This window comes from Quadrisphaera setariae (assembly GCF_008041935.1).
GTDB lineage: Bacteria > Actinomycetota > Actinomycetes > Actinomycetales > Quadrisphaeraceae > Quadrisphaera > Quadrisphaera setariae.
Genome location: NZ_VKAC01000006.1, coordinates 1 through 57,671 on the forward strand (window position 1 = coordinate 1; position 57,671 = coordinate 57,671).

The window sequence follows — 57,671 nt, forward strand, 5'->3', positions numbered from 1 at the left end:
CACCGCGGTGTAGGACGCACCCAGCTCCAACGGCTCCTCCGGAGACCAGGACCCATCCCCAGCACCAGCCCCGGTGATCTGCACCCCGTCAGCACCGGTGACCACCACCGCCTGCAGCTCACCCCCGCTGACCGTGGCCCGCACCACCGGCACCGGAGAGGTCACCCCACCCCCACCCGCCGGCCCAGACGCACCCGCCGAGGCAGACGCACCCGCCGAGGCAGTCCCACCAGCGTCCACACCGTCGACGGCCAACGACACCCGCGCCGCCGGAGCAGCGCTCCTCGACGGCGACGCACCAGCACCAGCACCTGCGCCCGCAGCCCCGTCAGAGCTGGAGGGACCGCAGCCCGCCAGCAGCCCGCCGACGCCGGCCACCCCGCCAGCCACCGCCAGCAGGAACGCCCGACGGCTCGATCCGCCCACCCCCGTGTGCACCACGCTCGTAGCGTAGGTCGGCGAGGTCCGCCACCTGGGCGCTTCGCGCCGAGCGCCGCCAGTCGCTCCGAGCTCGCGCACGCGGCGTCACCGCCCCGCGACGACGGGGTCCACCACGAGGAGGACGACGGACGAGGACGCACAGCCGGTCAGCCCGTCCGCGGGCACGAACGCCGACGCGGTCTGGTCCGGTGGGTAGACCCGCAGCCCCTTCGCGGCCTGGGGCTGGCACTGGGAGGCGTCGTAGTCACCAGCCTGCGCCACGCTGAGGTCGGCGTAGGCCGAGGCGCCGGGCCCCAACCGGACGAGTGCCGGGGTGCCCTCCCGGGAGGCAGCAGCCCCCAGCTGCTGGCCGGCGTCACCGGTGACGAGCGAGACACCGGGGTGGCCGTCGAGCGTGCAGGCGGTCGCGCCGCGGTTGGTGAGCTGGATGGTGAAGTGCTGGTGGCCGGCGCTGGCGCCGCCCTCACCGGGCAGCAGCGAGAGGGCCAGGTCCGAGGTGCGGCACGTCGTCGCGGCGCCGCTCCCACCAGCGGTCCCTCCACCCGCTGACGACCCTCCGCCACCCGAGGAGCCGGACGAGCCGGCCGGGCCGGTGCTCGTGCCAGCGGACTCCGCCGGGCCGCCCGGAGCCCCCGTGGACGTCGTGGCGCTGGACGGAGCGCCGCTCGACGGGCTCGGGCTGCCGCTGGCGGAGGGCGAGCTGGAGGTGGGGGTGCCGCTGGCAGCCCCCGCGTCCTCGACGCTGCCGGTGAACGAGCAGCCGGCCAGCGACCCCGCCAGCACGCCGGCGCTGCACGCCGCCACGGCCCACCGCGCGGCGCGCCGCGCTGCTGCACCGCCGGTCGGGCGGTTCGTCGTCGTCATGGTCACAGACCCACGGTAGGTCGCTGGGGCAACCGCTGCGGCTCAGCGGTGTGACCGTCCTGACACGTCCCGCACCAGCCCCGTCACACCACGCCGCGAAGGGCCGCGAAGGACCGCGAGGGGCCTCAGCCGGGCCCCTGCGCCCCGTCCGCCGCGGGCAGCACGAGCCGCACGGCGGTGCCCCTGCCCACCCTGCTCTCCACCGACGCCGACCCCCCGTGCCGCTCCGCCACCGCCCTCACCAGCGCCAGGCCGAGACCGCTGCCGGGCACGGCGCGGGTGCGAGGGCTGCGGTACAGCTCCTCCCAGACCTGCTCCAGCTCCTCGGCGGCGATGCCGGGGCCGGTGTCGGCCACCTCGAGCACCACGTCACGGCCGGAGTGGCGGGCCCGCACCTCGACGGTCCCGTCGGGCGGGGTGTACTTCACGGCGTTGTCGAGGAGGTTGACCACCGCCAGCTCGAGCACGTCGTGATCTCCCAGCACCGGCGGCAGCGGCCACGGGGCCCGCGGCAGGTCGAGGTGCACCGACGGGCCCCGCGGCGACTGCACCACCGACACGGCGTCGGCCAGGAGCGGTGCCAGGTCCACCGGAGAGCGCTCCAGGACCCCGGAGCGCACGTCGGCTATCTTGCGCAGGTCCCCGGTGAGGCGGCTCAGCCGTACGGCCTGCTCCTCGATGCTCGCCAGCGCCGCAGCCGTGCCGTCGTCGTCGCCCGGGCCGCGGCCCTCCGGACCGACGGCGACCCGGGTGCTGGAGAGGTTGGCGACGGCGGCGCGCATCGCGGTCAGCGGGTTCTTCAACTCGTGGTCGAGGCGCGAGAGCAGCAGCCGGCGCTCCTCGGCCGCCGCCGAGACCAGCTCGGCCGCGCGCCGGTGGGCCACCGCGTCACGGCGGGCGAGCAGCGCGAGCACCCCGAGCGCCAGCACGGTCGGGACGGCCCCGGCGGCGAGGAACCAGTCGTGCGGCTGCGCGCTCAGCGCCACGCGCACCCGCGCGTCGGGGAGCCCGCCCGTCGCAGCCACCGCCGCGAGCGCCGCGCCCGCCGCCAGCGGGAGGAGGGCGACGACGACGGCGAGCGCCCACCGCAGCCTGCTGCGGCGCTGGACGCCCGCGCGGTCAGGCGGGTTCGACACGGGCGGCGAAGCGGTACCCGGAGCCCGGTGCGGTGACGATCATCGCCGGGTCGGAGGAGTCGGACTCGAGCACGCGGCGCAGCTCGGCCACGCGCGTGTCCACGGAGCGGGTGCTGGTGGCGTACGACCAGCCCCACACGGCCTCGAGCAGCCGCTCGCGGGTGAGCACCTCGTCAGGGTGGGTCATGAGGTAGGCCAGCAGCGTGGTGGCGCGCGGGGTGAGCACCACCTCCCTGCCGTCGCGGGTGACCCGCTGGGACGCCCGGTCGAGCACGACCTCCCCGCTGCGCAGCCGCTGGGCGCTGGCGAGGCCGGCCTGGGCGGCGTCCCCGCCGCGGCGCAGCACGGCCCGGACCCGGGCGATGAGCTCGTAGGGGTCGAAGGGCTTGTTGAGGTAGTCGTCGGCGCCCTCCTCCAGCGCCATAGCGCGCTCGGAGGACTCCCCCACCTGCGTCAGCAGGATGATCGGCGTGGTGCGACCCTCGGAGCGGGCGGTGCGCAGCACCTCCCGGCCGTCGGTGCCGGGGAGCATGACGTCGAGCACCACCAGGTCGTAGCCGCCCGCGCGGATCCTCGACAGCGCGCTGTCCCCGTCGGCGGCGACGTCCACGGTGAACCCCGACCGCCGCAGCAGCGGCGCGAGGTTGTCGGTGATGGCGGGCTCGTCGTCGACGAGCAGCAGCGCGACCACCGGCGGTGCCCCGGGCCGTCAGATGACGCGGGGCTCGCTGCCGTCCTCGGAGACCACCGGGCGGCCGGCGTCCTGCCAGGCGCCCATGCCGCCGTCGACCACCACCGCGTCGTAGCCGTTCTCCTGCAGCCAGGCCGCGGCGCGGGCGGCGCGGCCACCGGCGCGGCAGAGCACCTGCAGCTCGGCGTCTGCGGGGAGCTCGCCCAGGCGGGAGGGCAGGTCGCCGAGCGGCACGTGGAGGGCCCCGGGCGCGTGGCCGGCGTCCCACTCGTCCTGCTCGCGGACGTCCAGCAGCACGGCGCCGTCCGGCACCTGGTCGGCGGTCACCACGGGGGCGGGCTCGGTCATGCGGGGCTCCTCGTCGGCTCGGGCTGGTCGTCGTCGGCGCTGTCGGGGGTGTCAGCGGTTCCGGGCCCATCCTGCGCCAGCGGCTCCACGCGGATGCGGGAGGGGCGGCGGCCGTCCACCTCCACCACGGTGAACAGGTGCCTGAGGTCGCGGACCTCGTCCCCGAGACCCGGCAGGCGGCCCAGGGACGTCATGACGAAGCCCGCGAGGGTCTCGTAGGGCCCCTCGGGCAGCTCGACGCCGGTGGCCTCCTCCACCTCGTCGCGGTGGAGCAGACCGTCGAGCTCCACCGGGCCGGTGGCGGCGGTGGACCAGCGGGGCTCGCCGGCGTGGGGGTCGTACTCGTCCTCGATCTCGCCGACCAGCTCCTCCACGAGGTCCTCGAGGGTGACGATGCCGTCGGTGCCCCCGTACTCGTCGACGACCACGGCCAGGTGGCGGCCGCTGCGGCGCATCTCGGTGAGCGAGGGCAGGAGGGTCTTGCTGCCCGGCAGCAGCGCCACGGGGCGCACGAGGTCGGCCACCGAGCCGTGCTGGCCGCGGTGCGCGGCGGTGAGCAGGTCGCGCACGTGCACGAAGCCCAGGACGTCGTCGGAGGACTCCCCGGTGACGGGGTAGCGGGAGTGCGGCTGGTCCTCCACCACGGTGACGGCCTCCTCGAGGTCGAGGTCGGCGGCGAGGAAGGCGACCTCGGTGCGCGGCACCATCACCTCCGACAGGCGGCGGTCGGCGGCGTCGAAGACGTCGGCCACGATGCGGCGCTCGGTCTCGTCGAGCTGCTCGTGGGTGGAGACCATGTCGCGCAGCTCCTCCTCCGTCACCTCCTCGCGGGAGGCCTTCGGGTCGAGCCCGACGAGGCGGCCGACCGCGTCGGTCGAGCGGCCCAGCAGCCAGACGACCGGCGTGGTCACGGCGGCGATCCTGTCGAGGATCGGCGCCACGAACAGCGAGACGCCCTCGGAGCGCTGCAGCGCCAGGCGCTTGGGCACCAGCTCGCCGAGCACCAGCGACACGTACGTGACCAGCGCGGTCACCACGACGAGGGCCACCAGGTCGGCCACGCCCTGCGACAGCCCCAGCGACACCAGCCACGGGGCGACGACGACGGCGATCTGGCTGCCGCCGAACGCCGAGGCGAGGAAGCCCGACAGCGTCACGCCGATCTGCACCGCGGACAGGAACCGGTTGGTGTCCCCGGTGAGCCGCTCCACGGCGGCGCCCCGACCGCCCTTGGCGGCCATGGCCCGCACCTGGCTCTCGCGCAGCGAGACGACGGCCAGCTCCGAGCAGGAGAAGAACCCGCCGATGAGCACCAGGACGACGACGACGGTGACGTTCAGGAGCAAGCCGGGTTCCACGCCGTCCAGTCTGGTGCAGGTGGCGGGTGCGGACCCGTCGGCCGTCACCCGTCCAGGAGGCCCCCACCGCTGCGTGGGGGGACCTGCGGTCGAGGAGCGCGGAGCGCTGGGAGGGTCAGCGCAGGAACTTGGACGTCCGCCGGTCGGCCAGCACCTGGCCGCCGGTCTGGCAGGTGGCGCAGTACTGGAGCGAGCGGTCGGCGAACGACACCTCCCGCACCACGTCACCGCACACCGGGCAGGTCTCGCCCGTGCGGCCGTGCACCCTCATCCCGGCGCGCTTGGCGTCCTTGAGCTGGCTCGCCGGCTTGCCCGCTGCCGCGGCGACCGCCGATGCGAGCACGTCCTTCAGGGACGCGTGCAGGCGGGAGACCTGGTCGTCGTCGAGCTTGCCGGAGATCGCGAACGGCGAGATGCGCGCGGCGTGCAGCACCTCGTCGGAGTAGGCGTTGCCCACCCCCGCGAGCACCGACTGCTCGCGCAGCAGCCCCTTCACCTGCTGGCGCGACCCTGTGAGCAGGGCCTGCAGCACCGACAGGTCGAAGGAGTCGTCCATCGGGTCCGGCCCGAGGGAGGCGATGGCCGGCACCTGCCGCGGGTCGCGGACCACGTGGACCGCCAGCCGCTTCTGGGTCCCCTGCTCGGTGAGGTCGAACCCCGGCCGTCCCTCCCCGCCGTCGTCGAGGAGCACCCGCAGCGCGAGCGGGCTCTTGCCGGGCCGCACGGGGGTGGTGGGCAGCTGCTCGGACCAGCGCAGCCACCCGGCGCGCGACAGGTGGACGACCAGGTGCAGGCCGTCCAGGTCGAGGTCGAGCCACTTGCCGTGCCGGCTGACGCCCGTCACCGGCAGGCCCGCCAGCGCGGACGGCGGCGGGTCGAAGGTCTTCAGCACGTTGATGGCACCGACGCCCACCTCGGCGACGACGGCGGCGCCGCCCTCGGCGGCGGGGCGCTCCACCAGGCGCTGGCGCAGGAATCCGGCCAGGGCCTCGACCTCGGGCAGCTCGGGCACGTCGCCAGCGTGGCAGCGGATGGGCGTGAGCACGCGCTCTGGCGGCCGAGCGAGGACCATCGTCACCGTGCCGGACCAGCGAACCCCCTCCGCCGGTCACGACGACGACGAGCGCGCCCGCCCGGCGGACCGCAGCGGGGTGGCGCTGGCCTCGCCGACGGGGCGCGCGGTGCTGGTGGCGAGCACGGCCGGCTCCGCGGTGGCGTTCCTGGACGCGCAGGTGGTGTCGATCGCGCTGCCGAGCATCGGGCGGGACCTGCGCGCCGAGCTGGGCGTCCTGCAGTGGACGGTCAACGCGTACACGCTGAGCCTGGCGGCGCTGGTGCTGCTCGGCGGGGCGCTGGGCGACCGGTGGGGACGGCGCCGGGTGTTCGTGGTGGGCGTCGTCTGGTTCGCGGTCACCTCGGCGGCCTGCGCGCTCGCGCCCACCGCCGAGGTGCTCGTGGGCGCCCGTGCGCTCCAGGGCGTGGGCGCCGCCCTGCTGACGCCCATGTCCCTGGCGCTGCTGCAGACCGTGCTGCGGCGCGAGGACCGCGCTCGCGCCATCGGGCTGTGGTCGGGCGCCACCACGCTGGCCACCGTGGCCGCACCCGTCGTGGGCGGGGCGCTCGTGGCCCTCGACTGGCGCCTGGTGTTCGCGCTGAACCTCCCGGTGGCCGCGCTCGCCGTCGCCCTGGCCCGGAAGGTGCCCGACACCCGGGACGGAGCCGCCCGCACGCACCGCCTGGACCTGCCCGGTGCCGCGCTGGGCGCCGCGGCGCTCGCGGGGCTGACGTGGGCGCTGACGCGGGCCGGGGAGGTGCCGGACCCAGCGTCCGACGCGGCGGTGCTCGGCGCCGGGGCGGCAGCCGCGGCGCTGGCGGTGGGGTTCGTGGTGCGGGAGCGGCGGGCGGCCTTCCCCGTGGTGCCGCCGTCGCTGTTCGCCGACCGCACCTTCACGGCCGCCAACGGCTTCACGCTGCTCGTGTACGCGGCGCTGTCGGGGATGCAGCTGCTGCTGGTGCTCCAGCTGCAGGTGTCGCTGGGGTGGACGGCGCTGCAGGCGGGGCTGGCGTCGTTGCCGTCGTCGCTGCTGCTCGGGCTGCTCTCGGGTCGTGCGGGGGCGCTGGGGCAGCGGTACGGGGTGCGCTCGATGCTCACCGCCGGTGCGGCCACGGGGGCAGCGGGCCTGGTGCTCCTGTCAGGAGCCTCTCCGGGTGACGCCTACGCCACCGCGGTGCTGCCCGGGGTGCTGGTGATGGGCCTGGGCTTCGCGGCGTTCGTGGCGCCGCTGACCGCCGGGGTGCTGGCGGCCGCGCCGGGAGAGCTGGCGGGCGCGGCCTCCGGGGTCAACAACGCCGTGGCGCGCACCGCGGGCCTGCTCGCCGTGGCCGCCCTGCCCGCCGTGGTGGGCCTGTCGGGCACCGCGTACACCGACCCGGCGCTGCTGGTACCGGCGTTCCGCACGGGGATGCTCGTGTGCGCTGCCCTGGTGGCGGCCGGAGCGCTCCTGGCCCTGCTCGCCCTGCCGCGCGCCGGAGCCGCTGCTGCGCGACAGTGATCGCATGGCTGCTCCCGGAGGACTGGTCCGCCCTCGCAACGGCAAGATCATCGCTGGTGTCTGCGCCGGCCTGGCCCGGCGGTGGGGCATGAGCCCGACGCTGCTGCGCCTGCTGGCCGTGCTCTCCTGCCTGCTGCCGGGGCCGCAGTTCATCGCCTACATCGTCATGTGGGTCGTGATCCCCAAGGAGCGGTAGCCCCTCGCGCGGAGGTCCACGCGTTGCGCCGCGCCGGGCGCGCGCGGTGGGATGGCGAGCATGCACCCCCGCGCCGGCCAGAAGGCCCGCCCCGAGGACCTCGTCGACCTCGACGCCCTGCTCGCCGCCTACACCGAGCGCCGGCCGGACCCCTCCGACCCCGGGCAGCGCGTGGTCTTCGGCACCTCCGGCCACCGCGGCTCCAGCCTGGATGCCGCCTTCAACGAGGCGCACATCCTGGCCACCACCCAGGCGATCGTGGAGCACCGCGCCGAGCAGGGCGTCAGCGGTCCGCTGGTCATCGGGCGCGACACCCACGCCCTGTCCGAGCCGGCGTGGCGCAGCGCGCTGGAGGTGCTCGTGGCCAACGGCGTCGACGTCCTGGTCGACAGCCGCGACGGCTACACGCCCACGCCCGCCGTCTCCCACGCCATCCTGCGGCTGAACGCGCAGGGGGGCAGCGGAGGAGCTGGCCGTGCTGATGGCATCGTCGTCACGCCGTCCCACAACCCCCCGCGCGACGGCGGCTTCAAGTACAACCCGCCCACGGGCGGCCCGGCCGGGTCCGACGCCACCAAGAAGATCGCCGCCCGGGCCAACGAGCTGCTCGAGCGCGACCTCGACGGCGTGCGGCGCGTCCCCTTCGACGAGGCCCGCGGCCGCGCCGGCTCCTACGACTTCCTCGCGCACTACGTCGACGACCTGCCCTCCGTGCTCGACCTGGAGGCCATCAGGAAGGCCGGGGTGCGCATCGGCGCCGACCCGCTCGGCGGTGCCGCCGTGGGCTACTGGGGCGAGATCGGCTCCCGCCACGGCCTGGACCTCACCGTGGTCAACCCCGAGGTCGACCCGCGCTGGTCGTTCATGACCCTCGACACCGACGGCAAGATCCGCATGGACTGCTCCTCGCCGTCGGCGATGGCGTCCTTGCGCGAGATCATGGCGACCGCCGACGGCGGGAAGGCCCCGTACGACGTCGCCACCGGCAACGACGCCGACGCCGACCGCCATGGGATCGTCACCCCCGACGGCGGTCTCATGAACCCCAACCACTACCTCGCCGTGGCGATCTCCTACCTCTTCGCCCACCGCCCGGGCTGGGGCGCCGGGACGGCCGTCGGCAAGACGCTGGTGTCGTCGTCGATGATCGACAGGGTCGTGGCCTCGCTGGGCCGCACGCTGCTGGAGGTGCCGGTCGGCTTCAAGCACTTCGTGCCCGGTCTGCTCGACGGCTCGGTCGGCTTCGGCGGGGAGGAGTCCGCGGGAGCGTCGTTCCTGCGGCACGACGGCACCACCTGGACCACCGACAAGGACGGGATCCTCCTGGCGCTGCTGGCCAGTGAGGTCCAGGCCGTGACCGGCCGCAGCCCCAGCGAGCTGTACGCCGAGCTGGTGTCCCAGCACGGGGACCCGGCCTACGCGCGCGTCGACGCCCCCGCCTCCCGCGAGGAGAAGGCCCGCCTGGGGGCGCTCTCGCCCTCCGACGTGAGCGCCGACACCCTCGCCGGGGAGCGGATCACCGCGGTGCTCACCGAGGCGCCGGGCAACGGCGAGGCCATCGGCGGTCTCAAGGTGGTCACCGAGAACGCCTGGTTCGCGGCCCGCCCCTCGGGCACCGAGGACGTCTACAAGATCTACGCCGAGTCCTTCAAGGGCGCCGACCACCTCGCCGCCGTGCAGGAGGAGGCCCGGGAGGTCGTGGGCAGGGCACTGGCCGGCTGATCCCTCCGCCTGGGAGGATCAGGCATGCCGTCCCCCGCCGCCCGGCCGCTGCGCGCCGTGCGGTGGGGGGCTCCCGCCCTGCTCGGGCTGGGGATCGTCGGGCTCGACTGGTACCAGCGGGAGGGCCTGCAGTACCCGGGCACCCTCGTGGCGGTCCCCCTGCTCGCGGCAGCGCTGGGCGGCCCCCTGGGCACAGCGGCCGCCGGGGCCCTCGCGGTGCTGCTGTCCTACGGGCTGGGGGTGGCCGAGGCGACGCGCGTCGAGTACGACCCGAACAGCGACACGGCCGTGACGCGGCTGCTCATCATCGCGGTGCTCACGGTCATCGCCGTTCTCGCCTCCCGTCACCGACGACGACGGGAGCGGAGCGCCGCCCAGGTCGCGACCGTGGCCGACGCCGCCCAGCTGGCCATCCTCGAGCCGCCCCCGCGCCGGATCGGCGGGCTCCGCTGCGCCAGCACGTACCGGTCGGCCACCCAGCTGGCGCGCATCGGCGGGGACCTGGTGGCCGTGGTCGAGACCCCGCAGGGCGTCCGCGCGCTCGTGGGCGACGTGCAGGGCAAGGGCCTCGAGGCGGTGCGCCTGGCCGGTTACGTGCTCGGCAGCTTCCGCGAGCGCGCCCACGACGGGATGTCCCTGGGGGAGCTGGCAACGGCGCTGGACACCACGGTGCGGAGGGCCTCGCTGGGGCAGGACGTCTTCGTCACCGCGGCGCTGGTGCAGGTCGACGGTGCCACCGGTGACCTGCAGGCCCTCTCCTGCGGGCACCCCGCGCCCTACCTGGTGGCCCCGGGCGACTCCCGCGCGCGGGAGCTGCCCGTGGTGCCCGGACCACCGCTGGGGCTCCTGGAGCTGGCGGACCCGCCGGACGTGCTGCACGGGCAGCTGGCCGAGGACGAGCGCCTCGTGCTGGTGACCGACGGCCTGCTGGAGGCGCGCCGCCCCAAGCTGCTGTCGCGCGAGGCCAGCGGGCCGTTCCTCGACGCACCCGCGCTCCTGGCGGAGCAGCTGGCCACCGGGTCCCTGTCGCTCGGCCTGGACGGCGTGGTGCGCGGCGCCAGCCGCTGGTCCCGCGGGCGGCTCCGCGACGACCTCGCCCTGCTCGCGCTGGCGCGGGCGGCAGCGGTGCCGCGGGTCCCTCAGCCGGGTGCGCCCCCGCCGTCGTCGTCGAGCTCCAAGGAGGGCTCTCCCTCCCGCTGAGGGCTGGCGGGGCGCAGGTCGTCCCGCTGGGTGCGGGGGTCGAAGGGCGCGCCGGAGCGGTGGGCGGCCACCCCCACCGCGTACCCCGCCACCGGCACCGTGAAGAGCTGCAGGGCCGCTGCCACGAGGAGCACCGCCGTCGCCTCGACCCCCGGCACCAGCACGGCGGCGCCGAGCAGGAGCAGCACCAGCCCCAGCGCGGCGGCCTTCGTGACGGCGTTGGCGCGCAGGTAGGTGTCGGGCAGCCGGAGCAGCCCCAGGGCGCCCACCGCGACCAGCGCCACGCCCAGGACCACGAGCAGCTGGCCCACCGCGCCCAGCCAGCCGCCGGTCACCTCCGGCTCCCCACGAGCCGGGCCAGGGCCACGGTGGCGAGGAAGCCCACGAGCGTCCCCGCGACCACGAGGTCGAGCAGCGCCGGTGCCTGCAGCCGGACGGCCAGCAGGGCGAGGGCGGCGAGCACCACCACGAAGCCGAGGTCGACGGCGAGCACGCGGTCGGCGTCGGTGGGACCGACCACCACGCGGACGGCGGCCACGACAGCTGCGGCCGCCAGCACCAGCAGCGCCCCGGAGACGATCACGGCGCACCCCTCAGGACAGCGAGCAGGCGGTCCTCGAGGCGGTGCAGGGCGGCCCGCTCGGCCTCGAGGTCGTGGGCGTGCATGGCGTGGACGGTCATCGACAGTCCCCCGCTCCCCGGGTCGCCACGAGGGTCGCCGGGGCTCGGGACGACGGCGGCGGGGTCGTCGACGGCCAGCACCACGCTGCCCGGCGTCAGGCCCACCAGCGCCGCGAGCGTCGCCACCTCGAAGGGCGTGCGGGAGCGCAGCGTCACCCTCAGGACGGCGGGCGCCACACCGCTGCCGGGGGTGAGCACCTCACGGACCACCTGGGCGTTGGCCCGCAGGAAGTCACGGCTGTAGGCGGCCACGAAGACCGCCGCGTGGCGCGGGCGGCGCAGACCGCTCACGGTGCGCCTCCCACCAGCTGGACCGCCGCCGCGGTGCTGGCGCTCAGGAGGGGCTCGGCCCAGACGCCGAGCACCAGACCACCGGCGGCGAGGGCCAGGGCGGGGGCGAGGACGGCCACCGGCACCCGCTGCTGGACGACGACGGCGACGCCGCCGCCCTGGTCGCGCAGACCCTCGTCGTCGTCCTGGTCCTCCTGGTCCTCCTGGTCGTGGCGGGGCGGAGCGCCCGCGAAGACGCCGTTCCACAGCTTGAGCATCGAGACCAGCGTCACGAGGCTGACGGCCACCACGGCCACGAGCACCCACCAGCTGGCGGCCTGCGCTGCTGCGCTGGCCAGCTGCAGCTTGGCGACGAACCCGCTGGTGGGCGGCACACCGACCAGCCCGAGCGCCGCCAGCGCGAAGGCGAGCGCCAGCAGCGGCTCACGCCGCCCGAGGCCGCCCAGGCGCGAGAGCCGACCGGTGCCGTCGCGCACCTCCACCGCGGCCGAGACCGCCAGCAGGGCCGCCTTGACCACGGCGTACTGGAGGAGGAAGAAGACCGCCGCCGCGTACCCGGCCACCGTCGCCAGGCCCACCCCCACCAGCAGGTACCCGATCTGGCTGACCATGTGGTTGGTCAGCACCGCTCGCACGGACCCCTCGCCGACCGCGGAGAGCACGCCCACCACCATCGTCGCCACGGCCACCAGGAGCAGCACCCACGCCAGGCGGGTGTCGCCCTCGAAGACCACGGCCCACACCCGCAGCAGGGCGAGCACGCCGACCTTGGTGAGCAGCCCGGAGAACAGCACCACCACGGCGGGCCCCACCGCGCCGTAGGAGGCCGGCAGCCAGGAGTGCAGGGGCACCGCCGCCGACTTCACCGCCAGCGCCACCAGCACGACGCCGGCGGCGGTGGCCACGGCCGGGTCGCCGGCGGCTCCGCGCAGCTGGTCGAGCGAGACCGTGCCCGCGGCGCCGTAGACGAGGCCGACCCCGGCGAGGAAGACCGTCGAGGCCAGCAGGTTCACGGTGACGTAGAGCCTGCCGCCGCCGGGCCCGCGGCGCCCCAGCGCCACCAGCACGTAGCTGGGGATGAGCATCACCTCGACGAAGACGAACAGGTTGAACAGGTCGGTGGTGAGCAGCGCGCCGAACACGCCCGCCGACATCACCAGCACGAGCGGCGCGAAGAGGGGCTCGCGGTCCTCCAGGGTGCCCGCGGCCACCACGAGGCTGGCGGCCACGAGCACGCCCGTCACCAGCACGCCGAGGCACGCCAGCACGTCGGCGCGCAGGACGATCGAGACGCCCGCGGGCCAGCCGCCGGCCGCGGCCTCGGCGGGCGCCCCCTGCAGCGCCGTCCGCAGGAGCGCCGCGGTGGCCGCGAGCACGGCCACCACCACCGCGAGGGCGGCCCACCGGCGGACGGCGGTGGCGCCCGGCGTGCGGGGCAGCAGCAGGAGCACCCCCGCCGCCACCAGCGGCAGGGTGACGACGGCGACGACGAGGGCGCTCACGCCGGTCCCCTCGCGTCGTCCTCGACCGGCTCCGCGGCGGGTCCGTCAGCCGGTCCCTCCTGCACCGTGACCGGTCCCTGCCGGAGCAGGCCCAGCAGGTGCACGGTCACCGCGAACGCGATCACCACGGCGGTCAGCACGAAGGCCTGGGGCAGCGGGTCGGCCGCGGGCCCCTCGCCCTGCTGGCCGGGCAGCGCGAAGCCGCGCCGCTCGGTGCCCCCCGCGGTGAGCACCAGCAGGTTGACGCCGTGGCCCAGCAGCACGAACCCGACGACCACGCGCAGGAACCCCCGCCGCAGCACCAGCCAGGTGCCGGTGGCCACGAGCAGGGCGACGGTGACGGCCGTGGTCATGCGCCAGCCCCTCCCCGCGCGGCCGACCGGTCGGTGACGGCGTCGACGGCGGCGGTGACGGGCACGGTGCCCAGGCTCCTCACGCAGGCCGCGACGAGGGAGACGACCAGCGCGTAGACGCCGACGTCGAAGACCAGGGCCGAGCTGACGCCCACCGCGTACAGGCCCGGCACGGCGAAGGGCTCCATGAGCGCCCCGCCCCACAGCAGGGGCAGCAGGCCGGTCCCGAGGGCCACCAGGGCTCCGACGCCGGCCAGGAGCACCGGGTCGGTGAGGCGCGCGGCCGACCGGGCCCGCGCGGACCGCGCACCGGCGAGGTGCACGACCACCACCGCCGCACCGGCCACGAGACCGCCGATGAAGCCACCGCCGGGCTGGTCGTGCCCGCGCCACAGCAGGAACACCGACAGCACGACCATCACCGGTGCCAGCGCCCGCGCGGCCAGCCGGAGCACCACGTCCGGCGGGTCGCCCGCGGCACCTGCCGACGCACCACGACCGCCGCGCGCGGGAGCTGCGAGGACGCCCAACCCGAGGGCCACGACGCCCACGACCACGGACTCCAGCAGCGTGTCGAGACCGCGGAAGTCCACCAGGACGGTGTTCACCACGTTGGTGCCGCCGGTCAGCGCCTCGGACTCCTCGAGCAGGAAGGCACCGGTGGGCGACAGCTCGCGCCGGCCGGTCAGGGCCCACGTGGCCAGGCCCGCGGCCGTGCCGGTCCCCACCGCCAGCGCCGCGGCGGGCAGGGCCCCGCGTCCTCCGGGGCGCGGCAGGCGCAGCGGGCGCCCGCGCAGCGCCAGGACCACGACCACCGCGGTGAGCACCTCGACGAGCAGCAGGGTGAGGGCCACGTCGGCGGCGCCGACCAGCACGATCCGCACCGCCACCACCAGGCCGACGAGCCCGACCAGCGCCACGAGCACCACGGCCGACGAGGTCACAGCGGCCGCGGCCAGCACCACCACGAGCAGCGCCAGGACCACCAGTTCTCCGGGGACGGCGGTGGCGGTGCGCTCCGGCAGCGAGCCGCCGAGCACCCCCGCGCCCACGACGCCCAGCACCGCCACCACGGCCAGCGGCCGCGCCAGGTGGCCCGCGAGGGAGCCGCTGCGCGTCTCGGCGCCCACCCGGCCACCGAGCGCCAGCAGCCGCGCGTGCCCGGCGTCGAAGACCGCCCCGGCGTCGGGCAGGCGCAGACGGACCAGCACGGCGTCGACCGCGTCGCGCTTCCAGAACAGCACCGACCCCAGCGCCACGGTCACGGCGGAGAGCACGACCTCGGTGCTCAGGCCGTGCCAGAAGTAGATGCGCGGCGGAGCGGCCCCGGGCAGGACCGCGGTCGTCGCGGCGTCGACGAGGGGGTCGAACAGCGACACCGCGGGGCCGAGCAGCAGACCCGCTGCCGCGGCGGTGGCGGCCGGGGCCAGGAAGCTCTTCGCGGGCTCGTACAGCTCGGGGTGGTCCGGCCCGCCGAAGGCGCCCCACACGATCCGCATCGAGTAGGCGAAGGTCAGCGCCGAGGCCGCCACGGCGCAGCCCGCTGCCAGCGGTGCCACCCACGCGGGCCCGGGTGCGGTGACGAACCCCTGGTAGAGGTACTCCTTGCTGACGAAGCCGAGGGTCGGCGGCACCCCGGCCATCGACAGCGCCGCCAGCGCCGTGGCCGCCGCGGTCCACGGCATCGCCCGGCGCAGTCCGGACAGGTCGCGGATGTCGCGGCTGCCGGTCTCCTCGTCGATGATCCCCACGAGCATGAACAGCGTGGCCTTGAACATCGCGTGGGCCGTCGTGTGGAGCAGCGCGGCGCCCAGTGCGGTCGGCGTGCCGACGCCGATCGCCGCCACGAGCAGTCCCAGCTGGCTGACGGTGGAGTGGGCCAGGATGGCCTTGAGGTCGTGCTCGCGCAGCGCCACCACCGCGCCGACCAGGGCCGTCGCCATCCCGACGGCCACCAGCGCGACCTGCCAGGGCGTCTGCTCGGCGTACAGGGTGGAGGCGCGCACCAGCAGGTAGATGCCGGCCTTGACCATGGTCGCCGCGTGCAGGTAAGCGCTCACGGGGGTCATCGCGACCATCGCCCCGGGAAGCCAGAACTGCACCGGCAGCTGGGCCGACTTGGTCATCGCCGCGAACAGCACGCAGGCCGCCACCGGCCACGCGCACGGCGAGGAGAGCACCGCGTCCGGGTCCGCCAGGAGCACCGAGATCCGCGTGGTGCCGCCCGCGAGGGCCAGCAGGACGACGGCGACCAGCAGCGCCAGACCACCGGCGATGGTGATGACGAGCGCGCGGCGGCCCGGGGCGACGGCCTTCGCGCCCGCCGTGGACAGCAGCGCGAAGGAGCACAGCGTGGTGAGCTCCCAGAACAGGTAGAGCAGCACCAGGTCGTCGGCGAGGACGAGCCCGACCATCGCGGCGGCGAAGACCGCCAGCAGCGGCAGCACCGGACCACGCGCCTTCTCGTCCGACAGGTAGCGGGCGCAGTAGGCCATGACGAGCGCCCCCACCACGAGGGCGACGAGCGCGAAGACGAGCGACAGCCCGTCCAGGCGCAGGGCGGCGTCCACGCCGAGGCTGGGGATCCACGCGACGCTCGCCTCGAGGGGGCGGCCGTCCAGGACGGCGGGAGCGGCGCTGACCAGCAGCCCAGCGGCCAGGAGGAAGCCTGCGGCCAGCACGAACCCGGTGCTCCGCCCGAGTCCGCGCGCCAGCAGAGGGGTGCTCGCGGCCAGGGCGGCGAGCAGCCCCAGCGCCACCCCCATGATCATCCCTGCGGACGGTAGTGGCTCGGGGGCCGGACCGCCTGCCGAGCGCCACCCGGTGCCCTGGCAGTCTGTTGCGTCGCCTTGTCGCACCACCCGGGCGGTTCGGTGGACCGGTCAGGTGGTCGAGGACGGCAGCAGGTGGCAGCAGCCAGACGCAGACAGCAGCAGACGGAGGCACCGGTGAGCGGCAGCGCCAGCGGCCTGGCCCGCGAGACGGCGGGCGAGCAGGCCCGCGTCGACGAGCGGTACGACCGGCTCGACCTGCTGCGGACCTCCACGGAGGAGCGCCTGCGCGAGGTGCGCGCCGCCGGTTCCAGCGGCACCCCCGCGGCCCGGATGGAGCGCGACGCCTTCGCCACCCTCTACGAGGACCGGCTCGCCCAGCTGCGCGCCGTGGAGGACCGCCTCGTCTTCGGCCGGCTCGACCTGGAGGGCGGTGACGTCCGCTACGTGGGGCGCATCGGCCTGTCGGACTCGTCGCAGGAGCAGCTCCTCACCGACTGGCGCGCCCCCGCGGCCGAGCCGTTCTACCGGGCGACCGCCGCCGACCCCCTCGGCGTCGTGCGCCGCCGGCACCTCACCCTCACGGGCCGCACGGTCACGGCCCTGGAGGACGACGTCGTGGCGGACGGCGCCGCGCTGCCCGAGGGCATGGTGGTGGCCGGCGGCGGCGCGCTCATGGCGGCCGTCACCGCGGCGCGCACGGGTCGCATGCGCGACGTCGTGGCGACCCTGCAGGCCGAGCAGGACGCCGTCGTCCGCGCCCCGCTGCCGGGGGTCCTGGTGGTGCAGGGCGGCCCGGGCACCGGCAAGACGGCCGTGGCGCTGCACCGGGCCGCGTACCTGCTGTACGCCCACCGCGAGCGCATCGCGAGGTCCGGCGTGCTGGTGGTGGGGCCGAACCGCGCGTTCCTGCGCTACATCGACCAGGTGCTCCCCGCCCTCGGCGAGACCGGGGTGGTGATGGCGAGCCTGGGCGAGCTGTTCCCCGGCGTGCGGGCCACCGCGGTGGACGACGACGCGGTGGCCGCGCTCAAGGGCGACCCGCGCATGGTCGAGCTGCTGGCGGCGGCCGTCAGGCGGCGCCAGCGGGTGCCCGCGCAGCCCCGGCGCCTGGTGGTGGGCAACCACCGGGTGGTGCTGCGCCCGCGCACGGTGAGCGCCGCCAGGGACTCGGCTCGCGACTCCCACCAGTCCCACAACGCCGCCAGGGCCACCTTCGTGCGCCGCGTCATGAACGACCTGGTCCGCCAGCTGGCCTCCGCGCACGGCACCCGCAGCGACGAGCTCGACGCCGACACCCGCCAGTCGCTCGAGGCCGAGCTGCGGGAGTCGCCGGACGTGCGCCGCGAGGTGAACCTCTGCTGGATGCCGCTGACGCCGGCCGGGGTGCTGCGCGACCTGTGGGCCAAGCGCGACCACCTCGCCGGTGCTGCGGCCGAGGCCTCCCGGCACGACCGCGGGTGGCGCCGCGAGGAGCTGGCGCTGCTGGCGCGGGAGAAGGCGGCGCCGCTGACCACGGCCGACGTCCCGCTGCTCGACGAGCTCGCCGAGCTGCTCGGCGAGGACCCCACCTCCGGGGCCGCTGACGCCGCGCGGGCCGCTCGCGAGCGCTCCGACCTCGTGGCGCAGGCCCGCAGCGTGCTGGAGTCGGGCATGGTCGACCCCAGCGGTGGTGGCGCGCTGAGCGCGGAGGGGCTCGCCGAGCGGTGGGCGACGGACGGTCCTCGCGGCAGCGTCGCCGAGCGCGCGGAGTCCGACCGGACCTGGGCCTACGGGCACGTGGTGGTGGACGAGGCGCAGGAGCTGTCGGTGATGGCGTGGCGGGTGCTGGCGCGCCGCTGCCCCTCCCGCTCGATGACCGTGGTGGGGGACCTGGCGCAGACCTCCAGCGCCGCCGGCGCCCGCGACTGGGGCCAGGCGCTGGCGCCGGTGCTGGGCACGGGCACCCGCACCCGCAGCGGGGTGGACCTCTCGCGCACGTTCACGCTGTCGCGGCTGACGGTGAACTACCGCACGCCGCGGCAGGTCATGGACCTGGCGAGCCGCGTGCTGGAGGCGCACGGTCTTCCCGAGGAGGCCCCCAGCTCCATCCGTGACGCCGAGGTGCCGCCCGCGGCGGTGAGCGCCCCGGCGCCGGCCGGCTCTCCGGCGTGGACCGCGGCCGTGGTGGACGCCGTGCGCGACCAGGTGGTGGCCCTCGGCGCCGGGCGCCTGGCCGTGGTGGCGCCCCAGCCGCTGGTGGCGGGCCTGCGGTCAGCGCTGGGTGAGGCGCTCGACGACGGCGAGGTGCGCAGCGTCGACGAGCCGGCGGACGCCGCGGTGACCGTCTCCGATGTCACCGGCGTCAAGGGCCTGGAGTTCGACGCCGTGGTGCTGTGCGAGCCCGCAGCGGTGGTGGACGCCTCCCCGCGGGGCGCGGGTGACCTCTACGTGGCGCTGACCCGACCCACGCAGCGCCTGCTCGTGGTGTCCTCCGCCCCCCTGCCCGCAGGCATGGAGGAGCTCGCCGGCGGCCTCAGCGCGCCGGCTCACCGCCACGGCTGACCCCTGCGCCGACCTCGGTGGGCAGACCGCTGCGCTCGAACAGGCCGCGGTCGGCGTCGAGGAAGAAGACGAGGTCGCCGATGCGCGGCTCGTCGTCGTCGTGGCGCACCGCGAGCACGATGAGCGCCCACGGCAGCCACCGCACCGGCCGGCCGTCCGGTCCGGCGGAGGTGTGGTCGGGGCGGTACTGGGCCAGCGCGAGCTGGCCGTTGAGGCGGGTGCGCAGCACCCGGGACCCGCGGCAGCCCGCTCCCGGCCCCACCAGCCACGCTGCCACCGACTCCGGGCCCTGCAGCCACAGCGCGTACGGCGGCATCGACATGGTGGCCTCGGCGTGCAGCAGCCCCACCAGGGCGGTCACGTCGTAGCGCTCGAAGGCGTCGACGTACTTCGCCAGCAGGGCGGCGTGCTGGTCGTCGAGGGGCTCCAGGGCCGCCCGCTGCGCGTCACGCGCGGCGATGGTGGCCCGGGCGCGCTGCAGGAGGCTGTTGACGGAGGGCACCGACGTCTCCAGCAGGGCCGCCACCTCGTCGGCGTGCCAGTGCAGCACCTCCCGGAGCACGAGCACCGCCCGCTGGCGGGGCGGCAGCAGCTGCAGCGCGGCCACCAGGGCCAGGCGCACGGACTCGCGCTCCTCGGCGACGACGGCGGGGTCGGCGGCGGGCGCCGTCCCCAGCACGCGGGAGTCGGGGGCCGGCTCCACCCACGCGGCGGCCTCCAGGGGAGCGCCCAGGGAGGCGACCACGGGCGCGGAGGGGGCGGGCGACATGTCGACGGGCAACGCGCGGCGCTTGCGGCCCTCGAGGTGGTCGAAGCAGACGCGCGTCGCGATGCGGTACAGCCACCCCCGCTGCGCCGACGCGTCGCGCAGCGAGTCGGCGTGGCGCCAGGCGCGGACCATGGCGTCCTGCACGGCGTCCTCGGCGTCGGCGAGCGAGCCGAGCATCCGGTAGCAGTACCCGGTGAGCTCCCTGCGGAAGCTCTCGAGCTGCAGCTCCACCCCCTCGACAGCGGTGTCGAGGCCCCCTTCGAGCGCGGTCATGCCCCCACGGTGGCAGACACCACCGACGTCGCGGATCCCCCGAACGGCTCAGCGCACCACGTAGCGGCCGGGCCGGTGGTTCATCGCCACCACCGCGTTGAGCACCGCCACGCCGAGCAGCGACGCCAGCACCGAGCGCCAGCCGACCACCGCGAGCGCCGCGAGCATCACCCCCGCGTCGAAGGCCATCTGCACGTACCCGGCGCGCCACCCGTACCGCTCCTGCAGGTGGAAGGCCAGGATGCCGAACCCCCCGGCGCTGGAGCGGTGCCGGAAGAGCACCAGGAACCCCAGGCCCAGGCTGAGGCCCGCGAAGGCGGTGGCCAGCAGCACCGGCATCCGCACCTCCACGACGTGCCCGAGGACGTCGGCCAGCACCGACGTCAGTCCCACGCACACCAGGGTCTTGATCGCGAAGGCCCACCCGAGCCGCTTCACCGCCAGCCCGTAGAAGGGCAGGTTGATGAGGAAGAAGGCGACCCCGAGCGGGACGGGGGTCAGCCCGGCCACGAGGAAGGCGACCCCGGCCAGCCCGCCGGAGACCGCCCCGGCCTCCTGGAGCAGGAGCAGCGCCCAGCCGAGCAGGAACGAGCCCACCAGCAGGGCGGCGGCGTCCTCCAGCGGCGTGTGCGGCGGAGGCGTCGGCACCGGCGGTGCGGGCGTGGTGGTGGGGGCGCTGCTCACGGCGCGCACGGTAGGGCAGCCGACGCCGAGACCGGGTGGTGCTCCTCGACGTCGGCACGGGAGACGCCCGGACGGGCGGACCGCACGGCGGCACGTGGGCCGACGGCGGGCTGCAGGGCTCGTCTCCCCTTAGGGTTGGGCGGACATGATCCTGCTGCTGACGGCGCACTGCGCCGCCGCTGCCCTGGCCGTGCCCGTCGTGCGCCGCTGGGGTCCTCGAGGGGTCCTCCTGACGGCTCTGGCGCCGCTGGCCGTCCTGGCGTGGCTCGTCGTGCAGTGGGCGTCCGGCACGGCCGGCTCCGACGGGTCGGCGCTGCGCGAGTCCGTCCCGTGGATCCCCGACCTGGGCGTCGAGCTGGCGCTCCGCCTCGACCCGCTCTCGGCGATCATGGTGCTGGTGGTGGCCGGCGTCGGCGCCCTGGTGCTCGCCTACTCCTCCGGCTACTTCGCCGGAGACTCCCAGGCCGGCACGCGGCAGCGGACGGTGCCGCTGCTCGTGGCGTTCTGCGCGGTCATGCTCGTGCTCGTCCTCGCCGACGACCTCGTGCTGCTCTACGTGGCCTGGGAGCTCACCACGGTGCTGTCGTGGCTGCTCATCGGCGGTGACGGGAGGTCACGGGCCGCCAGGTACGCCGCGAGCCAGGCGCTCGTGGTCACCACCGCCGGCGGGCTGGCGATGCTCGTGGGCATCGTCATCCTCGCGGTGACCACCGGCACGACGTCGATCAGCGGCCTCCTGGCCGACCCGCCGGCGGCTGGCGGCGCCACCACCGCGGCGGCGGTGCTCCTGCTCGCGGGGGCGGTCACCAAGTCCGCGCTGCTGCCCACCACGGCCTGGCTGCCGGGCGCGATGGTGGCCCCCACGCCCATCAGCGCCTACCTGCACGCCGCGGCGATGGTGAAGGCCGGCGTCTACCTCATCGCCCGCTTCGGCCCGGTGTTCACCGAGGTCCCGGCCTGGCGCTGGACGATCGTCGTCCTCGGTGGCGCCACGATGGTCGTCGGGGCCTGGCGCGCGCTGCGCCAGCACGACCTCAAGCTGCTGCTCGCCCACGGCACCGTCAGCGAGCTGGGCTTCATCGCGCTGCTGGTCGGCGCGGGGGGCCGCACCGGGGCCATCGCCGGCACCGGGCTGCTGCTCGCGCACGCCATGTTCAAGTCGTGCCTGTTCATGGTGGTCGGCGCCATCGACCACGGCGCCCACACCCGCGACCTGCGCAAGCTGTCGGGCCTGGCCCGCCGGGCACCGGCGCTGCTCGTCGCCTCCGTCCTCGCCGCCGGGTCGATGGCGGGCTTCCCGCCCCTGCTCGGCTTCATCACCCACGAGGCCGCCTTCGAGGGCTTCGTCGCCGGCGGCGGGTGGCCGCCGGGCGCCTCCGCGGGGGCCGACCTCTTCGTGCTCGTGGTGCTGCTGGTCGGCTCGGTGCTGACGGCGGCGTACAGCGCCCGCTTCGTGTGGGGGGCCTTCGCCACCCGCGAGCTGCCCGAGGGCGCGCCCGACCCCGACGCCTTCCACGCGCCCAGCGCCGTGATGGTGCTCCCGCTGCTCGTCGCCGCAGGGGGTGGGCTGTTCACGGGCCTCTTCCCCGGCCCGGTCGACGGCGTCGTCGCTGCGGCCACCGCCGGCTACCCCGCGGGTGAGGAGGGCTACTACCTGGCCCTGTGGCACGGCGTCACCCCCACGCTGGCCCTCTCCGGCGTCGCCCTCGGCCTGGGAGCCGTGCTCTTCGCCGCTCGCGCCCGCGTGGAGGTGGTGCAGCGCCGCCTCGACGTGCCTGCCCTGGCCGCGCTCACCGGAGGGCGCCTGCAGGACCGCGCCCGCGGCTGGATCGACGCCGCGGCCGCCTCCACCACGCTGGTCTACCAGCGCGGGTCGCTGCCCCAGTACGTGCTCACCGCGGCCGCCGTCCTGGTGCTCGGCCCCGGCTCCGCGCTCGTCGTGGCCACCGCCACCGGCGCCTGGCCCGCGGTGTGGCGCTGGTGGGACGAGCCGGTGCAGGCAGCCCTCGTGGTCGTGGCCCTCGGCACAGCGGTCGCCACCGCCGCCAGCAGGAACCGGCGGGCGGCCTTCGTCATGGCCGGGGTGTCGGGCTACGCCGTGGCCGGGCTCTTCGTGGTGGCCGGCGCCCCCGACGTCGCCCTCACCCAGGCGCTCGTGGAGAGCGTGACCCTCGCCGCCGCCGTCCTGGTGCTCCGCGGCCTGCCGCCCACCTTCGAGCCCTCACCGGACAGCCTCGTCAACGGCCCGAAGCCGTGGCTGCGGGCCGTGCTGGCCGTCAGCGCGGGTGCGGTCGCCTCGCTGCTCGCGGCGGTCGCCCTGGGCGCCCGCGAGGCCGTCCCCGCCTCGGTCGACTTCGCCCGTCTCGCCAAGCAGCTGGGGTACGGCGAGAACGTGGTCAACGTGACCCTGGTCGACCTGCGCGCCTGGGACACCTTCGGCGAGATCACCGTGCTGACGGTCGCCGCGACCGGCGTGGCCAGCCTCGTCTTCCTGCGCCACCGCACGGGGCGGGCCCCCCGCATGCGCTCCGGCGCCGGTCCGGGTCCCAGCGGCTCGCCTGCGGCGACGCGGCCGACGGGAGCCACCACGGTCGCCTCCACCTGGCGCTCCTCGCAGGACTTCGCACCCGGCCCCGACGCCGCGCCGTCCACCCGCTGGCTGCCGGCGGTGAAGACCCTCGCCCCGGCGCGCCGCAGCCTGCTGCTGGAGATCGTCGTCCGGCTGGTCTTCGGCACCGTCCTGGTCCTGTCGGTGTACCTGCTCTTCGCCGGCCACAACCTCCCCGGCGGTGGCTTCGCCGCGGGGCTCGTCACGGGCCTGGCCCTCTTCCTGCGCTACCTCGCGGGCGGTCGCTACGAGCTGGGCGAGGCCGCCCGGGTGGACGTCGGCGTGCTGCTGGGATCCGGCCTGCTCATCGCGGCCGCCTCAGCGGGCGTGCCGCTGCTGCTCGGCGGCCAGGCGACCCAGACGGCCGACACCTACCTGCACGTGCCGCTGCTGGGCGAGGTGCACCTGGTGAGCTCCCTCGCCTTCGACGTGGGGGTCTACCTCGTGGTGGTGGGCACCGTCCTCGACGTCCTGCGCAGCCTGGGAGCCGGCATCGACGCGCAGCAGGAGGAGATCGAGGCCGACCCCGCCGCCGTCCACGACCAGGAGGACGGCGACGACGACGGCGAGCCCGGCCCCGACGAGATGCCGGGCCCCGGCACCGAGGCCGACGGCGCCGCACCGGTCGACCTGGCCACCGCTGACGCGGAGGACGCCGAGGAGACCGACCCCGCCGGCGTCGAGGGCGTCGGCGGTCGTGGCGGCGACCCCGCGGGGGCGGGTGCCCGGTGAGCCCGACGATCGTCCTGACCCTCGCCATCGGCGGCCTCGTCGCCACCGGGGTCTACCTGCTGACCTCCCGCCACCTCACCCGCGTGGTGCTCGGGGTGCTCGTGGCGGGCAACGGCGTGAACCTGCTGATCATCGCGGCCGCGGGCCGCGCCGGCCGGGCTCCCGTGCTCGACCCCGACGGAGAGATCACCCTCGAGACCGCTGCCGAGGCGAGCGACCCGCTGCCGCAGGCCCTCGTGCTGACGGCCATCGTCATCACCTTCGCCGTGACGGCGTTCCTGCTGGCCATGGCCTACCGCACCAGCCGCATCGAGGGGACCAAGGGCGACGACGTCGTCCGCGACACCAGCCCCCAGGGCCGCTCGCGCGGCGAGGCGGCCCCCCCGGGTGAGGCGAGCGCGAGCGCCGACAGCGTCGACGGCCCCGACGGCGCGCCGGTCCCGGAGGGCGCCGAGAGCGCACCCGGTGGCAGCGGCGGCCCGGTGCTGGGGGCGGGCAACCGCCCCGCCGTCCGCGGAGACGACGCCGAGACCGAGGGGGCGAAGGCCTGATGCGCGTGCTCCTCCCCCTCGCCGTCCTCCTGCCCGTGCTGGGTGCCGCGCTGACGCTCGTGCTGGGCAGCCACCCGGTGTGGCAGCGCTGGGTGAGCGTCGCGGTGCTCTCCGGTGTGACGGCCACCGCTGCGGCGCTGCTCGTGGGAGCGGCCACCGACGGTCCGCAGTCGGTGGTGCTGGGCGCCTGGCCCGCGGGCGTCGGCATCTCGCTGGTGGCCGACAGGCTCTCAGCGCTCATGCTGCTCACCTCGTCCGTGGTCACGCTGTCGGTGATGCTCTTCTCGGTCGGGCAGGGCAGCACCGGAGACACCGAGCGGACCCCGGTCTCGATCTACCACCCGACGTTCCTCACGCTGTCCGCCGGCGTCTCCATCGCCTTCCTCGCCGGTGACCTCTTCAACCTCTACGTGGGGTTCGAGGTGCTGCTGGTCAGCAGCTACGTGCTGCTGACCCTCGGCGGCACGGCGGCGCGCGTGCGGGCGGGCATGACGTACGTCGTCGTCTCGATCGTCTCCTCGCTGCTGTTCCTCTCCGCCATCGGCCTGGTCTACGCGGCCACGGGGACGGTCTCCATGGCCGACCTGCCGGGGCGCCTGTCGGGCCTGCCGCTGGCGGTGGCCGTCGCGCTGCAGCTGGCGCTCCTGCTGGCCTTCGGCCTCAAGGCCGCGGCGTTCCCGCTGTCGGGGTGGCTGCCCGACAGCTACCCCACGGCAGCGGCGCCGGTGGCCGCCGTCTTCGCGGGCCTGCTGACCAAGATCGGCGTCTACGCCATCTTCCGCACCCAGACCGTGCTCTTCGGCGGGGTGCAGACCGCCGCGGTGACCACCGCGCTCGTGGTGGTGGCGGTGGCCACCATGCTCGTGGGCATCCTCGGCGCCATCGCCCAGAACGACCTCAAGCGCCTCATGTCGTTCACGCTGGTCAGCCACATCGGCTACATGCTCTTCGGCGTCGCGCTGGGCAGCGAGGCAGCGCTGGGCGCGGCGGTGTTCTACGCCGTCCACCACATCCTCGTGCAGACCGCGCTGTTCCTCGTGGTGGGCCTGGTGGAGCGGGCGGCGGGCACCACCTCGCTGCGCCGGCTCGGCGGCCTCGGGGGAGCAGCGCCGGGCATCGCCCTGCTCTTCCTGCTCCCGGCCCTCAACCTCGCCGGCATCCCGCCGTTCTCCGGCTTCGTCGGCAAGCTGGCGCTGCTGCGTGCGGGCGCTGCAGACGGCGGCCTGTCCGCCTGGGTGCTCGTGGTGGCCGGCGTGGTGACGAGCCTGCTCACCCTCTACGCCATCTCCCGGGCGTGGGCGGCGACCTTCTGGTCAGGCCGCGCCACCCGCCTCGACCCCGAGGTGAGCCCCGAAGCCGCCGCCGCCCGGGCCCACCGCGTGCCCCCGGCCATGGTCGCCGCTGCTGCGGGCGTCGTGGTGGTGGTCACCGCGCTGACCTTCGTGGCGGGCCCCCTGCTCGACCTCTCGAACGGCGCCGCGCGCGACACGCTCGACGTGCCGCAGTACACCTCCGTGATCGGCGGGCTCGACGTCGCCGGGGTCGACGGCAGCGGTGGCACCGACAGCGGGGAGAAGGCGCCGTGAACCAGCGGACCGGCACTCCGGCCGCCGGCAGCAGCCACGCCGCCAACCCCACTCGTCCTGGCTGGCGGGGGCGCCTGCCCCACCGCCGCCAGCTGCCCATCCTCGTGTGGATGGTCGTCTTCTGGTGCGGCCTGTGGGGCTCGGTCAGCCCGCTGGTGGTGGTGGGCGGCGTGCTCGTCGCCCTGGCCCTCGTGGCGGTGTTCCCGATGCCCACCCTGCCCCCGGCGCCGCGCCCCTCGCTGGTCGGGTCGGTGCGCCTGGCGCTCTTCGTGGTCTACGACCTGCTGCGCTCCAGCCTCCAGGTGGCCTGGTTCGCCGTGCGCCCCGGCCCCGTGCCCGCCAGCGCCATCGTCGCCGCGCCGCTGCGGTCCCGGTCGGACGCGATGATCGCCGCGACGGCGGAGCTGCTCAGCCTGGTGCCCGGCACGCTCGTGGTCGACATCGACGTCCCCAGCGGCACCCTGTACCTGCACGCCCTCGTCACGGGAGACCCCGAGAGGGTCGGCGACGACGTCCGCGAGCAGGTGCGGCGCATGGAGGAGCGGGTGCTCGCCGCGCTGGCGCCCGGAGCGCTGCGCGACGGGACGGACGTGGCTGACGACGTGAGGGAGGCGCAGCGCTGATGGGGGTCGTGACCGACGTCGCGCTGGGGATCCTGCTGGTGTCCGCGCTGCTCGTGGTGGTGCGGCTCGTGCGCGGCCCGACCACGCTCGACCGCGCCGCCGCCGCCGACGTCTTCGTGGCGATCCTGCTGTGCGGTGTCGCGGTGCTGGTGGCGCGGCGCGGCTCCACGGTGTTCGTCCCCGTGCTCCTGGCGCTGTCGCTGCTGGGCTTCGCCAGCTCGGTGGCGGTCGTGCGCTTCCTCGGCCGCGAGGACCCGGTGGAGCGCCCCGACGAGCACTCCGCCGAGGGCACCGACGCCCGCGAGCAGCAGGGAGGCACCCCGTGAGCGCCTGGGACTGGGTCTCGGCGGTGCTGCTGCTGTCGGGCTCGCTGCTGGCGCTGGCCGCCGGCATCGGCATGCTGCGCTTCCCCGACCTGTGGATGCGGATGCACGCGGGCACCAAGCCCCAGGTGCTGGGGCTGCTGCTGGTGCTGGCAGGGGTGGAGATCCAGCTGGTCCCCGACGCGAGCGCCGTCGTCGCGCTGCTGTTCGTGGGGCTGTTCCAGCTGGTCACCGCGCCGGTCGCGAGCCACCTGCTGGCCCGCGCCGGCCACCGGTCCGGAGTGGTCCCCCGCGACCAGCTGGTGCAGGACGACCTGCGCGTCTTCGAGCTGGAGTGCGCGGCGGGCGAGCACCCGGCGTCGTCACCCCCGAAGGACCCGACCCCCTCCTCGTGACGGCGGGCGCCGCACGCAGGCTCCTGCGTGCGACGCCCGTGGTCACGGACGGGCGGGTGAGGAGGTCAGGGGTGCAGCACGACCTTCGTCCACCCGTCCTCGCGAGCGTCGAAGTGCTGGTAGCCGTCGGCGGCCTGCGCCAGGTCCAGCTCGTGGCTGACGATGAAGCCCGGTGAGGCCTTGCCCTGCGTGATGAGGTCGCGCAGCTGTCGGTTGTAGCGCTTCACGTCGGCCTGGCCGGTGCCCATGGTCAGTCCCTTGGTGAAGAAGGCGCCGAAGGGGAAGGCCATGCGCCCCTCCTGCATGAGCGGGTCGGGACCGTTGGGGTCCTGGGGCGGGAACACGCCCACCACGCCGATGCCGCCGGTGGCCCGGACCACCTGGACGAGCGTGTCCAGGGTGCCGGCGGGGTGCTCCTCCCCCGAGTGGTCGTGGGCCTGCCAGCCCACGGCCTCGACACCGCGGTCCACCCCGACACCTCCCGTGGCCTCCATGACCTGCTCCACCGGATCGCCCTGGGAGAAGTCGACCGGCGTGGCACCCGCCTGCTCGGCCAGCGCGAGCCGGTCAGCGTGCTGGTCCACCACGTAGACCTGGTCGGCGCCCTGGATCCGCGCCGACAGGGCCGCCATGATCCCCACCGGGCCGGCACCCATGACCACCACGGACTCCCCCGGCTCGAGCCCCGACAGGCGCGTGCCGTGCCAGCCGGTGGGGAAGATGTCCGACAGCATCGCGTAGTCGAGCTCGTGCTCTCGGCTGTCAGCGCCGCCGGGCAGGCGGAGGGCGTTGAAGTCGGCGAACGGCACGCGCAGGTACTCGGCCTGCCCGCCCTGGTAGGGACCCATGTCGGCGTAGCCGAAGGCACCGCCCGCCATCCCCGGGTTCACCTCGAGGCAGAACGCCGTCTTGCCGCGGTTGCAGTTGCGGCAGTGCCCGCAGGCGATGTTGAAGGGGAGGGAGACGCGGTCGCCCTTCTTCAAGCGGGTGATGCCGGAGCCGACCTCCTCGACGATCCCCGTGTTCTCGTGGCCGAGGGTCTTGCCCTGCTCCACGTCGGTGCGCCCCTCGTACATGTGGAGGTCGGAGCCGCAGATGTTCGTGGACGTGATCTTGACGATGACGTCGGTGGGCGCCTCGATCCTGGCGTCGGGCACCTCGGTGACCGTGACGTCGCGGGGGCCGTTGTAGACGAGTGCCTTCATGGAGCACCCGTACCCGTCACGGTGGCCGGCAACCTGTGGATCAGCGGGGGTCGTGCTCCGCGTACCAGGCGGCGACGCGGCGGAAGCCCTCGTCGAGGTCGACCTTCGGAGCCCACTGCAGCACCCGCTGGGTCTCGCGCTGGTCGAACCAGTGGGCGGTGCCCAGCTGCTCGGCCAGGAAGCTCGTCAGCGGCGGCTCCTCGGCGCCGAGGGGGTGCCCCGCGGCGCGCAGGCCCCTCCAGACCGCCTCGACGGCGTGCCCAGCGGCGCTGGCGGCCCGGGTGGGGATGCGCCTGGTGGGGGCGGGCGCCCCACCGGCCACGGCCATCTTGGCCAGCAGCTCACCCACCGTGCGGGGCTGGGCGCTGGAGATGACGAAGGCGCGGCCGTGCGCGTCGTCGTCGGTGGCGTGGTCGAGGGCAGCCACGATCGCGTCGGCGGCGTCGTCCATGTACGTGGTGTCGATGAGGGCGGTGCCGTCACCGATGACCACCATGCGGCCCACGCGGGCGCGCTCGACCACGCGCCCGACCAGCTGGGTGTCGCCCGGGCCCCACACGATGTGCGGTCGCACCGCGACCACGGCGAACCCGGGAGCGTCCGCCGCCAGGGCGATGAGTTCGGCGGCGGCCTTGGTGCGGGCGTAGGGACCGCGGGCGTGCTCGGGGTCGGCCGTGCCGGCGCCCTCGCCCACCAGCGACGAGCCCACGTGCGCCACCGACGGCGAGGAGACCTGCACGTACCGGGTGGCCCCGGCCTCGCGGGCGCCGGCGAGCAGCGCGCGCGTCCCCTCGACGTTGACCGCCCGGTACTCCTCCTCCGGTCCGGTCAGCGCGACCTTGGCCGCCAGGTGGACCACGGCGTCGACGCCCTCGCAGGCGCGGCGCACGGCGGCGGGGTCGGACATGTCGCCCTGCACGTCGCGCACGCCCTCGACGCCGCTGGGGCGCCGCTGGAAGGTCGTCACCTCGTGGCCGCGGGCCACGAGGGCGGCGGCGGTGGTCCCGCCGAGCAGACCGCTGGCGCCGGTCACGAGCACCTTCACGCGGGCACCTCCACGGGGCTGTCGGCCTTGGTGCTCCCCGACAGGACCCCGGCGGCCCAGGCGGCGACCCTGGTCCTGTCGACCTTGGAGCGGTGGCGCACGTCGGTGGGCAGCTCGGACACCACGAGCACCGCGGCGACCGGGACCGGCGTGCCGGCGGTGGCCCGGACGGCGTCGACGAGCTCCACCGGGGCGGGTCCCGGAACGGGGGCGCCGTTCCCACCGGTGGTCTCCAGGACGACGACGGGCTGCTGCGTGCCGGCCGGGCCGACGCCCACGAGCGCCGCCCTCGCGACGCCGGGCAGCAGCTGCACCCGCTGTTCCGCGCCCACCGGGGTGAGCGGGCCGGCGGCCGTGGTGACGACGTGGGCGAGGCGGCCCTCCACCCACAACCGTCCCGCCGCGTCGAGGTGGCCGACGTCGCCGGTGCGGTGCCAGCCGGACTCGCCCTCGGCGCCGGGGGTGCCGCGGACGCTCTCGCGCTGCACGTCCCAGAGCTGGTCGTAGTGGTCCTTCATGAGCGGGGAGCGCACGACGATCTCGCCGGTGGGCGCCTCGGCGCCCTCGACGAGCGGGCCGACAGCGCGGCCGAGGTCGTCCAGGGCCGAGGTGGCCAGCCGCGTGCCCGGCAGCGGAGAGCCGACCAGCACCCCCTCACCGGGGCCGGCGGCCTGCAGCTCGGTGAGGTTGGTCTGGGCCACGAGCAGCCCCTCGGTCATGCCGTAGGGGGTGCGGCACTCGGCACCGGGCAGCACGTCACCGGCCTGAGCGAGCAGGTCGGTGCCCACGGGCGCGCCGGCGGACAGCAGGAGCCTGACGCGGGCCAGGGCTGCCCGGCCGGCGTCGTCGACGTCGCCGGAGGTCGCCACGACGCGCCGCAGCGCGGCGGGGGAGGCGAAGACGACAGGCGCCACCGACTCGTCGTCGGGAGCGACCGCCGCGACGGCGCGCGCGAGCGCGGCCGCGGTCAGGGTGTCGGGCTTGGTGACGTCGGTCTCGGGCACCGCGGCCGTGGCGCCGAGCAGAGGGGCGAGGATGGCGAAGGGGGCGAAGGCCGCCACCAGCGAGCCTCCGGGCCCGAGGCCGCACGTCTGGGCGGCGGCGTCGCGCAGGGCCTGCAGCGTCGCGTGGGTGTGCACGACGCCCTTGGCGGGCCCGGTGGAGCCGGAGGTGAACAGCACAGCGCCCTGGTCGGACGGCGACGGCTCGGGCAGCGGCTGGTGTCCGGTGGTGGTGCGCCGCGCACGACCGACGGCCTCCAGGTCCGCCAGGTGCTCCACCGCCCCGAGCGCGCGGCGGCGGATCCCCGTGCTCGCGCCGGCGAGGACGCGGCGGCCGGGCCAGCCGAGCGCACGAGCGGCCAGCAGGGCCCGCTCGATGCCGATGACGACCGCGGGGTCGGCGCTGGCGACGGCGCGGGTGAGGCCCTTGACGCCCAGTCCCGCATCAGCCACGACGACCACCGCACCGAGCCTCAGGCAGGCGCTGAACAGCGCCGACAGGTCGGGCCCGGGCGGCACGAGAAGCGCCACGCGCTGGCCGGGACGCACGCCGGAGGCCGCCAGGCCCTCGGCGAGGTCCTCCACGCGGGCGGCCAGCTGGCGCCAGGTGAGGGTCTCGGCGGGGGCGCCGGGGCGCAGCTGGGCCACGGCCACGGAGTCGTCCTGGGAGCGCTCGCGCAGCGCCGACCACAGGGGGGCGCGCTCCTGCGCCGCCGAGGGGTCCGAGGAGCCGGTGGTCCGAGCAGCGCCGGCGTACGGCGCTGACCGCAGCCGCTCCAGCCAGCGCACCACGGTCCCGGCGACGCCCCGGTCGGGCTCGACGTCCTCGACCAGCAGGTGGCCGGTGCCCTCGAAGCGGTGGACGTCCGCGTGCGGGAGGCGGGCGCGCAGGTCCTGGAAGTAGCGCTGCCGGAAGACGGGGTCGGCGGGGCCCCACACGAGCAGCGAGGGCACCCGGTCCGCGCCGATGGCGGACAGCCCCGCGGCCACCTCGTCCAGGGTCGGGGCGCTCGGGTGGCCGGGGGTCACCGGGATGTCGGCGACGAAGGCACCGACGCCCACGCGCCGCGCGGCGCCGCGGTACGGGGCCAGGTAGGCGTCGGCCACCCCGGGCGCCAGCGGGCGCCGCGCCGTGGCGACGGTGGCCCGCATGAACGCGTCGGTGGTCGTGGTCCCAGCGGTGTGGAGGCCGTGCGTGGTGAACGGCACGAGGATCGCCGGCAGTGACGCTCCCTCGGGCTGGTGCACCGCGGTGTTGAGGAGCACCACGCCCTCGAGGACGTCGCGGTGGCGTCCGGCCCACCCGGAGGAGACCACCCCGCCCCAGTCGTGGCCGATGGTCACCACGCGGGGGCGGGAACCCTCGGTCACCGGGCCCGAGACGCCCAGGACGTCGGTGAGGCGGCCGAGGTCGTCGATGCGCCGCTCGAGGCGACGGCGGGTGCCGGTGCGCTCCGACCAGCCCATGTCGAGCTGGTCGGGGGCCACCAGGCGCCACCCGGCGGCGGCGGCGCGCGGCAGCAGCGAGCGCCAGAGGTAGGACCAGGTGGGGTTGCCGTGCACGGCGAGCAGCACGCCGACCGGGTCGGCGCCGGTGGCCTCGCGCACCGCGGCCTCACCGTCCAGCAGGTGGACGGTGCGGCGGACGCCGTCGGCGTCGGTGAAGGAGACCAGGCGCGACCAGGTCGGATCCAGGCCGGGCAGGCCGGCCGGGGGGAGCGCCGCGGGGGCGCGGGTCACCAGACGATCTCGCAGAACGCCGAGTTCAGACCCGAGCCGACGCCCAGGCACAGCACGCGGTCGCCGGGCTCGAGCGAGTCGGCCTCGCGGGCCAGGGTCATGGGGAGGGAGGCCGGGCCGACGTTGCCGAGCACCGGGTAGCTCTCCGGCACCTTCGACCACGGCACACCGGTCCGCTCGACCAGCGCCGCCATGTGGATCTTGGAGACCTGGTGGAAGACGTAGCGGGCCACGCCGCTGCTCCAGCCCCACTCCTCGTCGGCGGCGTCGAACGCCTCTCCCACGAGGGCGACGCCGTGCTCGAGCAGCCCGCGGCCGTCCGCCACCATCTGCTCGGCGCTGGCCACGCACAGCCCGTGGTGGGAGCTGCCCGAGCGCGCCACGCCACCCCGGACCCGGTGGCCCTCGGGGTGGGCGTCCGCCGGGCCGAGGACGGCGGCCACCGCGCCGGACCCGAGGGTCAGGGAGGCGAACTCGTCCAGGTACTCCTGCCGCGTCACCGGCTGGTTGGCCAGGCGGTCCAGCGTCCTGTCGAACATCGGGCTGATGTCCTCGGCGCCGACGACCACCGCGTAGCGCACCTGGCCGGCGTCGATCATCGCCGAAGCGGTCTGCAGCCCGTTGACGAAGCCGAGGCAGGCGTTGGTGATGTCGAAGTTCATCGCCGAGCTCGGCAGCCCCATCGCCTCGTGCACGACGGCGGAGACCGCGGGCTCGAGGTGGTAGCGGGTCACCGAGGTGTTGATGACCAGACCGACGTCCGAGGCGTCGATGCCCGCCTCGGACAGCGCCTTCGACCCGGCCGTCGCGGCGGCCTCGCCGCACGTGACGTCGCCGGCGTACAGACGGCGCTCGCGGATGCCGGTGACGCGCTGCAGCAGGCCGGGGCGGATGCCCAGCCTCTTCATGGTGCCGGCGAGGCGCTCGTCGAGCTCGTCGGACGTGACCACGACCGGTGCCTCGATGGCGTTGATGGAGAGCAGAGCGGTGTTGGCCGCCCGCCAGCTCGTGTTGCCGTTCACGCACACCTCGTTCCAGGGCTCAGGACCCCTGAGGTTAACGGTCCTGACGGGGTGCTGCCCTCTCCGGAGACGCAGGAGGGCCCGGCCGCTGGACAGCGACCGGGCCCTCTGCTCGCGGTGCGCGAGGGGGGAGTTGAACCCCCACGCCCTTTCGGGCACACGGACCTGAACCGTGCGCGTCTGCCTATTCCGCCACTCGCGCGAGCAGTGGAAAAACTAGCACGGTCCGTCCGCCGACCCTCGCAGCGGGGCAGCGGGCCCCACCCGCGCCGCGCCGCTCAGGGAGGAGTGCGAGGGTCGAGCACCGGCACCGCGGCGCGCGGAGGTCTCCAGGAGCCCGCGCCCGGGCGGCGCCGCGGATACGATCCAGGACCGGCTGCCGCACGCTGAGGGGAGGGGCCGTGGGAGTGCTCGACCGCTTCGAGCGCAGCGTCGAGCGCGTGGTCAACGGCGTCTTCGCGAAGGCCTTCAAGAGCGAGGTGCAGCCCGTCGAGCTGGCGAGCGCCCTGCGCCGCGAGGTCGACACGACCTCCGCCGTCGTCGGCCCCGGCCGCACGCTCGTGCCGAACGCCTTCACCATCGACCTGGGCCCCTCCGACCACGAGCGCCTGTCCTCCTGGGAGGACGCGCTGGCGTCCGAGCTGGCCACGGCCGTGACCGAGCACGCCCGCGCCCAGCGGTACTCCTTCTCCGGCCCCGTCACGGTGCGGCTCCAGCGGGACGAGGAGCTCGCCACCGGTGTCTTCCGGGTGCGCAGCGCCCGCGTGCGCGGAGGCATCGCCCCCGCCACCTCCGCCGTCGCGACCCCGGCGCACCCGGTGCTCGAGGTCGACGGCCGCAGCTACCAGATGACCTCCGAGCGCACCGTGATCGGCCGCGGCAGCGAGTGCGACGTCGTCGTCGACGACCCCGGCACCTCCCGGCGGCACCTGGAGGTCGTCCGCAGCGGCGGCCGCACCACCGTGCACGACCTCGGCTCCACCAACGGCACCACGGTCGACGGCCGGCGCCTCGACGAGGCCGGTGGCCGCACCGCGGTGCTGCACGACGGCAGCCGCATCCAGCTGGGCCGCACCACGGTGGTCTTCCACTCCGGCGACAGCACCGGCGACGACGCCGACCAGGAGTGGTGAGGCCGTGAGCCAGCTCACCGTCACCGTCCTCCAGCTGGGCCTGCTCGTGGTGCTCTGGCTGTTCGTGCTGGGCGTGGTCGCCGTGCTGCGCCGGGACCTCTACGGCGTGCGGGCGCCGCGGCAGGCCGCGCCCGCGACGGCCGCCGGCTCCGGACCTCCGCCCGCCCCAGAACCCGCACCGGCCCCCTCGCCGGCTCCGGCGCCGCCGCCCGCTGCCGCCCCGCGGCCCGCCCCCTCGGCGCCCCGGGTCCGCCTCCTGGTGGTCACCGAGGGTCCGCGCGCCGGCACCCGGGTCGAGATGGACGGCTCTCCGGTGACCCTGGGCCGCTCCGACGACTGCACCCTCGTGCTCGGCGACGACTACGCCTCCGGCCACCACGCGCGCCTCACGCCCTCGAGCAGCGCCCCCGGGGGCTGGGTCCTGGAGGACCTGGGCTCCACCAACGGCACCTCCCTCGGCACCGGGCCGTCCGCCGCTCCCGTGCGCGGGGCGGTGCCGGTGGGCGCCGGCAGCGTGGTGCGCATCGGACGCACCACCCTGGAGCTGCGCGCATGACCCTGGCCCTGCGGGCCGCGGCCCGATCCGACGTCGGCCTGGTGCGCGCCAGCAACCAGGACTCCGGCTTCGCCGGCACCCGGTTCGTCGTCGTCGCCGACGGCATGGGCGGCCACGCCGGCGGTGACGTGGCCTCGGCCACCGCTGTCGCCGAGCTCATCGGCCTGGACGACGAGGCGCACGGCGCCGAGGCGCCCCAGCGCCTCGCGGACGCGGTGGCGCGGGCGCAGGCCGCCCTGCTGCGGCGGGTGGCGGTCGAGCCGTCGCTGTCGGGCATGGGCACCACCGTCACGGCGCTGCTGAGGGCGGGGGAGCGCCTCGTGCTGGCGCACCTGGGGGACTCCCGGGCCTACCTCCTGCGCGATGGCGCGCTGGTGCAGGTCACCCGAGACCACACCTTCGTCCAGCGCCTCGTCGACGAGGGCCGCATCACGGCCGAGGAGGCCGAGCACCACCCGCAGCGCAACGTCATCCTGCGCGTCCTCGGCGACGTCCAGTCCTCCCCCGAGCCGGACCTGTCCGTGCAGGAGGCGCACGTCGGCGACCGCTGGCTGCTGTGCTCCGACGGGCTCCCCCGGGTCGTGTCCGACGAGACGATCGAGCGCACGCTCGTGCAGGAGCCGGACGTCGGCAGGTGCGCGGAGACGCTCGTGGAGCTGGCCCTGCGGGCCGGCGCTCCCGACAACGTGACCTGCGTGGTCGCCGACGTCGTCGAGGTCTCCCCGGGCGACCCCCCGGCGACGGTCCGGCAGGTCGTCGGCGCCGCCGGTGAGCGCCCGGACCCCGACGAGCGCGCCGTCCGCATCCCCACCAGCCCCGCCATGCGCGCTGCGGTGCTGGGCCGGGGCAGCGGCACGGCGCCGCTGACGGCGGCCGCTCCGACCGCCCCAGCGGGCGCCTCCGCCCGCTCCGACAGGTCCCAGGAGGAGTCGCAGACCGGTCCACCGGGCGCGGCGACCGGGGACCGCACCGACCCTCCCCCACGGCCCGCCAGGGTCCGGTGGGGGCTGCGGGTGCTCGTGGTCCTCGTCGTGGCCCTCGTCCTGGGGGGCGGCGCCCTGGCCGGGTCGGCGTGGCTGGGGCGCCAGTACTTCGTCGCCGACGACGGCGGCGCCGTGGCCATCTACCGCGGGCTGTCGCAGGACGTGGGCCCTGTGCACCTGTCCCGGCTGGTCGACACCACCGACGTCCGCGTCGCCGACCTCCCCGCGGCGTTCCGCGACCAGGTGGCCGCCGGGATGCCCGCTGACAGCCTGCCCGCGGCCCAGGAGATCGTGACCCGGCTGCGGGACGTCTCGCGCACGGAGGACGACGCCGCTGCAGGGGGCACCAGCCCCTCCGCCGGCACCGACCCCTCGGCCTCGCCGAGCACGGCTCCGACCGAGCAGCCCGCCCCCGTCGAGGGCGGCGCCCCCACCACGGCGGCGGCACCGTGAGGGCGCGCTGGGTGGAGCTGGGTCTGACCGCGGTGGCGGTCGGCGTCGCCATGGGCGCCTACGGGCTGGTCGGCGTGGCCACCGACGGCGCGTGGCCCGAGGACCTGCTCGGCTACGGCGGCGGTCTGGGCGTGCTGGCCCTGGTGCTGCACGTGGCCGTGAGGTGGCGCGCTCCGCACGCCGACCCGCTGCTCATCCCCGTGGCCATGCTCCTGAACGGGCTGGGGCTCGCGCTGATCCACCGCCTGGACGTGGCCGAGGACACCGCCTTCGCCGAGCGGCAGCTGGCGTGGTCCGCGGTCGGGCTGCTGCTGGCGACGCTCGTCGTCGTCCTGCTCCGCGACCACCGCTGGCTGCGCCGGTACACGTTCACGGCGATGGTGGTCGGCCTGGTCCTGCTGGTGATGCCGCTGGTGCCGGGACTGGGTCGCAACATCAACGGCGCCCAGATCTGGGTCCGCGTCGGACCCATCGGCTTCCAGCCGGGCGAGCTCGCCAAGATCGTGCTGACCGTGTTCTTCGCCGGCTACCTCGTCACCGCCCGCGACACCCTGTCGCTGGTCGGTCCCAAGGTGCTCGGTCTGCAGCTGCCCCGGCTGCGCGACCTCGGCCCGCTGGTGGTGGCGTGGCTGGCGAGCCTGGGCGTCCTGGTGCTCGAGCGCGACCTCGGCACCTCGCTGCTGTTCTTCGGGCTGTTCGTGGCGATGCTCTACGTGGCCACGCAGCGGTTCAGCTGGATCGCCATCGGCCTGGTGCTCTTCGCCGGCGGTGCGGTGTTCGCGTGGAGCATCTTCGCCCACGTGCAGGCGCGCGTCAGCGCCTGGCTCGACCCCTTCTCCTCCGCGATCTACGGCAAGTCCTACGGCGGCAGCTACCAGCTGGTGCAGGGGCTCTTCGGCTTCGCGCACGGCGGCCTGCTGGGCACCGGCATCGGCCAGGGACGGCCGCAGATCGTCCCCGAGGCCGAGAGCGACTTCATCCTCGCGACCCTCGGTGAGGAGCTGGGCCTGACCGGGCTGCTGGCCGTGCTGGTGGTCTACCTCGTCCTCGTCGAGCGGGGCCTGCGCACGGCCGTCGCGGTGCGCGACGGCTTCGGCAAGCTGCTGGCGGGCGGTCTGGCCTTCGCCATCGGCCTGCAGTGCTTCGTGGTGGCCGGCGGCGTGCTGCGCGTGATCCCCCTGACGGGCCTGACCATGCCGTTCCTCGCCTACGGCGGGTCGAGCCTCGTGGCCAACTGGATGATCGTCGGGCTGCTGCTGCGCGTCTCCGACGCCGCGCGCCGCCCCGCGCCCGCCGTCCCCGAGCCCGAGGGCGCCCCCGTGGTGCCCGACGAGGCCGGATCCGCCGCCACGCAGGTGGTGCGCCTGTGAACGCCCCCCTGCGCCGGCTCGCCGTGGTGGTCACGGCGATGTTCACCGCGCTCATGGTCGCCGCGACCTGGGTGCAGTTCGTCGACGCCGGCTCGCTGCGCGCCGACCCCCGCAACTCGCGCACCCTGTACGACCAGCTCGGCCGGGAGCGGGGGCCGATCACCACCGCCGACGGCACGGTCATCGCCGAGTCGGTGCCCAAGGACGACAGGTACCGCTACCAGCGGACCTACCCCGAGGGCGAGCTCTACTCGGCCGTCACCGGCACCTACTCGGTGACGACGGGACCCAGCGGGCTGGAGCGCGCCGAGGACGGCTACCTGTCCGGCACCTCTGACAAGCTCTTCTACCGCCGCATCTCCGACCTGCTGACGGGCACGCAGCCGGGCGGCGCGGTGGTGGAGACCACCCTGCGCGACGCCGTCCAGAAGGCCGCCGCTGACGGCCTGGGCGACCAGCAGGGCGCCGTCGTGGCCCTCGACCCGAAGACCGGTGACGTGCTGGCGCTGTACTCCTCCCCCGGGTGGGACCCGAACGCCCTGGCCGACCACGACACCTCCGCCGCGGCCGCCGCCCGCAAGGAGCTGACCGACGCCGACGGCGACCCGCTGGTCAGCAAGGCGACCTCGCAGAGCTACCCGCCCGGCTCGACGTTCAAGCTCGTCACGACGGCCGCGGCGCTGGAGAGCGGGAAGTACACCGCCGACAGCGTGCTGGACGGCCCGGCCGAGCTGACGCTGCCGCAGACCACCGCGACGCTGGCCAACGACGACGACCGGCCGTGCGGCACCGACGGCAGGACGTCCCTGGCCGACGCGCTGCGCGTCTCGTGCAACACGGCGTACGCCAACCTCGGGCTCGCCCTGGGGCAGGACGCGCTGCGGGAGCAGGCTCAGAAGTTCGGCTTCGACAAGGCCTTCGACATCCCGACCCGGGTGGCGGCCAGCAAGTTCCCCTCCCAGGACCTCAACCCGCCGCAGCTGGCCCAGTCCAGCATCGGCCAGTTCAGCGTCCAGGCGACCCCGATGCAGATGGCCATGGTCGCCGCGGCGATCGCGAACGGTGGAGTGGTGATGCAGCCCAACCTGGTCCGCACGGTGAGGGGCCGTGATCTCGCGGTGCTGGACGCGCCTCGCCCCACCGAGGTGGGGCGCGCCGTGTCCGGGCAGACCGCGAGCAGCCTGACCGCCATGATGGAGGGCGTGGTGCAGTCCGGGACCGGTCGCAGGGCGCAGATCCCGGGCGTGAGCGTGGCCGGCAAGACCGGCACCGCCCAGACGGTTCCCGGTGCTGCGCCGCACGCGTGGTTCACCGCGTTCGCCCCCGCCGACGACCCGGAGGTGGCCGTGGCCGTGTTCGTCGAGAACGGCGGGAACGCCGCGCAGGAGGCCTCCGGCGGCAGCGTCGCGGCGCCGATCGCCAAGTCGGTCATCCAGGCCGCACTGGCGGCCCAGGGCTCGGGGAGCAACGGCTGATGCGCGTCGACTCCGGCACCGTGCTGGGCAACCGCTACCAGCTCACCAACCCCATCGCCTCCGGTGGCATGGGCGAGGTGTGGGAGGCCCGCGACGAGCTGCTGGGCCGCACCGTGGCCGTCAAGGTGCTGCGCAGCGAGCTCGCCAGCGACGCCGGGTTCCTGGCCCGCTTCCGCACCGAGGCCCGCAACAGCGCCCGCCTGGCCCACCCGGCGATCGCCGCCACGTACGACTACGGCGAGTCCGACGGCAGCGCGTGGCTGGTCATGGAGCTGGTGCCGGGGGAGCCGCTGAGCGACCTGCTGGCCACCCAGCACTCCGTGGAGCCGCGCCGTGCGATGCGGATCATCGCCTCGGCGGCGTCCGGTCTGGCCGCGGCGCACGAGGCGGGGATCGTCCACCGCGACGTCAAGCCGGGCAACCTCCTCGTGACCCCCACCGGAGGGGTCAAGGTCACCGACTTCGGCATCGCCCGGGCCGCTGCCGAGGCACCGCTGACGGCCACGGGCCAGGTCATGGGGACAGCGGCCTACCTCTCCCCCGAGCAGGCCACCGGCCGGCGCGACCTGACCCCCGCCGTCGACGTCTACGCCCTCGGCGTGGTCGCCCACGAGATGCTCGCCGGGCAGCGCCCCTTCACGGGCGAGTCGCAGGTGGCCATCGCGCTGGCGCAGGTCAACGACCCGCCGCCGCCGCTGCCCTCGTCCGTGCCCGCCGGGGCCCGCGCCCTGGTCGACGCGTGCCTCGCGAAGGACCCGCACGCCCGTCCCCGCGACGCGGCCGTGGTGGCCCAGGTGGCCACCCTCGTGGCCGACGGCGACGACGCGCGCGCCCAGCGCGTGCTGCGCGCCGGGCTCGGCTCCGCCGCCGCGGGTGCAGCGGCGGGGGCCACGGGCGCCTCCACCGTCGCGCTCCCGCCGACGGCCGACGCGACCCGCGCCATGCCGCCCTCGCTGGACGACGAGACGGTCCCCTGGCCCGAGCCGGCGGCTCCCGCCACGCGGCGCTCCGCCCAGGCCGCTGCCGCCGCCTACGCGGCGGGATCGGCCACGGGCGCCGGTGCCGCCGGTGCTGCTGGTCCCGGGGGTGAGTTCCCCCGCACGGGCATGACGACGGGTCCGCACGGCACGCCGGAGCCGACCGGCCAGCGCTCCACCCGCGGGCGCATGACGGTGCCGCTGCTCGGCCTGCTGGCCGTCCTCGTCGTCGTCCTGGCCGCGCTGGTGTACCTCAACAGCGCGGGGGCGGGCGGCAGCACTCAGGAGCCGTCCAACGCGCCGCTGAGCACGCCGGACACCACGAGTGACGTCACGCAGGCCCCCAGCCGGACTCGTGCGACCGAGTCCGCGACGGAGTCGGCGACGACCACGACCCCCTCGGACACTCCGAGCACGGCCACGGAGAGCCCGAGCGCCTCGCCCTCGGAGACGGCCACGACGCCCGCGCCCACCGCGTCCGAGCCGGCGCCCACCGCGTCGGCACCCACGCCCAGCACCGGTGCCTCGGCCACGCCGGGGGCCACCGGGACCGCCGGCGGCGCTGGAGCCGGTGCCGCCGGTGCTGGTGCTCCCGCCGGCGGTTCCGTGCAGGGGGTGGACGGAGCGTGACCGGAGCCCCCCGCGTGCTCGGAGACCGCTACGAGGTCTCCGAGCTGCTGGGGCGCGGCGGCATGGCCGAGGTCCACGCCGGGCGCGACCAGCGCCTGGGCCGCCGGGTCGCCATCAAGCTGCTGCGCTCCGACATGGCGCGGGACCCGGTCTTCCAGGCCCGGTTCCGCCGCGAGGCGCAGTCGACGGCAGGCCTGAACCACCCCTCGATCGTGGCGGTCTACGACACCGGCGAGGACGTCTCCACCGAGTCGGGCGGCGCCCAGGTGCGCACCCCCTACATCGTCATGGAGTACGTCGAGGGCCGCACCGTCCGCGACGTGCTCGACGAGGCCGGCGGGACCGGGCTGGGCACGCAGCGCGCCGTCGAGATCACCGCTGGTGTGCTCACGGCGCTGCAGGCGGCGCACGACGCCGGCATCGTCCACCGAGACGTCAAGCCCGCCAACGTCATGGTGACGCCCTCGGGCGGCATCAAGGTCATGGACTTCGGCATCGCCCGCGCGGTCGCGGACTCCTCCGCCACGATGACGCAGACGAGCGCCGTCATCGGCACTGCGCAGTACCTCTCCCCGGAGCAGGCGCGCGGTGAGGTGGTCGACGCCCGCACCGACCTGTACTCCACCGGCTGCCTGCTGTACGAGCTGCTCACGGGTCGTCCGCCGTTCATCGGCGACTCCCCCGTGGCGGTGGCCTACCAGCACGTCGGGGAGCTGCCGGCGCCGCCGAGCCAGTACAACCGCGCCGTCGACGACGAGCTCGACCGGGTGGTGCTCAAAGCGCTGTCCAAGCAGCGCGACGACAGGTACTCCGACGCCGTGGAGTTCCGCGACGACCTGCTCGCCGCCGAGGCCGGCGACCCGGTCATGGCGCCGACGGTCGCCGTGGCCCACGCGTCCGCCACGCAGTTCCTGCCGACCACCACCGAGGCGACCCGTGCAGTGGCCGCCGGCGGCTTCGTGAGCCGGCGCACCCGCACCGACCCCACGGGCCAGGCCGCGGCGGTGGACGCCCCGGTGACGGGCCAGTTCGCCGCCCAGCCCCCGCCGCGGCGTGGCAGCCGGGCCTTCATGACCGTGCTCGTGGTGGTGCTCCTGGTGGTGCTGCTCCTGGTCGGGTGGCTGACGGTGCGCGCCTACCAGGAGTCGAACCTCGTCACGATCCCGCCAGTGGTCGGACAGACCCAGCAGGCCGCCGAGGCGAGCCTCACAGGGCTGGGGCTGAGCGTGGGGCAGGTGACCCAGAAGGCGGACCCCGCAGCGGCGGGCACCGTGCTCGACTCCGACCCCGACGCCGGTGAGCGCGTCGACCCGAAGTCGTCAGTGGCGCTGGTGGTCTCCAACGGACCCGCCGCCGTCCAGGTGCCGGACGTCATCGGGCAGACCCAGGAGCAGGCGGCGGCGACGCTGTCGGGCAGCGGACTGGCGCTGGGGACGGTCTCCACGAAGGACGCTCCGCAGCTGCGCGCCGGCACCGTCATCTCCACCGACCCCCCGAAGGGCTCCTCCCTCCAGCCCGGGACGAAGGTGGGTCTCGTCGTCGCCAGCGGCAAGGTCGAGGTGGCGAGCGTGGTGGGCAAGAGCCAGCAGGACGCTGTGACGGCGTTGACCGAGCTGGGCCTGGTGCCCTCGCTGAGCGCCCAGCCGAGCGACCAGCCGGCGGGGACGGTCGTGTCCCAGACCCCTGAGAGCGGCTCGGTGGCCGTCGGGAGCGTCGTCCAGCTCGTGGTCTCCGGTGGTGCGACCCCCACGGAGACGCCCACGGACCAGCCGACCGACCAGCCGACCGACCAGCCGACCGACGGTCAGGGCGACGGGGGCGGTCCGGCCCCCAGCCCGAGTCCCTCGCCCAGCCAGACGCCGAGCACCACGGCCACGCAGGGCACCTCCCTGGCCCCGGAGGACCCGGCGCCCACGGGAGAGCCGTCCAGGAGCCCGAGAGAGGGCTGAGACCGCCTCGCGCGCCTGGGGGTCGTCGTGCGGCGACCCTCAGGCGGGGCGGGTCTGCCCGTCGCGCACGAGCGGGGCCATGCCGGTGGAGCGCTCCACCGCACCGTCGTCGCCGCAGACCTGCAGCCAGTTCGCGAACAGCCGGTGCCCGCCCTGGGTGAGCACCGACTCGGGGTGGAACTGCACGCCGTGCAGCGGCAGCTCGCGGTGCTGGAGGGCCATCACCACGCCCCCGGGGGTGCGCCCGGTGACGACCAGCTCCTCGGGGACGGTGTCGGAGACGACCGCGAGGGAGTGGTAGCGGGTGGCGGTGAAGGGCTGCGGGAGGCCGTGGAGCACGCCGTCGCCGTCGTGGACGACCTCGCTGGTCTTGCCGTGCAGCAGCTCCTCGGCGTGCGTCACGGTCGCCCCGAAGACCTCGCCGAGGGCCTGGTGTCCCAGGCAGACGCCCAGCATCGGCGTGGCCCGCTCCGCGCAGCGGCGCACGAGGTCAGGACTGGCGCCCGCTTCCTTCGGGGCACCCGGGCCGGGCGAGAGGAGGACGCCGTCCACCCCCTCGAGCACGTCGTCGCGACCGAGCCAGGGGTCGTCGTTGCGCAGCACCCGGCAGTCGGCGCCGAGCTGCTCGAGGTAGCCCACGATCGTCCAGACGAAGCTGTCGTAGTTGTCGACGACGAGCACGCGGCGGCCGGTGGAGCTCATCGAGGAACCGTAGCGTGGGCGAGCTGCAGGGATCCGTCCCAACCGGGCACGCTGACGTCCTGCTGGCTCAGCTGCCAGCCGAGCCCCACCCGGGCGGCGTCGGAGAGGTAGCTGCGCACGGCCGGTGAGGCGTCCACGGCGGCCCTGAGGGCCGTGGGGTCGCCGACGGCCCTCACGGTGTACGGCGGGGCGTACAGGCGCCCCTGCAGGCGCAGGACGTTGCCGACGCAGCGCACGGCGGACGTGGAGATGATCCGCTGGTCCTGCAGCCCCACCGCGGTGGCACCGCCCGCCCACAGGGCGTTCACCACGGCCTGCAGGTCCTGCTGGTGGACGATGAGCACGTCGGCGGAGACGCCGCTGGCCCCGGCGGCCGCGGCGGTGTCGGCGGCGCGCGGGGCGTCGTCGAGGGTGATGACCAGGCCCGGCCCGTCCACGGGGTCGAGGCCGGCCGAGCCGGCCAGGGTGCCCGCCTCGGCCTGGAGCCGCTGGGCGGCCGGGTCGTCGACCTGGCGCCCGAGGGAGGCGACCTCCTCCTGCAGCTGCGCGAGGTGTGCGTCGTCACGGGCGACGTCCCGCTCACGGGCCACCACCTGGCTGCGCAGGTCGCTCGTGCTGGCCCGCAGGTCCGTGCCGTCCGCGGTGCGCGCCGACGTGGCGAACAGCCCTCCCGCGAGCACGAGGACGACGACGACGGCGGTGCCGCCGAGACCGGGGCGCGGCCAGCGCCGTCCAGAGGCGCTCTGCGAGGCGCCCGCGGGGCGCTCGACGAGGTCCTGGGCGGGGTCCGAGCCGGGGTGCTGGGCGGTCGGGGAGGTGGTCGCCGGGGCAGCTGCCGAGGACTCGTGCGCTGCGTCCGTCACGGCTCGCCCTCCCCGCCCGGCCCGGGCGACTACCCTCGGGCCCTGACAGCCCTGCTGGAGGAGGACCGGTGCCCGAGTCGAGGATACGTCGCCGTCGCGCGTGGACAGCCCCGCGCGAGAAGAGCGCCGGCCCCCGCCCGAGCCCCCGCTGGTGGGTTCCGGTCATGCTCGGGCTGATGCTGCTCGGGCTGGTGTGGATCGTCGTCTACTACCTCAGCGGCGCGAAGTACCCCGTGCCGCCGCTCGGCGCGTGGAACTTGGGCGTGGGGTTCGCCGTGGTGCTCGTCGGCTTCGCGATGACCACCCGCTGGCGCTGACGCCGTCCTGAGGACCGACCGGGACCACCGGGCTCAGAGGAGCCCGGTGGCCGCCATCCGTGCGACGGCGGCCACGAGCAGCACCAGCGCGACGGCGGCGGTCCCGACCACCTGCGCCGGGGTGCGGATGCGCTGCGGCGCGTAGGCGTAGACGGCGCCGAGGGCCAGTCCGGTGACGAGCCCGCCGAGGTGGGCCTGCCAGGCGATGCCCGGCACGAGGAAGCCGATGGCGCCGTTGATGACGATGAGCACGACGATCTGGCCGAACTGCTGGTTGAGCCTGCGCTGGACGAGCACGAGCGCGCCGAAGAGGCCGAAGACCGCGCCGGAGGCGCCCACGGAGATGGTGGTCCAGCTCTGGCTCGTCGGACTGATGACGAGCAGCGACCCGACCGAGCCGCCGAAGGCGGTGATCAGGTAGAGCGCCGCGAAGCGGGCCCTGCCGAACTGCTGCTCCAGGTACGAGCCGAAGAGCCACAGCGCGTACATGTTGAAGGCGATGTGGATGACCCCGCCGTGCAGGAAGGCGGCGGTGAGGAAGCGCCAGGGCTCGGCAGCGGCCGCGACCGGTGCGAAGCCGTACTGGTAGGTGATCCCGGGCGCCACGGTCGCCTGCAGCAGGTAGACCGCGACGCAGATGCCGATCATGGTCAGCGTGACCACGGGGCGGCCGCCGCGCAGGGTGGCACCGAAGGCCGTGCGGGCCTGGCGGACGTCCCGAGCACCCTCGCGGACGCAGTCCACGCACTGGATCCCCACCGCCGCGGGTCGCTGGCACTCGGGGCAGGTGGGCCGCTCGCAGCGCTGGCAGCGGACGTACGAGACCCGGTCGGGGTGTCGGGGGCAGACCGGGTCCTGCCTGGGGGCCTGGGGCCCCCAGGCAGGGTCGGTCACGGTCGCAGGGCCGGCTGGTGCGAGGTGGTCAGTCGGAGATCTCGACGGACTCGAGCACCACGGGCTCCACGGGGCGGTCCATGGCCCCCGTGCGGACACCGGCGATGGCGTCGATGACCTTCTTGCTCTCCTCGTCGGCGACCTCGCCGAAGATCGTGTGCTTGCCCTGCAGCCACGTGGTCGGTGCCACCGTGATGAAGAACTGCGAGCCGTTGGTGCCCTGGCCCCCGCGCTTGCCGGCGTTCGCCATGGCGAGCAGGTAGGGCTTGGTGAAGGTCAGCTCGGGGTGGATCTCGTCGTCGAAGGTGTAGCCGGGACCGCCTGTGCCGTTCCCGACCGGGTCACCGCCCTGGATCATGAAGCCGGGGATGATGCGGTGGAAGGTGAGCCCGTCGAAGAACTTGTCGGTGCGCTTGGCACCGGTCTGCGGGTCGGTCCACTCCTTCTCACCCGTCGCCAGCCCGGTGAAGTTGGCCACCGTCTTGGGTGCGTGGTCGGGGAACAGCACCACGCGGACGTCCCCGTGGTTCGTGTGCAGCGTCGCCTCCATGGGCACCATCCTCGCACCCGGTGCGATCTCGCCCCCTCGCTGGGCGATCCGCAGCCCCTCCCGGCAGGATGGGCGCCGACGGTCCGGGAGCCGGGCCCGGGAGGAGGACGCGTGTTCGGGAGGAAGAACCGAGCGGAGCGGACCGCCGCGGCGGTCAGCCACGCCACGAAGGCGGCCGGGGCGACGCTCGCAGGCAGGGCGGAGAAGCACGCCGCGCAGGTCGCCGGTGAGCTGGCGAACGTGAAGCAGGGCGCGAAGGGCGCCGGCCACACCGTGGCCGCGTCGGGCGCTGCCCTGCAGGCGGGTGCGCTGAGCAGCGCGCAGCGCATCGCGAAGAGCGCCGAGGAGTGGAAGAAGCAGGCCGGTCCGGCCGCCGCGCAGGCCAAGGAGGCAGCCGTCGGCTACGCCGGCCAGGCGCGCGAGTGGGCGCAGCCCCGCGTGGAGGAGGCGTACGCCAAGGCCGTGCCGCTGGTCGTCGACGCCAGGGACCGCGGCATCCGGGCTGCGGCGCCCAAGGTGGAGCACGCGGCCGACTCGCTGGTGCCGCACGTGGACCACGCGCGCGACACGATCGTGGACGAGTGGCTGCCGCGCGCCGTCGCGGCCGTCAGCGCGGCTGCCGCCGCTGCCGCCGCGAAGGCCGGCGAGGCGACCGACGCCGCCGCGACGAGCACCACCGCGGGCCTGAAGAAGGTCAGCGGCAGCCCGCTCATCAGCGCCAAGGCCGCCAAGAAGGCGGCGCGTCGCCGTCGCACCCGCCGGTTCCTGGTCTTCACGACCGTCGTCGGCGCTGCGGGTGCTGCCGGGTGGGCCGTGTGGAAGTCCCGCCAGCAGGCCGTGGTGGACCCGTGGGTCCCCGCGACCGCTCCGGGCACCGGGGTCAGCTCCGCGCCCGACCACAGCCGTCTGTCGTCCTCGACACCGGGCACCTCGGGTGCCGCCGGCGCTCCGCTCGGTGGCGGCAGCGCCGCGAGCACGTCCTCCGACGTCGACACCCCCGCCGCCGACGGCTCGACGAAGGCTCAGGACGCCGCGTCGAAGGTCGAGTCCGCCGTCGACAAGGCCGCGGGCAAGGTCCAGGAGACGGTCGAGAAGGTCGTCGACAAGGCCAAGGACGCCGCACCGTCCTCCCCCTCGACCACCGAGGACGCCGACGCCGCGAAGCGCAGCACCGCCCCGCCGACGCTGACCACCAGCGCCACCACGGCCGGCGCCGCAGACTCCGTGCTCGGTGACGCGACCAAGGGCGCGGACACCCCCGCCGCTCCGACGACGCCGGCCGAGGGCAGCGCGAGCAGGGCCAAGCCCAGGCCGAAGCCCGGGCCGTCCGGCTCCTGAGGGGCTGAACAGCACGAAGGCCGGTCACCCCGAGGGGTGACCGGCCTTCTCGTGTGTCTCCGAGTGGAGGCGAGGGGACTCGAACCCCTAACCCCCTGCATGCAAAGCAGGTGCGCTACCAATTGCGCCACGCCCCCGGGGGCACGTCGGGTGGGCCTAACAGGACTTGAACCTGTGACCTCTTCCTTATCAGGGAAGCGCTCTAACCAACTGAGCTATAGGCCCGAACCGGGGCGCACGCGCACCGGGTGGAACGAGGTTAGCGCACGCTCGGGGTCAGTCGTCGCTCAGGGTCAGCCTGACGCCGCCGACGAGCCCGCTGGCGAGGTTGTAGAGGACGGCCGCGACCGTGCTGATGAGCGTCAGCAGGACGACGTCGACCACGGCGAGGAACACGGTCACCGACAGCACGCGCGACAGGCTGAGCAGGTCGGCCACGCGGAAGTTGCTCTCCGTGCCGACGACGTCGCTGATGACGCTGTCGAGCTGACCGAACACGCCCATGCCGTTGAGCACGGCCCACAGCACGGTGACGGCGACCACGGCGATGATGCCCAGGGCCACCGACAGCAGGAAGGCGAGCCGCGCCACGGACCACAGGCTGACGCGCGACAGGCTCAGCTTGACCCTCCGCGGGGCCTCCGCCGTGGAGGCCGGCGCGGCATGGGCTGCGTCCGGCTGCTCCGCGGCTCGCGCCTCCGCGCCGGTGCGCACCGGGCGCACCGCCGTGGGAGCCGTGCTCGCCGCCGGACCAGCGGCGGCCGCAGGACTCTGACGCGCTGTGGCCGCCTTCGAGGACGCCGCCGGCGGCGAGGTCAGGGGGCGGGCAGGGGCTCCGCGCTGCGCGGAGCCCCCGGAACCCGGGCGAGGGCCGTTGCCGAGCGTCCCCGCCCCACCCGCTGGCGCGGAGGTGGGCCGGGTGCCCCCGCCCGCCGGCCGCTGGCCGGCGGGTCGGGCAGGGCCTGCGGCACCTCCACCAGGCGTGCTGGCGGCCGCTGGCCGCCCAGAGGAACCCGAGGAGTCTCGGGCGTCAGTCTTCTCGGACGGGCTCACGCCCCACCTCCGGGCTCAGGCTCAGGCTCAGGCGACGGTACGGCATCCGGGCCGTCGTCGCCGGGAGCCGCGCCCGGCTCCTGCGCGTCCTGGACCGGGTCGAACCGCTCAGCGACCTCGGCACCCCCAGCGGGGTCGACGGACTCGTCCTCCGCCGCCTCCTCCTCGGCCGCCCGCTCGGCGTTGCGCGCCACCAGGAGGATCTGGTCGCGGGCGTCGACCTTGGCGAAGCTGACGCCCATGGTGTCGCGGCCGGTGGCGCGCACCTCGGAGGCGCGGCTGCGGACCACCTTCCCGCTGGCCATCACCACGAGCACCTCGTCCTCGTCGCCCACGAGGAGGGCCCCGGCGAGGTCGCCACCGCGCTCGGACGGCTTCGCGACCCGCACGCCGTACCCGCCGCGGCCCTGCACGCGGTACTGGTCCACCGCGGTGCGCTTGGCCATGCCCGAGGCGAAGACCACGAACACGTCCGCGGTGGTGTCGTCGCGGACGGCGTCCATGGCCAGCAGCTCGTCCCCGTCGCGGAACCGCATGCCGGTGACGCCCGACGTCGCGCGGCCCATGGGCCTCAGCGCCTCGTCAGACGCGGTGAAGCGCACCGACTGCCCCTGCCGGGACACCAGCAGGAGGTCGTCCTCGTCGCCGACCAGGCGAGCGGAGACCAGCTCGTCGCCCTCGCGGAGGTTGATGGCCACCACGCCGCCGGAGCGCGCCGAGTCGTACTCGGTGAGCCTCGTCTTCTTCACCAGCCCGCTGCGGGTCGCCAGGACGAGGAAGGGCGCCTGGGCGTAGTCGCGCAGGTCCAGGACCTGGGCGATCTTCTCGCCCGGCTGGAACGCCAGCAGGTTGGCCACGTGCTGGCCGCGCGCGTCGCGGCCGCCCTCGGGCAGCTCGTGCGCCTTCGCCCGGTAGACCCGGCCGAAGTTGGTGAAGAACAGCAGCCAGTGGTGCGTCGTGGTGGTGAAGAAGGAGCTGACGAGGTCGTCAGCGCGCAGCGCCGCCCCCCGCACGCCCTTGCCGCCGCGGCGCTGGGCCCGGTAGGCGTCGACGCGGGTCCGCTTGGCGTAGCCGCCGGCCGTGATCGTGACGACCACGTCCTCCTCGGGGATGAGGTCCTCCACGCTCATGTCGCCCTCGAAGGGCACGATGCGCGTGCGCCGGTCGTCGCCGTACTTGCTGACGATCTCGCCCAGCTCCTCGCCGACGATCGTCCGCTGGCGGGCGGGGCTCGCGAGGATGTCCTCGTAGTCGGCGATGAGCGCGACGAGGGCGTCGTGCTCGTCGATGATGCGCTGGCGCTCCAGCGCCGCCAGGCGGCGCAGCTGCATCTCGAGGATGGCGTTGGCCTGGACCTCGTCGATGTCGAGCAGGCCCATGAGGCCGACGCGGGCGTCCTCGGTGGTGGCCGACGCGCGGATCAGGGCGATGACGGCGTCGAGCGCGTCGAGCGCCTTCAGCTGGCCGATGAGGATGTGGGCCCGCTGCTGCGCGCGGCGCAGGCGGTACTGGGTCCGCCGGACGATCACCTCGAGCTGGTGGGCGATCCAGTGCGAGACGAAGGCGTTGATCGGCAGGGTCCGCGGGACGCCGTCGACCAGCGCCAGCATGTTGGCGCTGAAGTTCTCCTGCAGCGGGGTGTGCTTGTAGAGGTTGTTCAGCACGACCTTGGCCACCGCGTCGCGCTTGAGGACGACGACCAGGCGCTGGCCCGTCTTGCCGGAGGTCTCGTCGCGGACGTCGGCGATGCCGGCGATGCGGCCGGTGTTCGCCAGCTCGGCGATCTTGGTGGCGAGGTTGTCGGGGTTGACCTGGTAGGGCAGCTCCGTGACCACCAGGCACTGGCGGTTCTGGATCTCCTCGACCGCGACGACGGCGCGCATCGGGACGCTCCCGCGGCCCGTGCGGTACATGTCCTCGATGCCCGAGCGGCCGAGGATCGTGGCGGCGGTGGGGAAGTCGGGCCCCTGGATGCGCGCCAGCAGCGCGTCCAGGAGCTCCTCCTCGCTCGCGTCGGGGTGCTCGAGTGCCCACTTGACGCCGTCGGCCACCTCGCGCAGGTTGTGCGGCGGGATGTTGGTGGCCATGCCCACCGCGATGCCTGCAGAGCCGTTGACCAGCAGGTTCGGGAAGCGCGACGGCAGGACGTCGGGCTCGGTGGTGTGCCCGTCGTAGTTGGGCGAGAAGTCGACGGTCTCCTCGTCGATGTCCCGCACCATCTCCAGCGCCAGCGGCGCCATGCGGCACTCGGTGTACCGGGGGGCGGCGGCGGAGTCGTTGCCGGGGGAGCCGAAGTTGCCCTGGCCGGCCACCAGCGGGTACCGCAGCGACCAGTCCTGGGCGAGGCGGACGAGGGCGTCGTAGATCGCCGTGTCGCCGTGGGGGTGGTAGTGCCCCATGACGTCTCCGACCACGCGGGCGCACTTGGAGTACGGCCGGTCAGGGCGGTACCCGCCGTCGTACATCGCGTACAGCACGCGCCGGTGAACCGGCTTGAGCCCGTCGCGCACGTCGGGCAGCGCCCGGCTCACGATGACGCTCATCGCGTAGTCGAGGTACGACCGCTGCATCTCCAGCTGCAGGTCGACCTGCTCGATCCGGTCCCCGCCCGACGACTCCGAGGGGGCGACCGTTCCGTTCGGGGGCTCAGACATCGAGGAACCTCACGTCGTGGGCGTTGCGCTGGATGAACGAGCGCCGGGAGTCGACGTCCTCGCCCATGAGCACGGCGAAGATCGCGTCGGCCGCGGCGGCGTCGTCGAGGGAGACCCGGCGCAGGGTGCGGTGCGCGCGGTCCATGGTGGTGCTGGCGAGCTCGTCCCAGTTCATCTCGCCCAGCCCCTTGTAGCGCTGGACGGCGCTCTCCTTGGGCAGCCGGCCGCCGTTCGCCTGGCCTTCCGCGAGGAACGCGTCGCGCTCGCGGTCGGAGAAGACGAAGTCGTGCTCGCGGTTGGACCACTTGATCCGGTACAGCGGGGGCTGGGCCAGGTAGACGTGGCCCATCTCGACCAGCGGGCGCATGTAGCGGAACAGCAGCGTGAGCAGCAGCGTGGTGATGTGCTGGCCGTCGACGTCGGCGTCCGCCATGAGGATGATCTTGTGGTAGCGCAGCTTGGAGATGTCGAACTCCTCGCCGATGCCGGTGCCGAACGCCGTGATGAGCGCCTGCACCTCCTGGTTGCCCAGGGCCTTGTCGAGACGGGCCTTCTCGACGTTGAGGATCTTGCCGCGGATCGGCAGGATCGCCTGCGTCTCGGGGTCGCGGCCCTTGACGGCGGAGCCACCGGCGGAGTCGCCCTCGACGATGAAGACCTCGCAGCGCGAGGGGTCGTTGGAGGAGCAGTCGCGCAGCTTGCCGGGAAGGCCGATGCCGTCCATGAGGCCCTTGCGGCGGGTGGCCTCGCGGGCCTTGCGCGCCGCCATGCGGGCCACCGAGGCGCTGATGGCCTTGCGGACCACGGCCTTGGCCTCGAACGGGTTGCGCTCGAGCCAGTCGGAGAGGTTGTCCGTCATGCGGTTCTGGACGAAGCCCTTGACCTCGGTGTTGCCGAGCTTGGTCTTGGTCTGGCCCTCGAACTGCGGCTCGCCGAGCTTGACGGAGACGACGGCGGTGAGGCCCTCGCGCACGTCGTCCCCGGTGAGGTTCTCGTCCTTCTCCTTGAGGAGGTTGTTGGCGCGCGCGTAGCGGTTGACCAGGGCGGTCAGGGCTGCGCGGAAGCCCTCCTCGTGGGTGCCCCCCTCGTGGGTGTTGATGACGTTGGCGTAGGTGTGGACGGACTCGGAGTACCCGGTCGTCCACTGCATCGCGATCTCGACCGACATGCCGCGGTCGGTGTCCTCGGCCTCGAAGGCGATCACCGAGTCGTGCACGGCCTCGGAGCGCTTCTGGTTGTTGAGGTGCTTGACGTAGTCGACCAGACCGCCGTCGTAGCGGTAGGTGACCGAGCGGGCCTTCACCGACTCGTCGTAGTCCTCGCCCTCCTCGGTGCTGGTGGGCCGCTCGTCGGTGAGCCTGAGCTCGAGGCCCCGGTTGAGGAAGGCGTACTGCTGGAGGCGCGCGCGCAGCGTCTCGTAGTCGAAGACGACGGTCTCGAACGTCTCCTCGCTGGGCCAGAAGGTCACCGTGGTCCCGGTGGTCTCGGCCTCCTCGCCCTTCTCCAGCGGCGCCTCGGGGACGCCGTGGCGGTAGGCCTGGCGCCACACGTGGCCCTGGCGGCGCACCTCCACCTCCACGCGGCGGGAGAGCGCGTTCACCACGGAGATGCCCACGCCGTGCAGGCCGCCGGAGACGGCGTAGCCGCCACCGCCGAACTTGCCACCCGCGTGCAGGACGGTGAGGACCACCTCGACGGCGGGCTTGCCCTCTGACGGGATGACGTCGACGGGGATGCCGCGTCCGTCGTCGACCACGCGGACGCCGCCGTCAGCCAGCAGCGTCACGTCGATGGCGGTGGCGTGCCCCGCGAGGGCCTCGTCCACGGAGTTGTCGACGACCTCCCACACCAGGTGGTGCAGGCCGCGCTCGCCGGTGGAGCCGATGTACATGCCGGGCCGCTTGCGGACGGCCTCGAGGCCCTCGAGGACCTGGATGTTGCTGGCGTCGTACGTGGGGGACGACGGTGCCGGGCCGCTCGCGCGGTGGTGCTCCTCCGGCTGCTCGGCCAGGGGCTGCGTGAGAGCCTCGGGCACGGGAACGGCGTCGTCTGTGGGGTCGGCCACGGTCCTCCTCGCGCAGTCACGCGCTCAGGAGCGCGCACGGGCCTCCATCTTACGTCGACACGCCGACACCCCGTCGCCGGACGGGCTCCTCACGGCCCAGAGCACCCCTTCTGGGGGCCGTGGACGCCCCGCAGCGCCACGAACAGACCCGCACTGGTGCCCCGGGTCCGCCCCGGCGCTCCCGGGGCGGCTCTGCGCCCGCTGCGCCCCCCACCGGGGCGGGTGCCGCACCAGGCGGCCGCGGTCAGCCGTACGTGTCGCGCGGACCACGGCCGCCGGCGGAGCGGCTGCCCGCGCGCCAGGACGGGCCGGCGGGCCCGCGGACCACCAGGCGGGTGACCACGCCCTCGCCGAGGTCCTCGTCGAGCCGTCGCAGCACGGTCGCCGTGAGCAGGCGCACCTGCGTGGCCCAGGCGGTCGAGTCCGCGCGCACCACCAGCTCGCCCTCGGAGAAGGTCTCCGGCTGGCAGTGGGCGGCGATCTCGGCGCCGACCACGTCCGCCCAGCGGCCCATGACGCCCCCGACGGCGACCGGCGTCCGCCAGCCGCGCTCGTTGACCAGCCGGCCGATGCTCGCCGAGACGGTCTGGGGGTCCCTCGCGTCGGGCCGGGCGCCGCTGCGCCCGCCGTCCTGACCGCTGCGGCGGGCACCACCGGCGGTGGCCGGGCCGCCGGTGCCTCCACCCCGGCCGGGAGGGGGCAGCGACCCCGGCCTCCCCGGCCGGGCGCCGCGGGCGCGGGCGGCGGCCCGCGCGCGGTGGAGGGCGGTGGCGGCGGCGTCGGGCAGCAGCTCGGGGCCCGGCAGCGCGTCGGGGTCCACCGGCCCGCTGGGGCCGGAGGGCGCGCCCTGGCCGGACGCGGGGTCGCGGCGCGGGGGGTCAGCCACCGCCGGGCTCCACCGTCCCCGCGCGCACCTGGAGGCGGCGGCCGGACAGCTCCGGCGGCACGTCCTCGGCCACCGCGGCCGTGATGAGCACCTGCTCGGCCGGCGCCACCAGCGCGGCCAGCCGCTGGCGGCGGCCGGCGTCCAGCTCCGCGAAGACGTCGTCCAGCACCAGCACCGGCTCGCTGGCCGGGTCCTTCGGACCCTCCCCGCACAGCAGCTCGTACAGGCCCAGGCGCAGCGCGAGCGCGTACGACCACGACTCCCCGTGGCTCGCGTACCCGCGCGCGGGCAGACCCGTCAGCTCCAGCACGAGGTCGTCGCGCTGGGGACCGACCAGCGAGGTGCCGCGCTCCAGCTCCTCGGAGCGCACCTCCGCCATCTGCTCCAGCAGCGCCTGGGCGAGCTCGGCGCGCGGTGGCAGCTCGGCGCCGCCGGCGAGGTCGAGGTCGGCGAGGAGCGGCAGGCTGCTGCGGTAGGCCAGGCGCACCGGACCGTCGGCGTCACCGGCGGCGGCGCCGGCGCCGGCGCCGCTCACGGCCGCGTAGGCGCGGGAGACGTGGGGGTGCAGCCGCCGGACGAGCAGCAGGCGTGCCGCCAGCAGCTCCGCGCCGGCGGTCGCCAGGTGGGTGTCCCACACGTCGAGGGTGGCCGCCTCGGCCGCCGCCGCGTCCTCCCACCCGGACTCGCGCGCCGCCTGCGCGGCCCTGTCACGGGCGCGCGACGGCCTGCCGCTGCGGCCGCCGCGGCGCGAGGCCGCGGCCTGGCGCAGCAGAGCGCCGCGCTGCTTGAGGACCCTGTCCAGGTCGGAGCGGACCCCCGCCAGCCGCGGGGCGAGCGCCACGAGGGCCTCGTCCATGAACCGGCGCCGACCCTCGGGGTCGCCCTTGACCAGGGCGAGGTCCTCCGGGGCGAACAGCACGGTGCGCAGCGACCCGAGCACCTCGCGGGCGCGCGACAGCGGCGCCCGGTTCAGCCGGGCGCGGTTGGCCTTCCCAGGAGAGATCTCCACCTCGACCAGCGTGGAGCGGCCGGCCCTGTCCACGGCGGCGCGCACCACCGCGCGCTCCGCCCCGGCGCGCACGAGCGGCGCGTCGGTGGCGGAGCGGTGGCTGCCGAGCGTCGCGACGTACCCGACGGCCTCGACGAGGTTGGTCTTCCCCTGCCCGTTCCGCCCGACCAGGGCGGTCGGGCCCGGGCCGAGCTCGACCTCCGCGCCCTCGTAGTTGCGGAAGTCGACCAGGGACAGGTGCGTGACGTGCACCCGTCCCCCCGGTCAGCGGGAGGTGGAGCCCGAGCCGGAGCTCGGTCCCGCCTCGGCGGCGCTGGCCTCCTGGGCGCCCTGCTCGGGCTGGCCGCCGCTGCGCTGGTCAGCGGTGGCGTCGTCCCCGCCGAGCGACTCGACCGCGTGCCCGCCGAACTGGTTGCGCAGCGCGGCGACCATCTTCATGGCCGGGGAGTCGTCCTGGCGGGAGGCGAAGCGCGCGAAGAGCGCCGCGGTGATCGCGGGCATCGGCACCGACTCGTTGATGGCTTCCTCCACCGTCCAGCGGCCCTCGCCGGAGTCGTTCACGTAGCCGCGGATGCTGCCGAGGCTGGTGCCCTCGGCCTCCAGGGCGCGCACCAGCAGGTCGAGCAGCCAGGAGCGCACCACGGTGCCGCGCGTCCACGCCTTGAAGGACCCCGTCACGTCGGTGACGATGTCCTTGGCCGTGAGCAGCTCGAAGCCCTCGGCGTAGGCCTGCATGAGGCCGTACTCGATGCCGTTGTGGACCATCTTCGCGTAGTGGCCCGCGCCCACGGCGCCGGCGTGGACGAACCCCTCCTCGCGCGGCCCCTCGGGGCGCAGCGCGTCGAAGACGGGCAGGAGGCGCTCGACCAGGGCGGCGTCGCCACCGCACATGAGGCCGTAGCCGTTCTCGAGGCCCCAGATCCCGCCGGAGACGCCGCAGTCCACGAAGCCGATGCCGCGCTCGGCGAGCGACTCCGCGTGGGCGGCGTCGTCGGTGTACTTCGAGTTGCCGCCGTCGATGACGACGTCGCCCTCGGACAGCAGGCCCTTGAGCTGGTCGATGACGCTGTGGGTGACCTTGCCGGCCGGGACCATCACCCAGACCGCGCGGGGCGCGGGCAGGGCGGCGACGAGGGCCTCGAGGCTCTCGACGTCGCTCAGGTCGGGGTTGTTGTCGAAGCCGGTGACCTCGACGCCGCCGCGGCGCAGCCGCGTGCGCATGTTGCCGCCCATCTTGCCGAGACCGACGAGACCGATGTGCACGGGAGACCTCCGGGGAAGGGGTGGTGGTGCTGGTGGACCGTTCCCCGTTCCATCGAACGGGTGACGCTCCGGCTTTAGCCGGCCATCCGCACGGGCATCAGCAGGTAGCGGTAGTGGTCGCTCGGCTCGCCGTCCTCGTCGGTCTGACCGGTGAGCACGGCGGGCTTCGTGGGAAGCGTGAAGGACAGGCGCACGAACGGCATGTTGAGCGCGCCGAGGCCGTCCAGGAGGAACTGCGGGTTGAACGCGATGGAGACGTCGTCGCCGTGCAGCTGCGCGGGGATCGCCTCGGACGCCTGGGCGTCCTCGCCGTCGCCGGCCTCCAGCACCACCTGGCCCTGGGTGAAGGACAGGCGCACCGGGCGGCTGCGCTCGGCGACGAGGGCGACGCGGCGGACCGCCTCGACCAGCGCCGGGACGGAGACCACCGCGGAGATCGGGGACTCGGCGGGGAACAGCGAGCGCACCTTGGGGTAGTCGCCGTCGACCAGGAGCGACGTGGTGCGCCGGCCACCGGCCTCGAAGCCGACCAGGCCCGAGGTGCCGCGTCCGCGCCCCTCGCCACCTGCGGCCTCGGACGACAGCGCCAGCACGACCTCACCGCTGCCCATGGCCCGGGCGACCTCGGAGAGGGTCCGGGCCCGCACGAGGGCCGCGGACGACGCGCCGGGCTGCCCGGCGGACCACGGCAGCGTGCGGACCGCGAGCCGGTAGCGGTCGGTGGCGAGCAGGGTCAGCTCGTCGTCCTCGATCTCTACGCGCACGCCCGTCAGCACGGGGAGCGTCTCGTCGCGGCTGGCCGCGACGACCACCTGGGCGACGGCGGACGCGAAGACGTCGCCGGCCACGCTGCCGAGGACGTCGGGCATGGCCGGCAGGGCCGGGTAGTCCTCCACCGGCATCGTCAGCAGCGTGAAGCGGCTCGAGCCGCAGGTCACGATGACGCGGGGCCCCTGCAGGGACACCTGCACCGGCTGCGCCGGCAGGGAGCGGGCGATGTCGGCCAGGAGGCGGCCCGAGACGAGCACGCGTCCGGACTCGTGCACCTCGGCCGGGACCTCCACGTGCGCGGAGACCTCGTAGTCGAAGCTCGACAGCTTCAGGACGCCCGGCTCCGCCGCCTCGAGGAGGACCCCCGACAGCACCGGGACCGGCGGCCGGGCCGGAAGCGTCCGCGCCGTCCACCCGACGGCGTCGGCCAGGACGTCGCGCTCGACCCCGAACCTCACGGGTCCACCTCCATGCGTGCGTGCTGCGTGCCCCGGGAGGGCCCCGACGGGCGAGGGTATCGGTGTGCGGGCCCTGACCCGGTCAGCCACCCACAGGCCCCCCGTGCCGCGGCTC

The 57,671-nt window shown here is 75.2% G+C and carries 50 protein-coding genes and 3 tRNA genes; 20 read left to right on the top strand and 33 right to left on the bottom strand.

The window, feature by feature from the left end:
* The 7 genes from FMM08_RS24095 to FMM08_RS10650 all read right to left on the bottom strand — a co-directional run.
* Window positions 1-519, bottom strand: a 519-nt coding sequence (locus FMM08_RS24095) for an Ig-like domain-containing protein (protein WP_369431703.1), incomplete at its 3' end; no start/stop codon positions are given.
* A 6-nt stretch (window positions 520-525) separates the two neighbouring features.
* Window positions 526-1,305 (bottom strand): DUF4232 domain-containing protein, encoded by a 780-nt coding sequence (locus FMM08_RS23935; protein ID WP_304653984.1) that lies wholly within the window; start codon window positions 1,303-1,305, stop codon window positions 526-528.
* 125 nt (window positions 1,306-1,430) lie between these two features.
* Window positions 1,431-2,441 (bottom strand): sensor histidine kinase, encoded by a 1,011-nt coding sequence (locus FMM08_RS10630; protein ID WP_222710654.1) that lies wholly within the window; start codon window positions 2,439-2,441, stop codon window positions 1,431-1,433.
* Window positions 2,425-3,132 carry a response regulator transcription factor gene (locus FMM08_RS10635; RefSeq protein ID WP_147926365.1) on the bottom strand — a complete coding sequence of 236 codons (708 nt, stop codon included), beginning with the start codon at window positions 3,130-3,132 and terminating at the stop codon, window positions 2,425-2,427. The genes FMM08_RS10630 and FMM08_RS10635 overlap by 17 nt, the downstream gene beginning before the upstream one ends.
* A gap of 18 nt (window positions 3,133-3,150) precedes the next feature.
* Window positions 3,151-3,480 (bottom strand): rhodanese-like domain-containing protein, encoded by a 330-nt coding sequence (locus FMM08_RS10640; protein WP_147926366.1) that lies wholly within the window; start codon window positions 3,478-3,480, stop codon window positions 3,151-3,153.
* Window positions 3,477-4,838 (bottom strand): hemolysin family protein, encoded by a 1,362-nt coding sequence (locus FMM08_RS10645; protein ID WP_222710655.1) that lies wholly within the window; start codon window positions 4,836-4,838, stop codon window positions 3,477-3,479. The genes FMM08_RS10640 and FMM08_RS10645 overlap by 4 nt, the downstream gene beginning before the upstream one ends.
* Before the next feature lie 115 nt (window positions 4,839-4,953).
* A complete protein-coding gene (locus tag FMM08_RS10650) occupies window positions 4,954-5,850 on the bottom strand; it encodes a DNA-formamidopyrimidine glycosylase family protein (protein WP_147926367.1) in 897 nt (298 codons plus the stop codon).
* A gap of 67 nt (window positions 5,851-5,917) precedes the next feature.
* On the opposite strand from FMM08_RS10650, the gene FMM08_RS10655 reads away from it, so the two are divergent.
* From FMM08_RS10655 to FMM08_RS10670, 4 genes are read left to right on the top strand one after another with little or no spacing between them, the layout of a single operon-like run.
* Window positions 5,918-7,390, top strand: a complete 1,473-nt coding sequence (locus FMM08_RS10655; RefSeq protein WP_222710656.1) for an MFS transporter — start codon at window positions 5,918-5,920, stop codon at window positions 7,388-7,390.
* 4 nt (window positions 7,391-7,394) lie between these two features.
* Window positions 7,395-7,586, top strand: coding sequence for a PspC domain-containing protein (locus FMM08_RS10660; RefSeq protein ID WP_147926369.1), 192 nt, complete (start codon window positions 7,395-7,397; stop codon window positions 7,584-7,586).
* 60 nt (window positions 7,587-7,646) lie between these two features.
* Entirely contained in the window at window positions 7,647-9,308 is a 1,662-nt protein-coding gene (pgm, locus tag FMM08_RS10665; protein ID WP_147926370.1) for a phosphoglucomutase (alpha-D-glucose-1,6-bisphosphate-dependent), read from the top strand.
* 24 nt (window positions 9,309-9,332) lie between these two features.
* Window positions 9,333-10,508, top strand: a complete 1,176-nt coding sequence (locus tag FMM08_RS10670; RefSeq protein ID WP_147926371.1) for a PP2C family protein-serine/threonine phosphatase — start codon at window positions 9,333-9,335, stop codon at window positions 10,506-10,508.
* On the opposite strand, the gene FMM08_RS10675 is transcribed toward FMM08_RS10670, so the two are convergent.
* The 6 genes from FMM08_RS10675 to mbhE are packed head-to-tail and all read right to left on the bottom strand — an operon-like array spanning window position 10,448 to window position 16,106.
* A complete protein-coding gene (locus FMM08_RS10675) occupies window positions 10,448-10,843 on the bottom strand; it encodes a monovalent cation/H(+) antiporter subunit G (RefSeq protein ID WP_222710657.1) in 396 nt (131 codons plus the stop codon). The two genes, FMM08_RS10670 and FMM08_RS10675, sit on opposite strands and share 61 nt — an antisense overlap.
* On the bottom strand, window positions 10,840-11,091 hold the full coding sequence (locus FMM08_RS10680; protein ID WP_147926372.1) for an MrpF/PhaF family protein: 252 nt from the start codon (window positions 11,089-11,091) through the stop codon (window positions 10,840-10,842). The genes FMM08_RS10675 and FMM08_RS10680 overlap by 4 nt, the downstream gene beginning before the upstream one ends.
* Entirely contained in the window at window positions 11,088-11,480 is a 393-nt protein-coding gene (locus FMM08_RS10685) for a Na+/H+ antiporter subunit E (RefSeq protein ID WP_147926373.1), read from the bottom strand. The genes FMM08_RS10680 and FMM08_RS10685 overlap by 4 nt, the downstream gene beginning before the upstream one ends.
* Window positions 11,477-12,982 carry a proton-conducting transporter transmembrane domain-containing protein gene (locus FMM08_RS10690; RefSeq protein ID WP_147926374.1) on the bottom strand — a complete coding sequence of 502 codons (1,506 nt, stop codon included), beginning with the start codon at window positions 12,980-12,982 and terminating at the stop codon, window positions 11,477-11,479. The genes FMM08_RS10685 and FMM08_RS10690 overlap by 4 nt, the downstream gene beginning before the upstream one ends.
* Window positions 12,979-13,335: a sodium:proton antiporter gene (locus FMM08_RS10695; protein WP_147926375.1), complete on the bottom strand. Its 357-nt coding sequence runs from the start codon at window positions 13,333-13,335 to the stop codon at window positions 12,979-12,981. The genes FMM08_RS10690 and FMM08_RS10695 overlap by 4 nt, the downstream gene beginning before the upstream one ends.
* Window positions 13,332-16,106 (bottom strand): hydrogen gas-evolving membrane-bound hydrogenase subunit E, encoded by a 2,775-nt coding sequence (gene mbhE, locus FMM08_RS10700; protein WP_147926376.1) that lies wholly within the window; start codon window positions 16,104-16,106, stop codon window positions 13,332-13,334. Before mbhE ends, FMM08_RS10695 begins: the two co-directional genes overlap by 4 nt.
* A gap of 177 nt (window positions 16,107-16,283) precedes the next feature.
* On the opposite strand from mbhE, the gene FMM08_RS10705 reads away from it, so the two are divergent.
* Window positions 16,284-18,650, top strand: coding sequence for a HelD family protein (locus FMM08_RS10705; protein ID WP_147926377.1), 2,367 nt, complete (start codon window positions 16,284-16,286; stop codon window positions 18,648-18,650).
* On the opposite strand, the gene FMM08_RS10710 is transcribed toward FMM08_RS10705, so the two are convergent.
* Together FMM08_RS10710 and FMM08_RS10715 are read right to left on the bottom strand one after the other, a co-directional pair.
* On the bottom strand, window positions 18,622-19,692 hold the full coding sequence (locus FMM08_RS10710; RefSeq protein WP_147926378.1) for an RNA polymerase subunit sigma-70: 1,071 nt from the start codon (window positions 19,690-19,692) through the stop codon (window positions 18,622-18,624). The genes FMM08_RS10705 and FMM08_RS10710 overlap by 29 nt on opposite strands.
* Before the next feature lie 48 nt (window positions 19,693-19,740).
* Window positions 19,741-20,376, bottom strand: a complete 636-nt coding sequence (locus FMM08_RS10715) for a YitT family protein (protein WP_222710658.1) — start codon at window positions 20,374-20,376, stop codon at window positions 19,741-19,743.
* Between the two features lie 145 nt (window positions 20,377-20,521).
* Here FMM08_RS10715 and FMM08_RS10720 point away from each other — a divergent pair, with 145 nt between their 5' ends.
* The 6 genes from FMM08_RS10720 to mnhG are packed head-to-tail and all read left to right on the top strand — an operon-like array spanning window position 20,522 to window position 27,194.
* Entirely contained in the window at window positions 20,522-23,716 is a 3,195-nt protein-coding gene (locus FMM08_RS10720) for a Na+/H+ antiporter subunit A (RefSeq protein ID WP_147926379.1), read from the top strand.
* A complete protein-coding gene (locus FMM08_RS10725) occupies window positions 23,713-24,267 on the top strand; it encodes an NADH-quinone oxidoreductase subunit K (protein WP_147926380.1) in 555 nt (184 codons plus the stop codon). Before FMM08_RS10720 ends, FMM08_RS10725 begins: the two co-directional genes overlap by 4 nt.
* Window positions 24,267-25,853, top strand: a complete 1,587-nt coding sequence (locus FMM08_RS10730; RefSeq protein WP_147926381.1) for a Na+/H+ antiporter subunit D — start codon at window positions 24,267-24,269, stop codon at window positions 25,851-25,853. Before FMM08_RS10725 ends, FMM08_RS10730 begins: the two co-directional genes overlap by 1 nt.
* Window positions 25,850-26,476 carry a Na+/H+ antiporter subunit E gene (locus FMM08_RS10735; RefSeq protein WP_147926382.1) on the top strand — a complete coding sequence of 209 codons (627 nt, stop codon included), beginning with the start codon at window positions 25,850-25,852 and terminating at the stop codon, window positions 26,474-26,476. The genes FMM08_RS10730 and FMM08_RS10735 overlap by 4 nt, the downstream gene beginning before the upstream one ends.
* Window positions 26,476-26,802: an MrpF/PhaF family protein gene (locus tag FMM08_RS10740; RefSeq protein WP_147926383.1), complete on the top strand. Its 327-nt coding sequence runs from the start codon at window positions 26,476-26,478 to the stop codon at window positions 26,800-26,802. The genes FMM08_RS10735 and FMM08_RS10740 overlap by 1 nt, the downstream gene beginning before the upstream one ends.
* Window positions 26,799-27,194 (top strand): monovalent cation/H(+) antiporter subunit G, encoded by a 396-nt coding sequence (mnhG, locus tag FMM08_RS10745; protein ID WP_147926384.1) that lies wholly within the window; start codon window positions 26,799-26,801, stop codon window positions 27,192-27,194. Before FMM08_RS10740 ends, mnhG begins: the two co-directional genes overlap by 4 nt.
* A gap of 65 nt (window positions 27,195-27,259) precedes the next feature.
* Here the strand turns inward: mnhG and FMM08_RS10750 are convergent, their stop codons facing one another.
* From FMM08_RS10750 to FMM08_RS10770, 5 genes are all read right to left on the bottom strand, one after another.
* On the bottom strand, window positions 27,260-28,399 hold the full coding sequence (locus tag FMM08_RS10750; RefSeq protein WP_147926385.1) for a glutathione-independent formaldehyde dehydrogenase: 1,140 nt from the start codon (window positions 28,397-28,399) through the stop codon (window positions 27,260-27,262).
* A 40-nt stretch (window positions 28,400-28,439) separates the two neighbouring features.
* Complete coding sequence (locus FMM08_RS10755) at window positions 28,440-29,444, bottom strand: NAD-dependent epimerase/dehydratase family protein (RefSeq protein WP_147926386.1); 1,005 nt, start codon at window positions 29,442-29,444, stop codon at window positions 28,440-28,442.
* Window positions 29,441-32,185, bottom strand: a complete 2,745-nt coding sequence (locus FMM08_RS10760) for an alpha/beta fold hydrolase (RefSeq protein WP_222710659.1) — start codon at window positions 32,183-32,185, stop codon at window positions 29,441-29,443. The genes FMM08_RS10755 and FMM08_RS10760 overlap by 4 nt, the downstream gene beginning before the upstream one ends.
* Window positions 32,182-33,207 (bottom strand): 3-oxoacyl-ACP synthase III, encoded by a 1,026-nt coding sequence (locus FMM08_RS10765; protein WP_147926387.1) that lies wholly within the window; start codon window positions 33,205-33,207, stop codon window positions 32,182-32,184. Before FMM08_RS10765 ends, FMM08_RS10760 begins: the two co-directional genes overlap by 4 nt.
* Before the next feature lie 118 nt (window positions 33,208-33,325).
* Window positions 33,326-33,409, bottom strand: a tRNA-Leu gene (locus FMM08_RS10770).
* Between the two features lie 199 nt (window positions 33,410-33,608).
* Between FMM08_RS10770 and FMM08_RS10775 the strand changes: the two genes are divergently transcribed.
* Genes FMM08_RS10775 through pknB form a run of 7 tightly spaced genes read left to right on the top strand, consistent with a single transcriptional unit; the run spans window position 33,609 to window position 42,733 of the window.
* Window positions 33,609-34,340, top strand: a complete 732-nt coding sequence (locus FMM08_RS10775; RefSeq protein WP_147926388.1) for an FHA domain-containing protein — start codon at window positions 33,609-33,611, stop codon at window positions 34,338-34,340.
* A gap of 4 nt (window positions 34,341-34,344) precedes the next feature.
* On the top strand, window positions 34,345-34,896 hold the full coding sequence (locus tag FMM08_RS10780; protein WP_147926389.1) for an FHA domain-containing protein FhaB/FipA: 552 nt from the start codon (window positions 34,345-34,347) through the stop codon (window positions 34,894-34,896).
* Entirely contained in the window at window positions 34,893-36,332 is a 1,440-nt protein-coding gene (locus FMM08_RS10785) for a PP2C family protein-serine/threonine phosphatase (RefSeq protein WP_147926390.1), read from the top strand. The genes FMM08_RS10780 and FMM08_RS10785 overlap by 4 nt, the downstream gene beginning before the upstream one ends.
* Before the next feature lie 50 nt (window positions 36,333-36,382).
* A complete protein-coding gene (locus tag FMM08_RS10790; protein ID WP_147926636.1) occupies window positions 36,383-37,702 on the top strand; it encodes an FtsW/RodA/SpoVE family cell cycle protein in 1,320 nt (439 codons plus the stop codon).
* A complete protein-coding gene (locus FMM08_RS10795; protein WP_147926391.1) occupies window positions 37,699-39,177 on the top strand; it encodes a peptidoglycan D,D-transpeptidase FtsI family protein in 1,479 nt (492 codons plus the stop codon). The genes FMM08_RS10790 and FMM08_RS10795 overlap by 4 nt, the downstream gene beginning before the upstream one ends.
* The gene (locus FMM08_RS23380) at window positions 39,177-40,784 is read left to right on the top strand and encodes a serine/threonine-protein kinase (RefSeq protein WP_222710661.1); all 1,608 of its coding nucleotides are present in this window, start codon (window positions 39,177-39,179) and stop codon (window positions 40,782-40,784) included. Before FMM08_RS10795 ends, FMM08_RS23380 begins: the two co-directional genes overlap by 1 nt.
* Window positions 40,781-42,733, top strand: a complete 1,953-nt coding sequence (gene pknB, locus FMM08_RS10805) for a Stk1 family PASTA domain-containing Ser/Thr kinase (RefSeq protein WP_147926392.1) — start codon at window positions 40,781-40,783, stop codon at window positions 42,731-42,733. The genes FMM08_RS23380 and pknB overlap by 4 nt, the downstream gene beginning before the upstream one ends.
* A gap of 39 nt (window positions 42,734-42,772) precedes the next feature.
* Here the strand turns inward: pknB and FMM08_RS10810 are convergent, their stop codons facing one another.
* Both FMM08_RS10810 and FMM08_RS10815 read right to left on the bottom strand, forming a co-directional pair.
* A complete protein-coding gene (locus FMM08_RS10810) occupies window positions 42,773-43,435 on the bottom strand; it encodes an aminodeoxychorismate/anthranilate synthase component II (protein WP_147926393.1) in 663 nt (220 codons plus the stop codon).
* A complete protein-coding gene (locus tag FMM08_RS10815) occupies window positions 43,432-44,298 on the bottom strand; it encodes a DUF881 domain-containing protein (RefSeq protein WP_255472270.1) in 867 nt (288 codons plus the stop codon). The genes FMM08_RS10810 and FMM08_RS10815 overlap by 4 nt, the downstream gene beginning before the upstream one ends.
* Window positions 44,299-44,366: 68 nt before the next feature.
* Between FMM08_RS10815 and FMM08_RS10820 the strand changes: the two genes are divergently transcribed.
* Window positions 44,367-44,615, top strand: coding sequence for a cell division protein CrgA (locus FMM08_RS10820; RefSeq protein WP_147926394.1), 249 nt, complete (start codon window positions 44,367-44,369; stop codon window positions 44,613-44,615).
* A 33-nt stretch (window positions 44,616-44,648) separates the two neighbouring features.
* Here the strand turns inward: FMM08_RS10820 and FMM08_RS10825 are convergent, their stop codons facing one another.
* Together FMM08_RS10825 and FMM08_RS10830 are read right to left on the bottom strand one after the other, a co-directional pair.
* Window positions 44,649-45,359: a rhomboid family intramembrane serine protease gene (locus FMM08_RS10825; protein ID WP_222710662.1), complete on the bottom strand. Its 711-nt coding sequence runs from the start codon at window positions 45,357-45,359 to the stop codon at window positions 44,649-44,651.
* 178 nt (window positions 45,360-45,537) lie between these two features.
* A complete protein-coding gene (locus FMM08_RS10830) occupies window positions 45,538-46,059 on the bottom strand; it encodes a peptidylprolyl isomerase (RefSeq protein ID WP_147926396.1) in 522 nt (173 codons plus the stop codon).
* A 111-nt stretch (window positions 46,060-46,170) separates the two neighbouring features.
* Between FMM08_RS10830 and FMM08_RS10835 the strand changes: the two genes are divergently transcribed.
* Window positions 46,171-47,397: a hypothetical protein gene (locus FMM08_RS10835; protein WP_147926397.1), complete on the top strand. Its 1,227-nt coding sequence runs from the start codon at window positions 46,171-46,173 to the stop codon at window positions 47,395-47,397.
* 64 nt (window positions 47,398-47,461) lie between these two features.
* Here FMM08_RS10835 and FMM08_RS10840 read toward each other — a convergent pair.
* From FMM08_RS10840 to dnaN, 9 genes are all read right to left on the bottom strand, one after another.
* A tRNA-Ala gene (locus FMM08_RS10840) sits at window positions 47,462-47,534 on the bottom strand.
* Window positions 47,535-47,548: 14 nt separating this feature from the next.
* Window positions 47,549-47,622 (bottom strand) — tRNA-Ile (locus FMM08_RS10845).
* 51 nt (window positions 47,623-47,673) lie between these two features.
* Window positions 47,674-48,450, bottom strand: a complete 777-nt coding sequence (locus tag FMM08_RS24100) for a DUF3566 domain-containing protein (protein ID WP_369431704.1) — start codon at window positions 48,448-48,450, stop codon at window positions 47,674-47,676.
* The gene (gene gyrA / locus FMM08_RS10855) at window positions 48,447-51,104 is read right to left on the bottom strand and encodes a DNA gyrase subunit A (protein WP_147926398.1); all 2,658 of its coding nucleotides are present in this window, start codon (window positions 51,102-51,104) and stop codon (window positions 48,447-48,449) included. Before gyrA ends, FMM08_RS24100 begins: the two co-directional genes overlap by 4 nt.
* Entirely contained in the window at window positions 51,097-53,169 is a 2,073-nt protein-coding gene (gene gyrB / locus FMM08_RS10860; RefSeq protein WP_439653559.1) for a DNA topoisomerase (ATP-hydrolyzing) subunit B, read from the bottom strand. Before gyrB ends, gyrA begins: the two co-directional genes overlap by 8 nt.
* Window positions 53,170-53,413: 244 nt before the next feature.
* Window positions 53,414-53,989: a DciA family protein gene (locus FMM08_RS10865; protein WP_439653560.1), complete on the bottom strand. Its 576-nt coding sequence runs from the start codon at window positions 53,987-53,989 to the stop codon at window positions 53,414-53,416.
* A gap of 58 nt (window positions 53,990-54,047) precedes the next feature.
* Window positions 54,048-55,316, bottom strand: coding sequence for a DNA replication/repair protein RecF (gene recF / locus FMM08_RS10870; RefSeq protein ID WP_147926399.1), 1,269 nt, complete (start codon window positions 55,314-55,316; stop codon window positions 54,048-54,050).
* A 12-nt stretch (window positions 55,317-55,328) separates the two neighbouring features.
* Window positions 55,329-56,327, bottom strand: coding sequence for a phosphogluconate dehydrogenase (NAD(+)-dependent, decarboxylating) (gene gnd, locus FMM08_RS10875; RefSeq protein WP_147926400.1), 999 nt, complete (start codon window positions 56,325-56,327; stop codon window positions 55,329-55,331).
* A gap of 74 nt (window positions 56,328-56,401) precedes the next feature.
* Complete coding sequence (dnaN, locus tag FMM08_RS10880; RefSeq protein WP_147926401.1) at window positions 56,402-57,556, bottom strand: DNA polymerase III subunit beta; 1,155 nt, start codon at window positions 57,554-57,556, stop codon at window positions 56,402-56,404.
* Window positions 57,557-57,671: the final 115 nt, after the last annotated feature.

Bases quoted from the DNA above. Each gene is read 5' to 3' on its own strand.
- FMM08_RS23935 (WP_304653984.1), bottom strand. From the start codon at position 1,305: ATGACGACGACGAACCGCCCGACCGGCGGTGCAGCAGCGCGGCGCGCC.
- FMM08_RS10640 (WP_147926366.1), bottom strand. From the start codon at position 3,480: ATGACCGAGCCCGCCCCCGTGGTGACCGCCGACCAGGTGCCGGACGGC.
- FMM08_RS10660 (WP_147926369.1), top strand. From the start codon at position 7,395: ATGGCTGCTCCCGGAGGACTGGTCCGCCCTCGCAACGGCAAGATCATC.
- pgm (WP_147926370.1), top strand. From the start codon at position 7,647: ATGCACCCCCGCGCCGGCCAGAAGGCCCGCCCCGAGGACCTCGTCGAC.
- FMM08_RS10670 (WP_147926371.1), top strand. From the start codon at position 9,333: ATGCCGTCCCCCGCCGCCCGGCCGCTGCGCGCCGTGCGGTGGGGGGCT.
- FMM08_RS10695 (WP_147926375.1), bottom strand. From the start codon at position 13,335: ATGACCACGGCCGTCACCGTCGCCCTGCTCGTGGCCACCGGCACCTGG.
- mbhE (WP_147926376.1), bottom strand. From the start codon at position 16,106: ATGATCATGGGGGTGGCGCTGGGGCTGCTCGCCGCCCTGGCCGCGAGC.
- FMM08_RS10710 (WP_147926378.1), bottom strand. From the start codon at position 19,692: ATGACCGCGCTCGAAGGGGGCCTCGACACCGCTGTCGAGGGGGTGGAG.
- FMM08_RS10720 (WP_147926379.1), top strand. From the start codon at position 20,522: ATGATCCTGCTGCTGACGGCGCACTGCGCCGCCGCTGCCCTGGCCGTG.
- FMM08_RS10730 (WP_147926381.1), top strand. From the start codon at position 24,267: ATGCGCGTGCTCCTCCCCCTCGCCGTCCTCCTGCCCGTGCTGGGTGCC.
- FMM08_RS10740 (WP_147926383.1), top strand. From the start codon at position 26,476: ATGGGGGTCGTGACCGACGTCGCGCTGGGGATCCTGCTGGTGTCCGCG.
- FMM08_RS10750 (WP_147926385.1), bottom strand. From the start codon at position 28,399: ATGAAGGCACTCGTCTACAACGGCCCCCGCGACGTCACGGTCACCGAG.
- FMM08_RS10785 (WP_147926390.1), top strand. From the start codon at position 34,893: ATGACCCTGGCCCTGCGGGCCGCGGCCCGATCCGACGTCGGCCTGGTG.
- FMM08_RS10790 (WP_147926636.1), top strand. From the start codon at position 36,383: ATGGGCGCCTACGGGCTGGTCGGCGTGGCCACCGACGGCGCGTGGCCC.
- FMM08_RS23380 (WP_222710661.1), top strand. From the start codon at position 39,177: ATGCGCGTCGACTCCGGCACCGTGCTGGGCAACCGCTACCAGCTCACC.
- FMM08_RS10810 (WP_147926393.1), bottom strand. From the start codon at position 43,435: ATGAGCTCCACCGGCCGCCGCGTGCTCGTCGTCGACAACTACGACAGC.
- FMM08_RS10830 (WP_147926396.1), bottom strand. From the start codon at position 46,059: ATGGAGGCGACGCTGCACACGAACCACGGGGACGTCCGCGTGGTGCTG.
- gyrA (WP_147926398.1), bottom strand. From the start codon at position 51,104: ATGTCTGAGCCCCCGAACGGAACGGTCGCCCCCTCGGAGTCGTCGGGC.